This window comes from Streptomyces scabichelini (genome assembly GCF_011045015.1).
GTDB lineage: Bacteria > Actinomycetota > Actinomycetes > Streptomycetales > Streptomycetaceae > Streptomyces > Streptomyces scabichelini.
This window is the reverse complement of the sequence record NZ_JAAKZY010000071.1, coordinates 1-46,104: the sequence shown is the minus strand read 5'-3', so window position 1 is coordinate 46,104 and position 46,104 is coordinate 1. Positions and strand designations below refer to the sequence as shown.

42 protein-coding genes and 6 pseudogenes are annotated in these 46,104 nt (G+C 69.4%); 26 read left to right on the top strand and 22 right to left on the bottom strand.

Features of this window, described 5'->3' with window-relative positions:
* The first annotated feature begins 93 nt into the window (after nt 1-93).
* Nucleotides 94-2,394 (top strand): glycoside hydrolase family 3 N-terminal domain-containing protein, encoded by a 2,301-nt coding sequence (locus tag G5C60_RS22785; protein WP_165262194.1) that lies wholly within the window; start codon nt 94-96, stop codon nt 2,392-2,394.
* Here G5C60_RS22785 and G5C60_RS22780 read toward each other — a convergent pair.
* The 6 genes from G5C60_RS22780 to G5C60_RS22755 all read right to left on the bottom strand — a co-directional run bounded on the left by G5C60_RS22780 (nt 2,358) and on the right by G5C60_RS22755 (nt 11,990).
* Entirely contained in the window at nt 2,358-3,287 is a 930-nt protein-coding gene (locus G5C60_RS22780) for a carbohydrate ABC transporter permease (protein WP_165262192.1), read from the bottom strand. The genes G5C60_RS22785 and G5C60_RS22780 overlap by 37 nt on opposite strands.
* On the bottom strand, nt 3,284-4,303 hold the full coding sequence (locus G5C60_RS22775) for a carbohydrate ABC transporter permease (RefSeq protein WP_165262190.1): 1,020 nt from the start codon (nt 4,301-4,303) through the stop codon (nt 3,284-3,286). Before G5C60_RS22775 ends, G5C60_RS22780 begins: the two co-directional genes overlap by 4 nt.
* A gap of 2 nt (nt 4,304-4,305) precedes the next feature.
* Nucleotides 4,306-5,682 carry an extracellular solute-binding protein gene (locus G5C60_RS22770; RefSeq protein ID WP_165262188.1) on the bottom strand — a complete coding sequence of 459 codons (1,377 nt, stop codon included), beginning with the start codon at nt 5,680-5,682 and terminating at the stop codon, nt 4,306-4,308.
* Between the two features lie 169 nt (nt 5,683-5,851).
* Nucleotides 5,852-6,610 (bottom strand): peptidyl-prolyl cis-trans isomerase, encoded by a 759-nt coding sequence (locus tag G5C60_RS51200; protein WP_338145895.1) that lies wholly within the window; start codon nt 6,608-6,610, stop codon nt 5,852-5,854.
* Nucleotides 6,607-10,890, bottom strand: a complete 4,284-nt coding sequence (locus G5C60_RS22760) for a glycoside hydrolase family 38 N-terminal domain-containing protein (protein WP_165262186.1) — start codon at nt 10,888-10,890, stop codon at nt 6,607-6,609. Before G5C60_RS22760 ends, G5C60_RS51200 begins: the two co-directional genes overlap by 4 nt.
* A 215-nt stretch (nt 10,891-11,105) precedes the next feature.
* Entirely contained in the window at nt 11,106-11,990 is an 885-nt protein-coding gene (locus G5C60_RS22755; protein ID WP_165262184.1) for a MurR/RpiR family transcriptional regulator, read from the bottom strand.
* A gap of 202 nt (nt 11,991-12,192) precedes the next feature.
* Between G5C60_RS22755 and G5C60_RS22750 the strand changes: the two genes are divergently transcribed.
* Nucleotides 12,193-12,957, top strand: coding sequence for a sugar isomerase domain-containing protein (locus G5C60_RS22750; RefSeq protein ID WP_165262182.1), 765 nt, complete (start codon nt 12,193-12,195; stop codon nt 12,955-12,957).
* Between the two features lie 37 nt (nt 12,958-12,994).
* Here the strand turns inward: G5C60_RS22750 and G5C60_RS22745 are convergent, their stop codons facing one another.
* A complete protein-coding gene (locus tag G5C60_RS22745) occupies nt 12,995-13,204 on the bottom strand; it encodes a DUF397 domain-containing protein (protein WP_338145894.1) in 210 nt (69 codons plus the stop codon).
* Nucleotides 13,201-14,067 (bottom strand): helix-turn-helix domain-containing protein, encoded by an 867-nt coding sequence (locus G5C60_RS22740; protein WP_165262180.1) that lies wholly within the window; start codon nt 14,065-14,067, stop codon nt 13,201-13,203. Before G5C60_RS22740 ends, G5C60_RS22745 begins: the two co-directional genes overlap by 4 nt.
* 148 nt (nt 14,068-14,215) lie before the next feature.
* Here G5C60_RS22740 and G5C60_RS22735 point away from each other — a divergent pair, with 148 nt between their 5' ends.
* Entirely contained in the window at nt 14,216-14,716 is a 501-nt protein-coding gene (locus G5C60_RS22735; RefSeq protein ID WP_206439868.1) for an ATP-binding protein, read from the top strand.
* Nucleotides 14,717-15,125: 409 nt separating this feature from the next.
* Here G5C60_RS22735 and G5C60_RS22730 read toward each other — a convergent pair.
* Nucleotides 15,126-16,335 (bottom strand): annotated as a pseudogene (locus G5C60_RS22730) (IS1380 family transposase); the annotation flags it as partial.
* Nucleotides 16,336-16,578: 243 nt separating this feature from the next.
* On the opposite strand from G5C60_RS22730, the gene G5C60_RS22725 reads away from it, so the two are divergent.
* The 3 genes from G5C60_RS22725 to G5C60_RS22715 all read left to right on the top strand — a co-directional run bounded on the left by G5C60_RS22725 (nt 16,579) and on the right by G5C60_RS22715 (nt 18,338).
* Nucleotides 16,579-16,827, top strand: a complete 249-nt coding sequence (locus tag G5C60_RS22725; protein ID WP_241266982.1) for an ATP-binding protein — start codon at nt 16,579-16,581, stop codon at nt 16,825-16,827.
* A gap of 140 nt (nt 16,828-16,967) precedes the next feature.
* Entirely contained in the window at nt 16,968-17,633 is a 666-nt protein-coding gene (locus tag G5C60_RS22720; RefSeq protein WP_165262178.1) for a response regulator, read from the top strand.
* Nucleotides 17,634-17,804: 171 nt separating this feature from the next.
* Nucleotides 17,805-18,338 carry an alpha/beta fold hydrolase gene (locus tag G5C60_RS22715; protein WP_165262176.1) on the top strand — a complete coding sequence of 178 codons (534 nt, stop codon included), beginning with the start codon at nt 17,805-17,807 and terminating at the stop codon, nt 18,336-18,338.
* Between the two features lie 79 nt (nt 18,339-18,417).
* Here the strand turns inward: G5C60_RS22715 and G5C60_RS22710 are convergent, their stop codons facing one another.
* The gene (locus G5C60_RS22710) at nt 18,418-18,843 is read right to left on the bottom strand and encodes a Rieske (2Fe-2S) protein (RefSeq protein WP_206439867.1); all 426 of its coding nucleotides are present in this window, start codon (nt 18,841-18,843) and stop codon (nt 18,418-18,420) included.
* A gap of 78 nt (nt 18,844-18,921) precedes the next feature.
* Nucleotides 18,922-20,166, bottom strand: a complete 1,245-nt coding sequence (locus tag G5C60_RS22705) for a monooxygenase (protein WP_206439866.1) — start codon at nt 20,164-20,166, stop codon at nt 18,922-18,924.
* Between the two features lie 184 nt (nt 20,167-20,350).
* On the opposite strand from G5C60_RS22705, the pseudogene G5C60_RS22700 reads away from it, so the two are divergent.
* Nucleotides 20,351-20,674: pseudogene (locus G5C60_RS22700) on the top strand (transposase); the annotation flags it as partial.
* A 45-nt stretch (nt 20,675-20,719) separates the two neighbouring features.
* Here G5C60_RS22700 and G5C60_RS52255 read toward each other — a convergent pair.
* Entirely contained in the window at nt 20,720-21,043 is a 324-nt protein-coding gene (locus G5C60_RS52255; protein ID WP_241266991.1) for a transposase, read from the bottom strand.
* Nucleotides 21,044-21,132: 89 nt separating this feature from the next.
* Between G5C60_RS52255 and G5C60_RS22690 the strand changes: the two genes are divergently transcribed.
* The 10 genes and pseudogenes from G5C60_RS22690 (at nt 21,133) to G5C60_RS22660 (ending at nt 26,124) form a co-directional block, all read left to right on the top strand.
* Nucleotides 21,133-21,672 (top strand): FAD-dependent monooxygenase, encoded by a 540-nt coding sequence (locus tag G5C60_RS22690; RefSeq protein ID WP_206439865.1) that lies wholly within the window; start codon nt 21,133-21,135, stop codon nt 21,670-21,672.
* Nucleotides 21,642-21,776: pseudogene (locus G5C60_RS54235) on the top strand (aromatic-ring hydroxylase C-terminal domain-containing protein); the annotation flags it as partial. The gene G5C60_RS22690 and the pseudogene G5C60_RS54235, both read left to right, overlap by 31 nt.
* Nucleotides 21,777-22,148: 372 nt before the next feature.
* Nucleotides 22,149-22,391 carry a hypothetical protein gene (locus G5C60_RS22685; protein ID WP_165262174.1) on the top strand — a complete coding sequence of 81 codons (243 nt, stop codon included), beginning with the start codon at nt 22,149-22,151 and terminating at the stop codon, nt 22,389-22,391.
* A gap of 82 nt (nt 22,392-22,473) precedes the next feature.
* On the top strand, nt 22,474-23,616 hold the full coding sequence (locus G5C60_RS22680; protein WP_206439864.1) for an amidohydrolase family protein: 1,143 nt from the start codon (nt 22,474-22,476) through the stop codon (nt 23,614-23,616).
* A gap of 342 nt (nt 23,617-23,958) precedes the next feature.
* Nucleotides 23,959-24,198, top strand: a pseudogene (locus G5C60_RS54230) (helix-turn-helix domain-containing protein); the annotation flags it as partial.
* Nucleotides 24,199-24,355: 157 nt separating this feature from the next.
* Nucleotides 24,356-24,502, top strand: a complete 147-nt coding sequence (locus G5C60_RS54225) for a hypothetical protein (RefSeq protein ID WP_420907399.1) — start codon at nt 24,356-24,358, stop codon at nt 24,500-24,502.
* Between the two features lie 102 nt (nt 24,503-24,604).
* Nucleotides 24,605-25,097 (top strand): annotated as a pseudogene (locus tag G5C60_RS22670) (transposase family protein); the annotation flags it as partial.
* The gene (locus G5C60_RS52245) at nt 25,071-25,532 is read left to right on the top strand and encodes a protein kinase domain-containing protein (RefSeq protein WP_338145896.1); all 462 of its coding nucleotides are present in this window, start codon (nt 25,071-25,073) and stop codon (nt 25,530-25,532) included. The pseudogene G5C60_RS22670 and the gene G5C60_RS52245, both read left to right, overlap by 27 nt.
* A 31-nt stretch (nt 25,533-25,563) precedes the next feature.
* Nucleotides 25,564-25,878 carry an FAD-dependent monooxygenase gene (locus G5C60_RS22665; RefSeq protein WP_165262172.1) on the top strand — a complete coding sequence of 105 codons (315 nt, stop codon included), beginning with the start codon at nt 25,564-25,566 and terminating at the stop codon, nt 25,876-25,878.
* Nucleotides 25,879-25,908: 30 nt separating this feature from the next.
* A complete protein-coding gene (locus G5C60_RS22660) occupies nt 25,909-26,124 on the top strand; it encodes a hypothetical protein (RefSeq protein ID WP_165262170.1) in 216 nt (71 codons plus the stop codon).
* Between the two features lie 83 nt (nt 26,125-26,207).
* Here the strand turns inward: G5C60_RS22660 and G5C60_RS22655 are convergent, their stop codons facing one another.
* Nucleotides 26,208-26,549, bottom strand: a complete 342-nt coding sequence (locus G5C60_RS22655; RefSeq protein ID WP_165262168.1) for a hypothetical protein — start codon at nt 26,547-26,549, stop codon at nt 26,208-26,210.
* Between the two features lie 45 nt (nt 26,550-26,594).
* Here G5C60_RS22655 and G5C60_RS22650 point away from each other — a divergent pair, with 45 nt between their 5' ends.
* Nucleotides 26,595-26,801 (top strand): hypothetical protein, encoded by a 207-nt coding sequence (locus G5C60_RS22650; RefSeq protein WP_165262166.1) that lies wholly within the window; start codon nt 26,595-26,597, stop codon nt 26,799-26,801.
* A 210-nt stretch (nt 26,802-27,011) separates the two neighbouring features.
* The gene (locus G5C60_RS22645; RefSeq protein WP_165262164.1) at nt 27,012-29,162 is read left to right on the top strand and encodes an MMPL family transporter; all 2,151 of its coding nucleotides are present in this window, start codon (nt 27,012-27,014) and stop codon (nt 29,160-29,162) included.
* 207 nt (nt 29,163-29,369) lie between these two features.
* Here G5C60_RS22645 and G5C60_RS22640 read toward each other — a convergent pair whose 3' ends face one another.
* The 5 genes and pseudogenes from G5C60_RS22640 to G5C60_RS53215 all read right to left on the bottom strand — a co-directional run bounded on the left by G5C60_RS22640 (nt 29,370) and on the right by G5C60_RS53215 (nt 34,350).
* On the bottom strand, nt 29,370-30,821 hold the full coding sequence (locus tag G5C60_RS22640; RefSeq protein ID WP_165262162.1) for an ATP-binding protein: 1,452 nt from the start codon (nt 30,819-30,821) through the stop codon (nt 29,370-29,372).
* Nucleotides 30,818-31,510: a response regulator transcription factor gene (locus G5C60_RS22635; protein WP_055691681.1), complete on the bottom strand. Its 693-nt coding sequence runs from the start codon at nt 31,508-31,510 to the stop codon at nt 30,818-30,820. Before G5C60_RS22635 ends, G5C60_RS22640 begins: the two co-directional genes overlap by 4 nt.
* Before the next feature lie 688 nt (nt 31,511-32,198).
* Nucleotides 32,199-32,848 (bottom strand): annotated as a pseudogene (locus G5C60_RS22630) (transposase family protein).
* A gap of 59 nt (nt 32,849-32,907) precedes the next feature.
* Nucleotides 32,908-33,684 carry an alpha/beta fold hydrolase gene (locus G5C60_RS22625; RefSeq protein ID WP_165262160.1) on the bottom strand — a complete coding sequence of 259 codons (777 nt, stop codon included), beginning with the start codon at nt 33,682-33,684 and terminating at the stop codon, nt 32,908-32,910.
* 210 nt (nt 33,685-33,894) lie between these two features.
* A complete protein-coding gene (locus G5C60_RS53215; RefSeq protein ID WP_165262158.1) occupies nt 33,895-34,350 on the bottom strand; it encodes a winged helix-turn-helix transcriptional regulator in 456 nt (151 codons plus the stop codon).
* Between the two features lie 105 nt (nt 34,351-34,455).
* Between G5C60_RS53215 and G5C60_RS22615 the strand changes: the two genes are divergently transcribed.
* Nucleotides 34,456-35,022, top strand: coding sequence for an alpha/beta fold hydrolase (locus tag G5C60_RS22615; RefSeq protein WP_206439878.1), 567 nt, complete (start codon nt 34,456-34,458; stop codon nt 35,020-35,022).
* Between the two features lie 123 nt (nt 35,023-35,145).
* Here the strand turns inward: G5C60_RS22615 and G5C60_RS22610 are convergent, their stop codons facing one another.
* The 3 genes from G5C60_RS22610 to G5C60_RS22600 all read right to left on the bottom strand — a co-directional run bounded on the left by G5C60_RS22610 (nt 35,146) and on the right by G5C60_RS22600 (nt 37,209).
* A complete protein-coding gene (locus tag G5C60_RS22610; protein ID WP_165262156.1) occupies nt 35,146-35,961 on the bottom strand; it encodes an SAM-dependent methyltransferase in 816 nt (271 codons plus the stop codon).
* 92 nt (nt 35,962-36,053) lie between these two features.
* Nucleotides 36,054-36,332, bottom strand: coding sequence for a DUF397 domain-containing protein (locus G5C60_RS22605; protein WP_165262154.1), 279 nt, complete (start codon nt 36,330-36,332; stop codon nt 36,054-36,056).
* Nucleotide 36,333: 1 nt separating this feature from the next.
* Complete coding sequence (locus G5C60_RS22600; protein ID WP_165262152.1) at nt 36,334-37,209, bottom strand: Scr1 family TA system antitoxin-like transcriptional regulator; 876 nt, start codon at nt 37,207-37,209, stop codon at nt 36,334-36,336.
* 242 nt (nt 37,210-37,451) lie between these two features.
* Between G5C60_RS22600 and G5C60_RS22595 the strand changes: the two genes are divergently transcribed.
* Complete coding sequence (locus G5C60_RS22595; protein WP_206439861.1) at nt 37,452-37,892, top strand: ATP-binding protein; 441 nt, start codon at nt 37,452-37,454, stop codon at nt 37,890-37,892.
* A 201-nt stretch (nt 37,893-38,093) separates the two neighbouring features.
* Nucleotides 38,094-39,842: an ABC transporter transmembrane domain-containing protein gene (locus G5C60_RS22590; RefSeq protein ID WP_165262150.1), complete on the top strand. Its 1,749-nt coding sequence runs from the start codon at nt 38,094-38,096 to the stop codon at nt 39,840-39,842.
* A 62-nt stretch (nt 39,843-39,904) separates the two neighbouring features.
* On the opposite strand, the gene G5C60_RS22585 is transcribed toward G5C60_RS22590, so the two are convergent.
* Nucleotides 39,905-40,963 carry an ABC transporter substrate-binding protein gene (locus tag G5C60_RS22585; protein WP_165262148.1) on the bottom strand — a complete coding sequence of 353 codons (1,059 nt, stop codon included), beginning with the start codon at nt 40,961-40,963 and terminating at the stop codon, nt 39,905-39,907.
* Between the two features lie 322 nt (nt 40,964-41,285).
* Between G5C60_RS22585 and G5C60_RS22580 the strand changes: the two genes are divergently transcribed.
* From G5C60_RS22580 to G5C60_RS22565, 4 genes are all read left to right on the top strand, one after another.
* Nucleotides 41,286-43,112, top strand: coding sequence for a S8 family peptidase (locus G5C60_RS22580; RefSeq protein ID WP_165262146.1), 1,827 nt, complete (start codon nt 41,286-41,288; stop codon nt 43,110-43,112).
* A 103-nt stretch (nt 43,113-43,215) separates the two neighbouring features.
* A complete protein-coding gene (locus G5C60_RS22575) occupies nt 43,216-43,893 on the top strand; it encodes an AIM24 family protein (RefSeq protein ID WP_165262144.1) in 678 nt (225 codons plus the stop codon).
* Between the two features lie 148 nt (nt 43,894-44,041).
* On the top strand, nt 44,042-45,034 hold the full coding sequence (locus G5C60_RS22570; RefSeq protein WP_241266981.1) for an ABC transporter substrate-binding protein: 993 nt from the start codon (nt 44,042-44,044) through the stop codon (nt 45,032-45,034).
* A 10-nt stretch (nt 45,035-45,044) separates the two neighbouring features.
* Nucleotides 45,045-45,848 (top strand): ABC transporter permease, encoded by an 804-nt coding sequence (locus G5C60_RS22565; RefSeq protein ID WP_206439860.1) that lies wholly within the window; start codon nt 45,045-45,047, stop codon nt 45,846-45,848.
* Nucleotides 45,849-46,104 lie beyond the last annotated feature (256 nt).

Sequence of the window (46,104 nt, the reverse complement as noted above, 5' to 3'; positions counted from 1 at the left end):
CCCCCGCACCCACCACCCACCCAAGGGGCGCGGGGAACTGCGCGACCAGCCACCAACCAACCCGCACCCGACAGCGAAGAAGCGACCACCCCCATGCTCTACCGCAATCCCACCGCCCCCATAGAAGAGCGCACCCGCGACCTGCTCAGCAGAATGACGCTGCGAGAGAAGGCCGGACAGCTCAACCAGCGGATGTACGGCTGGGACGCCTACCGGCGCACCCCGTCAGGGTTCGAACTGACCGCGGCGCTACGCGCCGAGACCACCCGCTTCGGCGGTCTCGGCGCCCTCTACGGACTACTGCGAGCCGACGCGTGGTCGGGCGTGGATCACACCACGGGAGCCGGCGCGGCGGACAGCGCCGCGCTCGCCGACCAAGTGCAGCGCCACGTCATAGAACAAAGCCGGCTCGGCATACCCGCCCTGTTCGTCGAGGAGGTACCCCACGGCCACATGGCCCTGGACGGCACGGTCCTCCCGGTGAACCTGGCCGTCGGCGCCACCTGGGACCCCGAGCTGTACGAGCAGGCCGCCGCCCACGCCGCGGCCGAACTCCGTTCCCGCGGCGCCCACGTGGCGCTCGTCTCCGCACTGGACATCGCCCGCGACCCCCGCTGGGGCCGTACGGAGGAGTGCTTCGGCGAGGACCCGTACCTCGCGTCGCGTCTCACCGAGGCGCTCGTACGCGGCATGCAGGGGAACCCCGGCGATCTCTTCGCCCCCGACAAGGCCCCCGTCGTGCTGAAGCACTTCGCCGGCCAGGGCGCCACCGTCGGCGGCCGCAACTCCGCGGAGTCGGAGCTCGGCCCGCGCGAACTCCACGAGATCCACCTCCCCGCCGCCCGCGCCGGCGTCCGTGCCGGGGCCGCCGCCGTCATGGCCGCGTACAACGAGGTCGACGGCATCCCCTGCTCCGGCAACCGCGCCCTGCTCGACGGACTGCTGCGCCGCCGCTGGGGATTCGAGGGGCTGGTCATGGCGGACGGCCTGGCGGTGGACCGGCTGGCCCGGATCACCGGCGACCCGGTCTCGGCGGGCGCCCTCGCCCTGAACTCGGGCGTGGACCTGAGCCTGTGGGACGAGGGCTTCACGCACCTGGAGGAGGCGGTGGAGCGAGGCCTCGTACGCGAGGACACCCTCGACGCCGCGGTCGCCCGCGTCCTCCGCCTCAAGTTCCGCCTCGGCCTGTTCGAACGGCCGTATGCTGCAGACCAGTTGGCAACCCCTCCCGCAGCCCCCGGCCGCGACCTGAGCACCGCCCTCGCCCGAGCCGCGGTCACCCTCCTCCACAACGACGGCGGTGTCCTCCCCATCCCGCCGACGACATCCCGTATCGCCGTCCTGGGCCCGCACGCCGCCACCACCGCGCATCAACTCGGCGACTACACGGCCCCACAACGCCCCGGCACCGGCGCAAGCGTGCTGGACGGGATGCGACGGCTCGCCCCACCGGAAGTGGAGATCAGCCACGCGCGCGGCTGTGCCCTCACCGGCGGCGACACCTCCGGCATCCCCGAGGCCGTGGCCCTGGCCGACGCCGCCGACCTGGCCGTGCTCGTGCTCGGCGGCAGCAGCGCCCGTACCCCGGAGACCGGTTTCGCCGCCAACGGAGCCGCGCTCAGGACGGTCTCCGAGATGACCTGCGGCGAGGGAGTCGACCTCGCCGGATTGCGGCTCGGCGAGGCGCAGTACGAGCTGCTGCGGGCCGTCTCGGCGACGGGCACCCCCGTCGTGGTGGTCCTGGTGCAGGGCCGCCCGCACGCCGTCCCGGAGGCGGCGGACCTCGCGGCGGCGCTGCTGACCGCCTGGTACCCGGGCCCGTGGGGCGGCGACGCGATCGCCGAGGTGCTGTTCGGGCACGCGGAACCGGTCGGCAGGCTTCCCGTCTCCGTCCCCCGGTCGGCGGGCCAACTGCCCGTCTACTACAACCACAAGGACACCGAGTACGGGTCCTACGCGGACGAAAGCGCCGAGCCGCTCTACTCCTTCGGGCACGGGCTGTCGTACACGACCTTCGAGTACGGCCCGCCGCGCCTGTCACAGGACACGGTCGAGGTCGACGTCACCAACACGGGGGAGCGGTACGGCCGTACCGTCGTCCAGCTCTACATCCGCCGTCTGCTCACGCCCGTCTGGCCGCGCACCCTCGAACTGCGCGCGTTCCAGGGAGCCGGTCTCGCGCCGGGCGAGCGCCGCACGGTCGCCTTCTCCCTCGGCGCCGACCAACTGGCCCAGGTCGGCGCCGACTTGGAGACACGGGAGACATCCGTACTTCCCGGTACGCTGGAGATCCGGGTCGCCGAGTCGGCGAAGGCCGCGCTCACCGCCGTACCCGTCGTGCTGCGGACAGACGGGGATCAGAGCTTCACGGCCCCCGACGAGACACCCTTGTAGAACCACCGCTGTGTGATGACGAACAGCACCAGCACCGGGATGACGGAGATCACCGCTCCCGCCATGACCACCCGCTGGTCGTAGCCGAACGACGAGCTCTGCAGCCGCGAAAGACCCAGCGTCAGCGTCATGCTGCTCTCGGAGCGCAGCACGATCAGCGGCCAGAGGAAGTCGTCCCAGGCGGCGATGAAGGTGTTGATGACGACCACCAGGATCGCGCCCCACGCGGACGGCAGGTAGAGGTGCCTAAAGCGCTGCCACTCGCCCGCACCGTCGATCATCGCCGCGTCCTCGATCTCGCGCGGCACCGCCATGAACGCGGCACGCATCAGCAGGACGTTGATGGCACCGACGAACCCGGGCAGCCAGACGCCCACCAGGCTGTCGACCAGGCCGAGGTCACGGATGCTCAGGAACAGCGACACCATGATCGACTCGAAGGGGAACATCATGGAGGCGGCCAGCAGCACCCAGACCGTCTTGCGGCCCTTCCAGCCGGGCTTGGAGAGCATGTAGCCGGCCGTGGTGGAGAACAGCAGCTGGCTGCCGACGGACAGGACGACCACGATCATGCTGTTCCTGATGTACGTGGCCACCGGTACCTGCTCGAAGACCTGCCGGTAGGCCCGCAGGGTCGGGTCGTGCGGCAGCAGCGTGGCGTTCGCCCCGAACACGTCCTCGCCGGTGCTCTTCAGCGACGCCAGGAGCTGCCAGATCAGCGGCCCGACGGTGATGGCGAGCACGAAGAGCAGCAGCAGGTAGCGGACGATCAGTTCCCGGGGGCGGCCGTAGTCGCGCCAGCGAGGGAGTCGCGGGAGTCGCGGGCGGCGCGGGCGACGAGTGCCGGGGGTCTGGGGAGTCCGGGGTGCCTCGGCGGTGGTGAGGCTCGTCATGACTCGTCCTCCTTCGTCAGGCGCTGGGCCAGCAGGGTCAGCCCCAGCGTCAGCAGGAACAGCGCCACGCTGACCGCCGATCCGTAGCCGGCGTTGCCGGTCAACGGGTCCAGGCCGACGTCGCGGATGTAGAAGGGCAGGGTGCGGTCGGCGCCGCCGGGGCCACCGGTGGAGCTGCCGAGCATGTAGATCTCGGTGAACACCCGCAGCGAGCCGATGCCGGTGAGTGTGCCGACCAGCATCATGGCCTGCCGCACGCCCGGCACGGTGATGTGCCAGAAGCGCCGGATCGCACCGGCGCCGTCCATGGACGCCGCCTCGTGCAGCTCCCGGGGCACGTTCCCCAGCGCGGCCAGGTAGAAGATCATGTACCAGCCGAGCCCCTTCCACAACGTCAGGCCCATCGCGGAGAACAGGATCAGCCACGAGTCGGACAGGAACGGAATGGCGTCCTTGATCAGATGGGCCTTCTCCAGTGAGGTGTTGATCAGCCCCTCGTCGGCCAGCAGCCACTGCCAGCTCAGACCCACGACCACACTGGAGGCGAGTACCGGTGTGTAGAAGGCCGACCGGAAGAACCCGATGCCGGGCAGGTTCTTCTCCACCAGGACGGCCAGCAGCAGCGGCAGCAGCACCATCAGCGGCACCACGATCAGCGCGTACAGCAGGCTGTTGCGGGTCGCCAGCCAGAAGTCGGAGTCGTCCAGCATCCGCGTGTAGTTGGACCACCCGACGAAGTTCGCGGCGCCGCCGAGCGGCTTGGCGTCGGTGAACGACAGCAGGAGGGTGTTGAGGAACGGGAACACGCCGAAGACCGCCGCGCAGAAGATGGCGGGCGCCGCCCACAGCCAGGGCTGCCACCAACGGCGGTACAGCGCCGCGCCGTTGGCGCCGGGAACGGGGCCAGGCCGCAGGGCCCGGCCCAGTCGGCGTATGCGGGACGGGGCCGTGCCCGGCACGGAGGCTGTGCGCTCCGTACCGGGCACGGACACCGGTTTCGCGGTGTCGGTCACCACCGTCAGCCGCCCTGCTTCAGCAGTTCGTTCGCCTTCTCCTGGGCGTCCTTCACCGCCTGCTCGGGGCTCTTCTTGCCCTGCATGGCCAGCTGCACCTGGGACACGATGGCCTTCTGCACCGCCGGGGAGATGACGGTCTGGTAGGCGGTGGCCGTCTTGAGCTGCTCGGCGACGAGCTTGCGGGCCTGCGAGAACGGGTCGTCACCCGTGGCGTTCTGGAAGAACGGGTCGTCCAGCGATTCCGAGGTCGTCGGGAAGATCACGACCTTCGGGTCCTTGCACCAGGCCGTCTGGTTCTCGGCGTTGGTGAGGAACTTGGCGAACGCGAGCGCCGTGGGGGCGTTCTTGCTGGTCGAGGCGGCCGCGATGTACTGCGGGGCACCGGTGGTGTGGCCGAGCGCGTCGAAGGGCTGCTGGCCGACGCCGGTCTTGGCGTAGACCGACGGGCTGTTCTGCTGCACGAAGCGCACGAAGCTCGGGTTCGTCGAACCGTACGCGACCTGGCCCTGGCTGTACGGCGTGGAGGGGTCGTTGCTGGAGGACAGCGAGTCCTTCGGCATGGCGCCTTCCTTGTACAGCTTCGCCATCCAGGCGACCCACTCGGTGGTCCTCGGGTCGTCCGCGAAGGTGGCGGACTTGCCGTCGGCGGACAGCGTCTTGATGTCCATCTGGTCCCAGTCGGCCGGGATCCGCCAGATCGGGTTGGCCATCGTCGCGTAGTACTTGCCCTTGGCCGATTTGGCGATCTTCTCGTAGTCGGCGAACAGCCCGAACATGGTCGTCGGCGGCTTCGCGGGGTCGATCCCGGCCTTCTCCAGCATCTCGGTGTTGTACGTCAGCAGGACGCCGCCGGTGTACCAGGGGAAGACGGTGTGCACCGACGCGCCCTTGGAGTCCTTCATGGTGCTGGACTTCCAGAACGCCGGGACGAAGGGCTTGCCGGAGGAGGGGTCCTTGACGCCCAGGTTGAGCAGGTAGCCGTGCTTGGTGAGGGCGGTCGCGGTCTCGGCGTTGAGGTTGAGCACGTCCGGCAGGGTGCAGGCCTGGGCGTCGGCGACGTTCCGCTGGGTGAACGTCGCGTCGCCGGGGTCGTCGATCCACTTGACCGAGGTGCCGGGGTTGGCCTTCTCGAAGTCCTTGATCACTCCGTTGAAGAAATCGCCGAAGTCTTTCTTCAGGTTGGTGGTCTGGAAGGTGATCTTGCCCTTGACGTCGCCGGAGAGCTTGCCGGAGCCGATGTTGCCCTTGTCGACCTTGCAGTTGCCCACGGTGGCGTCCCCGTCGCCGCCGCCCGAGCCGCCCGACAGACCACAGCCGGCGGCCGTCAACGACAGGGCGACGAGACAGGTCAGGGATCTGGTGAGTCTTCTTGCACGCATGCTTGCCCTCCTGGGACCAGCGACTGCTGGTTCAAATCACCAACTTGGACTCCGATTGATGAAAAGGTGGACCAAAATTCATCGGAGGTCAATGGGGTGCCGTGTTGCTTTTGGGTTCCGGCTCCGGGTCGGTGCCGGTCGGTGACGGCCGGCCTCGGGTCGGCCTCGGTCAATGCCGGTGCTCGTGGTCCGGGTGCGAGGGATCGCCGGGGTGCTCGTGACCGACGGCGTACACCACCCCTGCGCGTGCCCGGTCGAGCCAGCCGAAGAAGGCGCGGCGGCCCGCCGCCTGCCGCAGCCCGTGGGCGATGCCCTCCCATACGTCCGCGTACGGCAGGAAGTCCTCCGCTGCCGCCCCGCCGAAGGGATCCACGCCTCGCCGCAGAGCCTCGTGGGTGAGGAAGCGGTCCCGGTTGCGGTCGTAGTAGTCCCACACCGCCGCTTCGGGGAGGTCCTGCTCGTCCGCGAGACGGGCGAACAGGGTGCGTGCGGCGGGGGAGTAGGCGAGTACGACCGCGACGATGCTCCCGAGATCGGCGACATCCGCCTCGTCCACGGCGAGCACCTGTGACGGCGTGGCCTCTTCGGAGGGCTTCAGCCCGCGCTCGGCGCAGGCGTGGCGGGCGAGCTCGTCGGCGACCACGACCTGGGTCGCCCACCGGCGGCGCTGCCGCTCTGCGCGCGCCAAGCGCTCTGCGGGGAGCGCGGTACGAGAACTGCGGGCCGTCCGTGGCTGGTCGCGCAGTTCCCCGCGCCCCTTAAGGGGCGCGGTGCCGCACGGGGCTTCGTCTGCTCCGGTCACTGACTCCGGACCTGGCTCGCGGTCACGCGGAGGCATGGCTTTCAGCAGCGCGTCCACCCGTTCCCTGGCGAGGGGTTCGCCGTGCACCAGGGCGGCGGCATCGTCGGGTGGGTGCACATGTGTCACGGCGTCACCTCCAGCGGAACGGCCTCCGTGTAAGCGACATGGCCGTGCCAGGCGATCTTCGCCATCAGCCAGTACGAGCCCTGCGGCACCGCACAGCCGTCCACCTCGATCGCGCACTCCAGCCGTTCCCCGGGCGCCACCGTGAACCCCTGGCAGCCCGGGCTCACCCCCGGCCAGGTGCCCCAGGAGGACACGGCCCACAGCGTGCCGTTGATCGGCCCGCGCGTGGTGTTGTGCACGGTCACCGGAACCCGGACCCGCTCATCCCTGCGCACGCCGACCCGCTCAACTCCCAGCCGGGACACCAGAGTCGGGCCGGTACGTCCGTCCGGCTCGCCCTCCGGGACCGCGCCCGGCACGTCGAGGGCCACGACATCCTCGTACGTCTGACCGCCGTACGACAGCCGCGCGGCGAGCCAGTGGCGACCGGGTACGGCATCGGGGGCGGGCGTCACGGTGACCTCGGCGAGCGTGAATCCGCCGGGGCCGAGGGCGTACGGCAGCTCGGCGGGCCCGGCGGACCAGCCGGGCGGCACGTGGACGGTCACGGTGCCCGACACCGGGGCGTCGGTGAGCTCCGAGGCGACGCGGACGGTCGCGGTGACGGGGCCGGCGGCGGTGAGCGTGCTCGGCGAGAGATACACGGTCACGGGCATGTTGCCGCGCGGCGCGGGGCCGGAGTTGTGCAGCCAGTAGCGGGTGTGGACGGGTTGGGCGGGCTCGTGTGCGGCGACCCCGGACTCGTACGCGGCGATCCCGGACCCGGAAGGAGTGGCCGTACCGCTGTCGGGTGTCGCCAGCACCGTGGCGACCTCGAATCCGGTCAGGCCGACCCCGATGACTCCCTCCTCCGGGGCCAGTGGCTCTCCCGGGTTCTCCAGGACATCGGCACGCGCGCCCGCCGTCCATGGCAGCGGCCCACGGACCCGCGCCCGCACCGGCCGGCCCGACACCTCGTGCATCCGCACCGCGACCCCGCGCGCCGGGTCGGCCGACGCCACGCTGCCACGGGCCAGCGGTGAGCCGAGCGGCTTGAGGGCGTCGAGCAGTACCTGGCCCTCCGGTTCGAGGCCCAGCAGGGCCGTCCTCCTCGGCAGTACGCGGTCGTCCGCGGCCTCGCCGTCGCGTACTCGCGCGGTGAGCGGATGGTTGAACTCATGGCCCGCCTGCGGAAGACGCAGGTCGCGCCAGTCGCCCTCGCCGCCCAGTACGGCGTACTCGAAGGTGTGGGACCAGCGCTGGAGCTGGAAGGCCGAGCCGTCGGGGGCGGTGCGGCGGGGCGGGTCGATCCAGATGCCCGAGGGCCAGCCGGTGCAGGAGCGCATCAGGGACATGTACAGGTCGCCCGAGGCCGTGACGACACAGCCGGGCGTACCGCGGTTGAGGACGGCGAAGCTGCGGCCGTCCCACGCGTCGCCCGGCGGCAGGGCCTCGCCGCCGCCCGCGGCCGTGGCGTGCAGCGTCGCGTCGTCCAGGTCGGCCACCAGGGTGTCGACCGCCTTGGCGTCGTCCTCGGGGCGGGCACCCGCCACCACGAGCAGCGGCAGCCGTTCCAGGTCCCGGAGGTCCGCCCCGGGCACCCACTCCTCGCGCAACCCGGCCCGCGGCGCGACCCACACCGCCGCCACGCCCCGCTCGGCCAGCTGCCGCCGCAGCTCGCGTCCGGCGGCCGGGTCCCAGCTCAGCGCCTCGGCGACCACGGAGTTGCGATCGGGGGTGCCGACGGCGATGCGGATGTCCGGGAGGTTGGAGTCGACTTCGAGGTCGCCGTACCGGGGACCGTCGGCGATCGTCGAGGTCGCCGTGACACCCGCGCGGACGAGGGCCGCCGCGAGCGGGGCGCCCAGTTCCCCGGCCTCGTCCCAGGAGGTGTGGATCAGCTCGGCGACACCGATCGACCGCTGCCCGAGGAGGGTGCCCGCGTCGTCCCGGAGCTCGGTCCGCGCGGTGGAGCCGAGGCCGAACCAGGTGTTCGCCGGATTGTCCAGCGTCCAGGGAAACTGCTCACTGTCGACGTCGACGAACCCGAAGCCGCGCCCGATGACCGCGTCGGCCACCTCGTGCACCGGCAGCCCGCCCCGCACGTCCGACGGCCACCGCACCCGGATGAGCCGGTCGGACCCGTCGTAACCGTCGATGGTGGTGGACGCGTCGAGGCGTGCGACCCCCTTCCACAGACACAGCCGCTGCGTGTAGCGGAAGAGACCGAGGTCGGCGGTGACGGTGATACGGGAGCCCGCGGGGGAGTGCTCGACCCGGACGTCCGCGGTCACCTCGCGGCTGCGGGCGGCGGTGGTTCCGGTCGGGGTGAGGTGCCAGGGACCCTCGCCGAAGCGCGGGTGCCTCGGGTACTCCTCCTGCACGACCAGCTCGTTGCCGATGTCGCCCGTGCGCAGCAGCTCCCGGCCGCCTTCCGCCAGCGCGCGCAACCCGCTCACGCCCCCGCCGCGCGCCGGATCGACAGTCACCTCGTAGAACTCGTTGCGGATCGTGGTGCCTTCGCCGGGCGTCCACTCGGGTACGGAGCCCTGGGCGAGCGGGAGCGCCCGCAGACCCATACCGGGAACCTCCGGTACGACCACGCGCAGTCGGCCGTCCTCCTCGCGTACGGCGGGCAGCGGCAGACCCGTGTCGTCGAGCGGGACGAGACCCGGGTCGGCCACGGTGAGCACGTTCCGCCGCTCCCACGTGGCGGAGTTGCAGACGACCAGGTCCGGGCCGCCGCCGGGCAGTCGGGCCACCTGCCGGGCCAGGGCGCCGGTCGCGTCGGCGTGCACCGTCCCGGCCAGGTCGTACAGCTCGCGCCAGCCGGTCAGCAGGTCGATGTAGACCTGGTCGGACTCGGAGCCGGTGATGGCGTCGTGGTGAGCGCCATAGATCAGCTGACGCCAGCCCTTGTCGAGGGCCGCGTCCGGATAGGGATGCCCGGTGACCAGCGAGGCGAGCGTCGCCCACGCCTCCGCGTCGGCGAGCAGCGTCTCGCCGTACCGCTGAGCCTGCTTGGTGTCGATGTACGAGACGTCCTTGCCGGTGTAAACGGGGTTCATGTCCCGCGTCTGCGGCGAGGCCTTGCGCCCCTCGGCCGCCAACTCCGCCCGTACGGCGGCGAAGAAGTCGCGCGGCACGGCGCTGACGAAGCGCGGCCACACGTACCGGTCGGTCCAGTCGCGGTGGATGTCCATGACCCAGCGGCACGGCGGCGCGTAGTCCCCGCCGACCGGAAGCAGCACGTTGCGCGTGAGCGCCACCTGCTTGAGCCCCTTGAACAGCTTGTACGCGGCCGCCTCCGCCTCGGGCAGCGTCGGCGCGTTGTCGATCGCCCAGCCCGCGCCGTAGTGGTTGACCATGTACGCGGTCAGCAGCCCGCGCCCCGACGGAGCGATCCACGAGAACTCCGCCGGGAACTGCATCCGGTTCGGATCCCGCGGCTCCTCCCCGAAGACGGACAGCGTCGGCCCCCACTGGTGGAAGGGCCCGCGCGCCCATGAGCTGGAGCTCAGCCCCGCGTCCGCCATCAGCCCCGGGAACTGGGGGTCGTGCCCGAAGGCGTCCAACTGCCAGGCGGTCTCGGGCGAAGCACCCATGACGGCCCGCTGGAAGCCGTCCCCGTACACGGCGTTGCGTACGGTCGCCTCGGCGCCGGTGAGATTGGTGTTGGGCTCGTTGTACGTACCGCCCATGATCTCGACGCGGCCGGTGCGGATCAGCTGCCGCAGAAAGGCGCGCTCCTCCGGGAAGGCGTCCCAGTACGGCTTGAGGTAGTCGACCTCCGCGAGCACGAAGGTATACGCCGGGTCGCGGCGCGCCAGATCGCAGTGGGCCCGCACCAGGCTCATCCCGGACTGCCCGCGCGAGTCGAAGGTGCGGGCCGGCAGCCCGCTCGTCGCCGGGTCGTCGGCCACGTCCCAGGTCTCGGTGTACGCGGCCTGCGTGTTCCACCAGACGGGGTCGTAGTGGAAGTGGCTGACCATGAACATCGTCCAGCCGGGCTCGGCGACCGTGAACTCACCGGTGTGGCGGGCGAGTTGGTCTCCGTCGGCGGCGGTCACCGTGATCTCGCGACGCTCGCCGACGGCGAGACCGGTGACCACGGGTATCTCGGCGCGCACGGTGCCGTCCTCGGCGGCCGCGGCCCGGGCCTCACCAGTCACGCCGGGACCCTCGACAGTGAGGCGGACGGTCCGGCCCGGGATGTGGCTCAGCTCGACGGCCACCACCTGGCGCGGCTGCTCGGTGGTTCCGACGAAGAGCTCGGTCGACTCGACAGAGGACACGCGCATGGCAGGGGGCTCCTACGAGGATGCTCGGCGGAGCCACATCCTGACACTGGAGGGATGGTTCAAACAACCATTTCTTGGCGTCGTTGGTGGTTCATCCATGCAGAGGGCGCCTGCGTAGCCTCCGGTGCAGGTCTGCGCCCCGTAAGCGGCGCGGGGAACTGCGCGACCAGCCCCCACCGGCCCGCAGCTTCATCGCTGCGCTCCCAGCCGAGCGCTCAGCGGGCGCGCCGCGACTTCACCGCATGCTGCGGCGTGATGTGGTCGGTCAGCGCCAGCGACGCGCTCGCGCGCTGGTAGGAGAGCTGGGCGACCCGGACGTACAGGCAGTCGATGAGCACGAGCACCGAGTGCCGGCCGCCGATGCTGCCGGTGCGGAAGCTGGTCTCCGAGGTGGAGGAGATGAGCCGGATGTCGGCGGCCCTGGCGAGCGGCGAGCGCGGGTCTGAGGTGATCGCCACGGTGGTGGCGCCGCGCTCCTTGGCCAGCTCGAACGGCTCGATGGTCTCCCGGATGGCCCCCGAGTGCGAGATGCCGATGGCGACGTCCGCCGGGGTGAGCAGGGCGGCGGAGGTGGCCGCGGCGTGCACCTCGGTCCAGCCGCGCACCGCACAGCCGATGCGGAACAGCCGGGTCTCCGTCTCCTGGGCCACCGCGCCGCTGCCGCCGACGCCGTAGACATCGATGCGCCGGGCGCGGGCGACGGCCTGGGCCGCGCGCTCCATCGCGTCGAGGTCGATCCGCTCGATCGTCTGCTGGACCGCACGCAAATCCGCACTGCCGACGACCTGGACGACCCGTTCGAGGTCGTCGTCCGGGGAGATGTCCGGGCCGATCTCGGCGCTCCCCCAGTCGGAGACCTCGCCGCGGCCGCGCTCCTGGGCCAGCTCGATCAGCAGATGCTGGTACGAGTCGAGGCCGATCGCACGGCAGAAACGGGTCACCGTCGCCTGGGAGGTACCGGTCCTGCGGCCCAGCTCGGCGGCCGAGGCGTGCGTGACGCTCGCCGGATCCTCCAGGATCAGCTCGCCCACCTTCCGCAGGGAGCCGGCCAGCCGGGGCAGCTCGGTGCGGATGAGTGCGGTGACGTCCGTCGGGGGCATCCGATCTCCTTGATGCTGACTGTCGAGAATGTAACAGCCACCGTATAACTCCCTACTTGAAATTCAGGACCGGCGGGGTGCGGGGGCAACTGTGGAGGGGGCCCGACGGGCCCCGCCTTGCTCGCCGATCGCGACGTATGATTTATTCATTCACGCATAGATGTACGCGATGGTGGTTCAATCCACCGGTGGGGAGTACCCCGTGTCTGCCGAGTCCGTGAGCGCCGACGGTTTCGCCCGCGAAAGCCTGGCTGTCCTTGACCGCATCACCGAGTCCGCGCGGGGCGAAGTGCGGCGTGCCGCCGAGCTGATCGCCGACTGCGTCAGCGCGGACGGCGTCATCCAGGCGTTCGGCACCGGGCACTCCCAGGCCATCGTCCTGGAGGTCGCGGGCCGCGCCGGCGGACTGGTACCCACGAACCGTCTCAGCATCGCCGACCTCGTCCTGTACGGCGGCGAGGAACCCGGCGTCCTCGACGACCCGCTCCTCGAGCGCAAGTCCGGTGTCGCCCGGCGGATCTACGACCTGGTCGCACCACGGCCCGAGGACCTCTTCGTCATCGTCTCCAACTCCGGCGTGAACAACGTGATCGTGGAGATGGCCCTGCACGCCAAGGAACAGGGCCACCGCGTCCTGGCCGTCACCTCGGTCGCCCACACCCGCGCCGTCCCCGCCACCCACCCCAGCGGCAAGAAGCTCGCCGACCTCGCCGACGTCGTCCTCGACAACGCGGCCCCGCGCGGCGATGCCCTCCTCGAACTCCCCGACGGCGGCGCCGTGTGCGCCCTCTCCACGCTCACCGGAGTGATGCTGGTCCAGATGGCCGTCGCCGAGGCCGCCTCACTCCTCCTGACCGCCGGCCGCCGCCCTCCGGTCTACGTCTCGGCCAACGTCCCCGGCGGCTTCGAAAGCAACCTGCAACTGGAGAAGCACTACGCGGGACGCATCCGCCGCACGGCGAGCTGAGCGGTTGCCCGCGTTGGATCTCCGGGCGCCGTCGCGTTCAGTCCAGGTGGGAGATGAAGGTGCGCCAGGCGCGGGCGGTGAAGGTGATCACTGGGCCGGTGGGGCGCTTGCTGTCGCGGACGGGGACGAGGGTGGGGATGTTGTCGGCGACCTCGACGCAGTCGTGTTCCGCGCCGCTGGCGGATGCCTTCCGCCATATCGCCCTGGTGAAGTCGCATGCGTACAGCGCAGCTTTGGGATCGGTCACTTCCGGTGGCCCTCTTCCAACTCGGCGATCCTCGCGAGCGAGTCCTCCACGGGAAGCGCCGTCGCACGGATGCGTTCGAAGGCCTTGGCGAAGGGCGTCGCGTCGTCGCCCTCAACGTACGTCGCGCCGCTGAGGTTTTCCAAGAGCACTACTGACGGCATGGGTTGGGGAAATCCGGTCAGGGTGAAGCCGCCCACCACACCAGGGTGCGCGGTGGAGTCCGGCGGCATCAACTGAACGGTGACGTTCGGCATCTCCGACACGTCGAGGAGCCGCCGGAGTTGCTCACGCATGGTTGGGGGACGCACGGCGAAGCGCTGGTGCAGCGCTGCCTCGTGGACGATGGCCCACAGTTCCGGAGCCGTCCCCGGACGGGAGAGTACGGACTGCCGGGCCATCCGTACCTCCGCCAGGGCGGTGACCTCTTCGGGGGTGCGTGACGTCGTCACGCCGGCGATCGTCTCGCGCGCGTAGGCAGCTGTCTGCAGCAGGCCCGGCACAACCAGCGGGGACCACGCGCAGATCGTCTCGGCATCTGTTTCCAGGGAGATGTAATCGGCGTAGGTGGGAGACACGATCGCGCTGTACGTCTGCCACCAGCCCTTCTTCCCGGCGTCTCGCGCCAGGGCGCCCAGAGCGTCCCTCACCCGGGTGTCTTCCACGCCGTAGACCGTCAGCAGGGAGCCCACATCTGCGGGTCTGATCGACTGGGTGGCGCCCTCGATCTTCGAGAGCTTCGGTGCCCTCCAGCCCATGGCGCCGGCAGCGGCGTCGAGCGTCATCCCCGCTTCATTACGAAGGCGCCGAAGGCTCGCGCCCAGTCGGCGGCGTCGAACGGTCGGTACGAGCGGTGAGTTGGGCATACGCGGAGTTTGGCAATGCTCGCGAGAAGATCGCACACCGTCGCGAGAACTTCACTCCTTCGGGTTGGAAGTTTTCTACCTCAGGGAGAAAGGATCGCCTGTGGCTGAAGCTGGGGCAGTTCCAACCGCCCGCCAAGGAGGCCGCGCCATGCAACCCACCCCACCCCTCATCACGCTCCTCGACGCCGCCACGGCCACCGCACCCCATGGACGAACCACCCCCGGCTTCTACGTCCGCTCCCGCCCCCACGGCTTCGCCGCACACGTTTGCGGCTCGCACCAGAACCTCTCCGCCGTACGGCAATTGACGAGTACTGAACTGCTGGCACAGGGCGTGGAGTCCGACACCGTCGACTCCGCGCAGCTCGTACTCTCCGAACTCGTCGGCAACTCGGTACGGGCGTACGGCGATTACGTGCCGCTCGTGGTCGAGGTGTACGTGACGTCGCACGGCGTCGCGGTGAACGTCCACGACCCGGACCCCGGCACCCTGCCCAGGCGCCGAGCGACGATGCTCGACAGCGCGGAGGCGGAGACCGGGCGTGGGCTCGGGCTGGTCGACCTCCTCGCGCCGGGATGGCACGTCCGGCGGTCGGCAATCGGGAAGCAGGTGCGCTGCCGCGTGCCCGTCGAACCCGGCTGGAACTGAGGAGCTTGCTCCTGCCCTCATCGCAGGACGGCGTGGTCCGGAAGTGCACCGCCCTCGCCGGGGCGGCATCGACACCGGACCGCGTCACCGGTGGCGGACGGTCACGCGGTGGATGACCCGGATTGGCGACGATGAATCCGCCAGGACAATCGCTGGGATCGACCTCAACGGCGCACCCTGTCTGGAGCGACAATGGATCCCATGCCACGTCCATGGATGGGGTGCTGCAGCGGCGGAGGCGGCAGTTGGCCGAGGGGCCTGGTGGGTGCTGGTGCACGGCGTGAACACTTCGAACAGCGGTGTTCAGATAGCACTCGTTTGAGCACTAGGAGGACATTCTCCCCCTGAGCGTTCACGTTTTTCGCGACAGGGGTCAACACCTCGGCCCTTCCACCGGATCGCTGCTCGTTCTGAGGTGCTGTCTGCGGGCGGTGGTGACGAGCTGGGCGGCGGCGGAGAACAGGCGAAGCCGCAGGCGACGGGGCTCCCAGAGTCGGGCGGCGCCGTTCAGGGCGAGCATGGGCATCCAAGCGAGCAGGTCGAGGGCGATCTGGATGATCTCCAGCCAGATCTGGTTCTGCGCGGTGTCGTGGAGGGGCAGGTTGCGCAGGCCGGTGGCGCGGGCGTTTCGGATGCGGTCCTCGGCTCTTGCCCGTTGGCGGTGGCGCAGTTCCAGGGCGGCGATCGGAACACTGGTGGTGTTGGTGGCGAACGCGGTGAGGCGCAGGCCGTCGGCGTCGGTGAGGCGCAACTGGGCGCCGGGGTGCGGTCGTTCCTTGCGCGCGATCAGCCGCATCCTCCGCGGCCAACCCTTGAGGACGACGCCGTCGAGTTCGGCGACCCAGGCTCCGTCGCGAACGTCGCCGCCGGGCTCGACGGCCGGCGTCCAGGCCGAGGCGGGGACCTTGAGGGCGGCCTGGTGGATGGCGTCAGTGATAGTCATGCCGACCGAGTAAGACAGCCACCGGCCGCGCTGCGCGAGCCAGGCCACGAACTCGTGGGTGCCGCCGCCGGAATCGGTGCGGATCAGCGTTCGGTGTCCACGCCGATACGTCTTCGGCAGCTGCGCCAGGGCGAGCCTGGTGGTGACGATGTGATCGGCGGCGGTGTTGGAGCCCGCGTTGCCGGGCCGCAGTAGTGCGGCGACCGGCTCCCCCGGAGCCGCCCGAACCGTGGTCGACGAAGCCGATGAGCGGATGGTGGCCGAAGGTCTTCTTCCAGGTTGGCGTCGCATCCTGCTTCTCAGAGTGGGACAGCACGAGTACGCCGTCCAGGTCCACGGTCACCTGCCCGTCGGCGTCCGGGGCCGCCTTGCCCGCCAACTTCCAGACACGGGTGCGTACTTCGGTGCGGGCAGCACGGATCGCCGCCAGAGATCGGGCACCGCCTGCGGCGAGTGCGTCGATCAGGCGCGAGACGGTCGGGTCGGAAGCGAACACGACCGGCTCGGCCCGCAGCATCGCCACATCGGCCAGGCAGTCCCCGCCGAGCGCGACCGCGAGGGCCACGTCCAGCAGCATCTTCCCCGGATCGTGGACCGCACGCGGCTTGCGCCAGCGCGCCAGAGCCGTCGATATCGCCGTATCCAGACCGGACTTGCGGGCCGTCTGGAACAAGAGCCTCAAGAATCCTTATTCTCGCTGGTCAGAGGAACTTTCTGCTTGCGTGATCGACTGCTGGACAGTCTGCCGGCACTCATGAAAGCCCGAGGCTAGAGCTATTTCCGAGGAGCCTCGGCTGCTTCCGTGCGCAAGTGTCTCCCAGCCCCGATCGAGACAAGCGTGATCATCGAGCACCGCAAGGAGTCGAACGTCGCCCTGAAGCACGAGATCCGAGCGCTGCGAAATCGGCTGTTGCAATGATTGCGATCCGGCAGCCCCGACCGGCTGGACCTCGGCGTGCAACTGGCCGCCCTCCGCATCGTGCAGGAGGCCCTGACCAACGCCCTCAAGCACGCCGGCCCGCGCACCACCGTCGACCTGAGCCTGGCGGCCGACTCCTGCCAGGTCCACATCGTCGTGCACGACAGCGGCCCGCCCGACGACGAACCCGCGCCGGCGGCCAACCGGCCTGAGCGCCGTTTTAACAGTCGTCTCAGGTTCGCTCGGTAGGAAGTAGGCATCGCCGGGCGACGCGGGTCTCGGCCTCGCCGGCACGGCCGAACGCGCCGCGCTCTACGGCGGCACGGTCAGCGTCGGCCCCGCATCGGACGGCGGCTGGACCGTCTACGCGACCCTGAAGGCAGCCATTCATGAACTCTGTGCTCGTGGTGGACGCCCAGCCGCTGCAGCGCTTCGGGTTTCGCATGCTGCTGGAGAGCACCCCCGACACCGAGATCGTCGGCGAGGCCGAGAACGGCGCCGAGGCCGTTCGGTGGACCACCGAGCTGCATCCCGACGTGGTGCTGATGGACATCCCCATGCCGGGCGTCGACGGGATCGAGGCCACCCGGCGCATCGTCGCCGCCGGTGGGCGTTCGCGGATCCTGGTGCTGACGACGTTCGACGTGGACCGGTACGCGCTCGCCGCGCTGCGGGCCGGGGCGAGCGGTTTCCTGCTGAAGGACATCCGCCCGGAGGAGCTGCTCGCCGGCATCCGGGCCGTCGCCGCCGGGGACGCGGTGATCGCGCCGGCGCTGACTCGGCGGCTGCTCGACGCGTTCGCCGACCGGCTCGGCGATGACCTCTGCGGGCCCGTGCGGGAGGATCCCCGGCTGGACTCCCTGACCGGCCGCGAGCGCGAGATCCTCGTCGCCATCGGCCACGGCCTCACCAACGGCGAGATCGCGCAACGGTTCACGCTGTCGGAGTCGACGGTGAAGACCCACGTCGGGCGGGTCCTCGCCAAGATCGGCGCACGGGACCGGATCCAGGCCGTCATCCTCGCCTACGACCTGAGACTCACCCGGCCGATTTAGCGCTTCGTCTCGCGCGTCCGTCGGGGGCGCGACCGTAGTTCCCAGCCGCACCGCTCCGGGCCGATCCGCTCGGCGTGATCGACCGCTCCGCTGCCGGGTCCGCCTGCAGCCGCCCACGTCACCGCCCGTCCGACTGCCACGACGCCGCACGGGTGTGAGTTCAGTGCGGACGTGTGTGAGCTCAGAGCTGTCGGCAAGTCACCAAAGCCGGAGCGAGCCGAAAGCGGCGCGTACTGGACTCAAGCCCGTGATGTCGAGTCGCTGCGCGAGCATCTGGGGCAGGAGCGGTTGACCATCATCGGCCATGATGCCGGCACCAGGCTCGCGATCAGCTACGCGGCACAGTATCCGGGGCGGGTCGCCCGACTCCTTCTCGTCACGCCGCCGTCCACCTATCTGGTAGACGAGCCCGCCGACGCGGCGGAACGCATCGGTGAACGAAGTGGCGACCCGGTGTTCGACAAAGCTGTTGCCGCGTTCCAAGGCGGCGCCGATCTGTCCGACGAGACAGCGTTCAATGCCTGGCAGCAGGCGTGCGCCCCGATGGGGGTACGCCGCCTGGACGGCAGCCGAACAGAAGCACGCACAACTGGGGAAGTTCGACCTCGCCGCGGCGCAGGCGTTTTTCAGCGTGCAGCCACCGGAAGATCTGGCCGGAAGGCTCGCTGCGGTGAAGGTGCTGGCGAGGCTTTTCCCGAACGGTGATGTCGTGCTGATCGACCAGTGCGGCCACTATCCCTGGGTCGAACGGCCCGCCGACTTCCGGCGGGCCGCCGACACCTTTCTAGGCGGTCACGACTGAGTCGCCGCTGATCTTCACCGGGATCGGGATCAGGCCGGTGGTCGCCGGCCCTTTCTTCAGGTCGCCGGTCGCGGCGTCGAAGACGCTGCCGTGGCCGGGGCACGTGATGGTCCCGCCAGCCGGTTGGGAAACGGTGACGCCCGCGTGCGGGCAGAGCGGGTTGAGCCCTTTGACCTCGTTCTCCGATGGCCGGACGATCAGGACTTTGCCTGACGGTCCATCCACGATCGCCCCGCTGCCGACCGGGACGTCGGCCAGCTTGGCCAACGGCGTGCCACCGGAGCCGGAGGATCCTCCGGCGGGCGGGTTGGCGGCGGGTGTCTCGGACGAGCAGGCGGCCAGGGAAACCGGTGCGACCAGACCGGCTAGCAGGCCGCAGACAACCGTGCGGCGTGTTGGAGCTGGCAAGACGATGCCTCCTGAGCGCAAACAGTGGTGTTTTTCGGCTTGTTGACCTCAGTGAGCTCACACACGTTCGACGCTTCGTCAGGACTTGCGGGGGGAGACCGACATGATGCCAATGCACATCTCGTCGCCGGTGCCGTCGCCCCACACCACGTAGCGCGGCGGCAGCTTCTTCAGATGCGGCAGCTGTTTGCGCAGCCCCGCGTCGTGCGTACACGTCACCCGCAGCGTGTCCCCCGGACCGACCTCCACCGGCGACGGCAGCTTCACCATCCGCTGGTTGTCGAAGTCGAACTGCGGCACGTCCAGCAGGACCTTGGCCTTCGGCGTGCCCGGGTTGAGTTCGACCTTCATGGACCGCCCGAGCATGTGCATGTGGCCGAAACCGGCGAACACCGTCACCGGCTCCTCCACCTCGTGGTCGCAGGACTGGGTGTCACCGGGCTTCGGCACGCCGCCCTCGTTGCACTCCTCCACCTGCTCGTCCGCGAATTCGCCGACCTCCGGCCCGAACCGCTTCGTCACGTCCGCGATCGAGGCCGCTCGGTCACAGAGCGGACCCGACTCGTCGGCGGCACAGGGCAGGTCGGTCGGCGCATCGAGCGACCACGTCTCGAGTTCCCGGGTCTGCGGCGTGCCGTCCTTCAGCCGCAGCCGCACCGCCGAGCGGTCCGACCCGCCCGGCTTGCCGTCGGTCGCGAGCAGGTTGTAGTGCATCTGGAAGATGATCAGGCTGCCCGGCTTCAGCTTGAAGCCGGCGTCCTGGTCGAGCAGCGTCTCCGTGGCGCCCGGCGCCCAGGTGTCCACCCACGCCGCGCCCGGGTCGGCGCCCTCGTCGTCGTCCTCCACGTCGGTGCCCTTCACGCCGGTCCCGCCGAAACACTGCCAGCCGAGGCCGGGAGTCTTCGCGTCGTGCTCGCGCACCGCGGCAGCGTCGCCCGGCGGCACCGCGTACACGATGCCGTGGTGCGCGATGGCGGCGTTGTCCGGAATGACCTGGGTCCCGGTCAGGAACGCCTCCTTGGTCAGGCCCGGATCGAGCACCTGGCACCGGTACTCGTCCATGGCGCCCTCCGGCGGCGCGGGCGTGTAGGCCTCGGCCATCTTCAGCTTGACGAACCGCTCGCCGGCGCGCAGCGGCTGCGGTGGAGCCGATGACCCGCCCGCGTGCGCGCTGTGCGAGCTGGGCGCGGCGGGCGCCGCGTTGTTGTCGGTGTCCGACCCGCAGGCGGCGACAGCGAACGCCGTCGCCAGCGCCATGATGGCCGCCCCGAACCTCAACCGCCCGGGCGGCGCTTTCCCCGTCGGCGCTGCGTCGACTGCCATCACTAGCCTCCTACATACGGGTTGCATCGCTTATCTGGATGCCTACTTCCTACCGAGCGCACCTGAGACGAACGTTAGAGAGCTGCTACCGGTAGTTCTCTCCGGAGCGCCGTTCGACACCCGCACGAGAATCAAGGCCCGTCGCGACTGAGCCCGAAGTCACGCCCACGAAAGTCCGTCGGCGATGGACAGGAGCCAGACTCAGCTCAGAACCGACTTCTACGCCTGCCTGACCGCGCGGGTCGACGCGCTGTTCGAGCTCACCGACGCGGTGCTCTGTACTGATGGGCCGGTACGAACCCTGGTCGGGTTGTCGTTGCCGCCCGAGCACCGGCGCGGGCACGGCGCGTCGTACGACGCGCTGAACAAGGGCTGGATCGAGGTCGAACGGCTCCGTGTCGTCCTCACAGGGCTGCCGCTACCGCGGTGCGCGGGCGGGCGGCTGGTCCTGGCCGTGGACGTCAGCGCCCGGCTGCGCCCGGACGCCGCCACCAGCCCCGACAGATTGACTCTGTCGGGGATCTTGGTGTGGTCGAGGTCAAGTGCCGAGAGGTCAAGTGCCGGGGGTCCGCCAGGATGTCGGCCGGGGGATCTTGTGCTGATCGAGGTAGTCCTGGAGGGCGGTCGGCCGGCGGGGACGGGGTGCCTGTTCGGTCGGCGGTAGCCCGCTGAGTCGCTCGATTGCGTCGTTTCCGGTGGCGAGGGTTCTGGTCCTGGGCCGGGTGGGGTTCTTGCCCAGGCGGACGGGACGGCCGTAGCGACGTGCCCAGTCCTCGTCGACCAGTTCGTCCAGCAGGTGTGGGGCGATGCCGGCGACTTCCTCCGGTGCGGCGCGGACCGCCTCGGTGATCAGCTCCAGGCGGGTCAGGTCACGCACTGCGGCCAGGACATGGGTGGAGTCGATGCGCTGCGTGGTGCGCTCGCGTACTGGGCCGACCGGGTCCTGCTGGCCGGGACGCGGCCCCCGTGTACGCGCCGGTCGGCGGCCAGGGCCTCAACGCCGGTATCGCCGACGCGGCGAACCTCGGCAGGAAGCTCGCGGCCGTGGTACACGGCTGGGTCGGCGAGGACATCCTCGACACGTACACCGCCGAACGGCATCCGGTCGCGACACGCCTGCTGCAGAACACCCGGGCCCAACTCGCCCTGATGCGACCCGATCCGCAGACGAGGGCGTTGTGGGAGATGTTCTCCGACCTGATGGACCTCGACGACACCCACCGGTACGTCACCGACATGCTCGCCGGCATGGACGTCCGGTACGACCTGGGCGACGACCACCGGCTCGTCGGCACCCTGTGCCCGGACATGAAACTGAACCTGGAGCGGCCCGACCCGGACGTCGTCACTGCGATGACCCGGTCGGCGGACCTGCTGCGTGAGGGTCGTGAGCTCCTGCTGGACCTCGTCGACCCGCGGAGGTCCGCGACGCCGCGGCCGCGTGGACCGGACGGGTCAACACCGTCACCGCCCGCACCGACAGGGTGGACGTCGACGCCTTGCTGATCCGGCCCGACGGTTGTGTCGCCTGGGCCTTGCCTACCGGGCAGGACCTCGACGTCACCACGCTGGTGCGTGCGCTGGGCACATGGTTCGGCCAACCGGCCTGAGCGCCGCTCTAACAGTCGTCTCAGGTTCGCTCGGTAGGAAGTAGGCATCCGGATAAGCGATGCACCCACATGCAGGAGGCCAGTGATGGCAGTCGACGCAGCGCCGTCAGGGAAAGCGCCGCCCTGGGCGGTTGAGGTTCGGGGCGGCCACCATGGCGCGCCGGCGACGGCGTTCGCTGTCGCCGCCGACGGGTCGCACGCAGACAACAGTGCGGGCCCGCCGCGGCCGGCCCGCACAGCGCGCACGCGGGCGGGTCATCGGCTCCACCGCAGCCGCTGCGCGCCGGCGAGCGGTTCCTCGACCTGAGGACGGCCGAGGCCTACACGCCCGCGCCGCCGGAGGGCGGCGGCTCGGACGAACACCGATGCCAGATGATCGATCCGGGCCTGACCAAGGAGGCGTTCCTGACCGGGACCCAGTTCACGCCGGAGAACGTCGCCATCGCACACCACGCCATCGTGTACGCGGTGCCGCCGGGCGGCGCTGCCGCGGTGCGCGAGCAGGACGCGAAAACCCCTGGTCTCGGCCGGCAGTGTTTCGGCGGAACCGGCGCGGCCGGCGCCGAGGTCGAAGGGGGGACGCGGCGTGGGTGGGCACCTGGGCGCGCCTGGTAACGACGAAGGGTCGAACTGAAGCATCTCGCAGACGGATGCCGTACGGATACCACACCACACAAACACCTGAAGAGAGACTGACATGAAGTCTATGGGACGTCGCGGCTTTCTAGCCGCTTCCACGGCACTTGGCGCTGGTGCCGGCTTGTCCGCGTATGCCGCCGTTTCGGCAGCGGACGAGAACAAGACTCCGGACAAGACTCCCGACATTGCATTGCGAGACCGGGACCTGCCCTTCATCGGCACGGAGGAGACCTTTACGACTCCCACGTTGTTGAAGCTGAACTCCATCAATCAGGATCACATAGCGTTCCTTGAGGAAATTGGTCTTTCGGATCTAGGCCAACGCCGCATCGGCGATATGGATGCGGGGGGACTCAACGTTCAAATCCTCTCTGCTCATACACCCTCCGTACAAAATGTCCCTGGGCAAAGGGGCATCGACCTTGCCTATCGTCTTAACCGGCAACTTGTAGACGGGCCAATCGCCAAATATCCGGGCCGCTTCAAGGCTTTCGCCACCTTGCCCTTGCAGAGCCCGGAGGCGGCGGCGGACGAACTGGAACGCTCGGTTCGGGAAGATGGCTTCTTGGGCGCACTGACCAACGGACACATCGCGAAGAAGTATCTCGATCATCCCGATTTCGAGCCTGTGCTGGCACGTGCCGTTGCTCTCGATGTGCCGATCTACCTGCATCCCGGCTATCCAGCTGACGAGGTCTTCAAGATCTACTACAGCACCACACGGTCTAAATACACGGAAGAGTACCAAGACTACATTTTCAGTGGGTCTGGATATGGCTGGCACCAGGAGGTGCTGACCCAATGCGTTCGGATGATCGCGTACGGGGTTTTCGACAGATTCCCCAAACTGAAAATCATCATCGGCCACATGGGCGAAGGTCTTCCCTTTTACTACGAGCGGATCGTCAATGACATGGGCGAGCCGACCAAAGACTCGCTCGAGAAGCCCATCGGGCAATACTTCCAGGACAACTTCTGGGTCACAACCAGCGCATTCCCCCAGACCGAACTGCTCGATCTCCTGCTGAAGTACATAAGCGTGGATCGAGTGATGTTCGCAACCGACTACCCGTTCGCGGACATAAAGGAGCAGACCGACTGGTTCCGCGGAGTCGATCTGCCACGCGAAGCCAAGGAAAAGATTGCGTACCGAAATGCAGAAAAACTGTTCGGAATAAAAGCCAAAGCGCCCGCGAAGTGACGCGCCGGCGTCGGCAGAAGTGAAGAATTCTTCGGCTGTAAGGCAAGATTGCAGCCAAAGCATGCGATGCGCGGCTGCCGCATCACGCTGTCGCCATACGATGGCGGATCGCATGCTCTTCTGGAGAGATCGAAGTGTCGCGCTAGTGTCTCATGATCCGGTTTGTGTCACCTGGCGCACTGCGACTCGTTGGGCAGTGCGTGTACCTCTCTTCGGAACAGGCCGCAAAATAGCGGATGTTGGCGGCCGGTCGGCACGTGACGGCGGACGTGGCCCTTCGGGCCCGCATCGTGTTGTGGGCCGACGAGGGCCGCCGCCGTAAGGACATCGCCGAACTGGCCGGTGTCCGCGCGGACGGTGGACCGCACCAAGTCCCGGTACTCCGAGCACGGCCTGGCGGGCCTGGTGGAAAAGAAACGCGGCGGCGGGAAAGACCAGGTACCGCCGCGGACCCGCGGCCGGGTGATCGCACTGACCAGGACGAGCCCGCCGCCGGAATCGGGCCTCTCGCACTGGTCGACCCGCACGCTGGCCGATCATCTGGAGCGGCGCGAGGGCATCAAGGTCTCCTTCCACTATGTCGCCCGCATCTGGGGGGAGGAGAATCTGAAGCCGCACCGGTCGGGCACCTTCAATTGTCGAAAGGCCCTGCGTTCGCGGAGAAGGTCGCCGATATCGTCGGGCTGTACCTGGCCCGCCCGGGGGCGCTGTCGTCCTGTCGGTCGACGAAAACACGCAGGTGCAGGCGCTGGACCGGACCCAGCCGGTGCTGCCTGTGGCCTTCGCCGCCATCGAGAAGCGCACCCACGACTATGTGCGGCACGGCACCACGAACCTGTTCGCCGCACTGAGGTCTTCTCGGCGACATGATGGTTGCGGTGCGTGACCGTGTGTGCGAGGTGTCGGCTGGTGACCCGACGTCAGATATGCGTGAAGCCCCTGGTAGGAACGAGTCTGCGAAGATCAAGTTCCGGCCGAGAGGCTTCACGTGCCGTCCAGTATCACCTGCACCGCTGTGCTTGATGTCCGCAGGGGGACCGCCGAGCATCTCGCGATGCGACTGCGCGACCACCGCAGGCGGATCGGCACCCGCAAGAACACCCGCGCCCAGGGCGTCTTCAAGCAGGCCGTGCTGGTGTTGCGCTGATTCGTCGACGGCACCCGGCTCGTCCAACTCGCCCGGGACAACGGCATCGCGGCCCCGGCCGCCTACCGCTACCTGCACGAGGGCGGCCTGACCGTGCTCGCCGACCAGCGCGCCCGACCTGTCCACCGCACTGGAACGCGCGGCGGCGGCCGGATACACCCACCTCAACCTGGACGGCACGGTGATCCGCACCGATCGCGTGGCCACCGCTGGCCCCAACGGTGCGAACCTGTGGTGGTCCGGGAAACACCGGCGCCCCGGCGGGAACGTACAGGTCATCGCGGCCCCGGACGGCTGGCCGCTATGGGTGTCGCCGGTCCGCCCAGGTCGAGAAACCTCCGATCGGCCAGGGGGGTTCGCAAATGTCCATCGTGCTCTGGACCGCCAGACGGACCAGCCTGTTGCCATCGAGATCCAGCGCGACATCCAGAAGCTCGCCGGGGACGCAGCAAAGCGCTTCCGGCGGGAACTGCGGATCCTCAACGGCCTGTCGCACCCGAACATGATCCCCGTCATCGCCCACGGCGACATGTCAGACCACGATGAGATCCGGTATGCCATGCCCCTTGCCCAGGGCAATCTCCATGATCGTGTCACGGAGTTCGAGGGCAAGGAGATCGAGATCGTCGAGGTAATGAGCCAGATCTGCAGTGGCCTCCCTTACGTCCATGACGCCGGAGTCCTCCACCGCGATCTGAAGCCCGCCAACGTGCTCAGGACATCCGACGGGCAGTGGGCAGTCAGCGATTGGCGAACCCGCCGACCATGAGCTGCCGGCGTGTGACCCGTGGACCGCCCGCATGCTCATCGCCGACCGCTTCCAGGACGGCCGGGTCCTCCTCGTCGGCGAAAGCGCCCACATGAATCCCCCGTGGGGTGGGCACGGCTGCGACACGTGCGTCGGGGACGCGGCCAACATCGCCTGGAAGACCGCCGCAGTCACCGACGCCTGGCAGGCCATCCCTCACGGCTCGTCGATCGACTTCACATCCGAAGACCGCGCGCGGTTCATGTACGGCCCTGAAGGCACCCACGACCCCGCCGTGCTCAAAGCCGCCGAACCCGCCTGCGCGCCGATCCCGGTCGACGAGCTGTACGAGGTCATCGAAGGCTGAATCCGCGACTTCGCCCGTCTCGCGCCCGCCGTGAACGTGCCTGTCCACTACGGCCTCGCCGAACACGAGGGGCTGTGGAACTCGACGCCGGAGAGCATCGCCGCTTTCACCACCGCCTTCACCACCGCGCCCCAGGTGACCGCACACACGATCAACGACAGCGGCCACAACGTGGACCACCACTATGCAGGGCGAGCGTTTCACTCCGAACAGCTCGACTGGGCAGCCCGGCTCAGCCGCTCGTAAGACGGGGTGCCGGCCGTCCCGGTCCTCCAGGGCGTGTTCGAGGAGTGGTGGGGTGGCGCGAGGTGGGGCCTCGGCTCCGCTGATCACCGAGCCGCTGCTCGGGTTCGGCGGGTGCCGAGGGTGAAGTCGGTGGGGTGGCCCTGGTCGCGCAGCGGGGTCGTGATGCCGGTGTGGGTGGTGTGGCGGGTTCGTCGTGGTTGGAGAGGGCCCAGGTGGCGGGGCGTCGACCGTCGCCAGGCCGGTGATCGTGCGGGCGATGCGGCGAGGACCTGGCAGCCGACCATGATCACAGGGAGTCGGCGGGCCGCGCGGCGCAGGCCGGCGAAGTCGAGCGCGGCCACCGCGCCGAAGAACACAGCGAGTTCGAGGCGCAGGCGCTGGTCCGGGAGTGTGGATATCGCTCGCGCCAGAACGGGACGGGTCATCCGGCACGGCGAAGGAACCCCACGCCCAGCCCACAGCCACGGGCAGTGCGACGACCAGCAGCCGGCGCCACGGAGAGGGGACTTTGCGCCAGGACCCTCGACGACGCCCACCGGTACGTCGCCGACATGCTCGCCGGCCTGGACGTCCGGTACGACCTGGGCGACGACCACCGGCTCGTCGGCACCCTGTGTCCGGACATGAAGTGGACGCTGGAGCGGCCCGACCCGACCCGGACGTCGTCACCGCGGTGACCCGGTCGGCGGACCTGCCGCGTGCGGGTCGTCGGCTCCTGCTCGACCTCGTCGACCGCGCGGAGGTCCGCGGCGCCACCACGCTGGTGCGTGCGCTGGCACATGGTTCGGCCAACCGGCCTGAGCGCCGCTCTAACAGTCGTCTCAGGTTCGCTCCGTAAGAAGGACGCATCCAGATAAGCGAAGCAATTTGTATGTAGGAGGCTAGTGATGGCAGTCAACGCAGCGCCGTCCGGGAAAGCGCCGGCCGGTCGGTTGGCAGGCCGGTGGGTGCCGTGGTTAGTGATTGGCTTGTGGCTGGTGCTGGCGGTGGGCATGGTGCCGCTGAGCGGTAAGTTGAGCTCGGTCACCACCGACAGCGCCGTGGACACCCTTCCGGCCAGTGCCGAGTCCACCAAGGTGGCGGCGCTGGACGACAGTCTCCCCGGCGGTGAGGACAGCACGTTCGTCTTCGTGTACCACCGGGCCGACGGCATGACCGCCGCCGACCGCGCGGCGGTCGAGCGCCACTACGACACCCTTGCCAAGCGGTACCCGCCGAAGACGACGACGGCGGACGACGAGGACGACGAGGGCTCAGCGACGAGCCTTTCCACCGACCGCAAGGCGATGACGTTCACTCTCGAGGTGAGCACGGCCTACGGCCCACCGGAGGAGATCGTCGGCCCGTTGCGTGACGCCGCGAAGGACCGCCCCTCCGGCCTGGAACTCGACGTGACCGGCCCGGGCGCGATCGACGGCGACATGGACGCCGTCTTCGACGGCATCGACGTGCAGGTCCTCCTCACCACCATCATCGTCGTCACGATCCTGCTCATCCTCACCTACCGCAGCCCGGTGTTGTGGATCATCCCGCTGGTGGCCGTCGGCGCGGCCGCACTGACCTCGATGGGGACCGTCTACCTGCTCGTCAAGGGCTTCGGCATCGTGGTCAACGACCAGAACTCGGCGCTGCTGACGATCCTGGTATTCGGCGTCGGCACGGACTACGCGCTGTTGCTCATCGCTCGATATCGGGAGGCACTGCACCACCATGAGAACGCCCGGGTCGCGATGGTCCACGCGCTACGCGGCGCGGCGCCGGCCATCGTCGCGTCCGCGGCCACCGTGGTCGCCGGCCTGCTCTGCCTGCTCGTCGCGGACCTGAATAGCACGAGCGGGTTGGGCCCGATCGGTGCGGCCGGCATCCTGTGCGCGCTGGTGGCCATGCTGACGCTGTTCCCGGCGGTGCTCGTGGTGCTCGGCAGGCGGATCTTCTGGCCGGCCATCCCGCGGTTCAGCAAGGCCGTGGAGGAGAAGCCGGGGCTGTGGGGACGGCTCGGCACCGCCATCAGCCGCCGCCGGTGGGTGGCGACGCTCGGCTCGCTCGGAGTCCTCGGCGTGCTCGCCCTGGGGATGGCGGGCAACACCGGCGCCCTGCGGGAGCAGGACCAGTTCCTGTCCGCGCCGGAGTCGGTCACCGGCTTCACCGTTCTGCGCCAGCACTTCCCGGAGCTCGGCGGCCAGCCGATGACGGTCTTCACGCGGCCGGCGCACCAGGAGCGGGTGCTCGACATCGCCAAGGACACTCGCGGTGTGGCCCTGGCCGTCCCGGAGCAGACCAGCGGTGGCTGGGCCAACATCTCCGTGTTCCCGAAGGACGCGCCGGACACCGTCGCGGAGTACGACACGATCAAGCGGGTGCGCACCGCCGTGCACGCGGTGAGCGGGGCGGAGGCGATCGTCGGCGGGCCGAGTGCGGAGAACCTCGACACAGAGGTGACCACCAAGCGCGACGAGAAGCTGGTGATCCCGCTGGTGCTCGCCGTCGTCCTGATCGTCCTCGGGCTGCTGCTGCGCGCGATCCTGGCCCCGCTGGTCCTGATGGCCACCGTGATCGTCTCATTCGCCGCAGCCTTCGGCGGCAGCGTGTTCGTCTTCGACACGATCCTCGGGTTCAAGGGGATCGACTATTCGGTGCCGCTGCTGGCATTCCTGTTCCTGGTGGCACTCGGCGTCGACTACAACATCTTCCTGGCCAGCCGGGCCCGGGAGGAGACCGTGCGTCTCGGCACCAGAGAGGGCATGCTCAAAGCCCTCTCCGCCACCGGTGGCGTCATCACCTCGGCAGGCCTGGTCCTGGCGGCCACGTTCGCGGTCCTCGCCACACTTCCGCTGGTGATGCTGATCGAGGTCGGGTTCCTGGTCGCCTTCGGCGTGCTGCTCGACGCCCTGCTGGTGCGGTCGGTCCTGGTGCCCGCCCTCACCTTGCTGATCGGCCGGCGGATCTGGTGGCCGAGCCGGCTGTCCCGTCCAGCGGCGGAGCTGCCGGACGGTCCACAGCCGCTCGCCGACGACCAGGAGCCCGCGCTGCAACGGTGAGCGCGGCGGCACGGACGAGATCCGGGACGAGGCCCCAGCCCCGTCCCGGATTTTTTTCATGGACCCGACGGTCGCCACCCTTTGGTCCTGCGCCGTGCGGCCGGGGCTGGGGTCGGCGCGTCGCGGTGTCCTGGCTCGGCGGTGAGCCGCGCGGGGCCATGCCCGAGGGCCGCGGTCCCTTGTTCTGCGCCGCGCCGCCGGGGCGGGTCAGCGCACCGCGGTGTCATCCCCGGCGGTGAGCCGCGCGATCGGGGCGGGCGGGGCCGCGGCCGGAAGGTCGACCCGAAGCAGCGCGCCACCGCGTGCGGAGCGGGCGACGGTGGCCCGGCCGCCGTGGGCGTCGACGACCCGCTGCACGATCGACAGCCCCAGACCGGATCCCGGCAACGCCCGGGCGCTGTCGGCACGGTAGAACCGGTCGAACACCCGCGGTACGTCGGCGGCGTCGATGCCCGGCCCGGCGTCGTCGACCTCGAGCACCGCCGACGCACCCTCGGCACGGAGCCGGACCTGGACCGGCTGGTCCGCGGGGGACCACTTGCCGGCGTTGTCGATGAGGTTGAGCACCGCCCGCTCGAGCGCGGCGGGACGCCCGCTCACCCACACAGAGGTCACGTCGAGCGCGACCTCGATGTCGGGCACGCGGGAATCCGCCCGGGTCGCGGCGGCCGCCACCACGTCGGCGAGGTCGAGCACCTCGGTGCTCTCGTCGCTGACGTCACCGCGCGCCAGGTCGGTCAGCTCGGCGGCAAGGGTGCTCAACTCGGCCACCTGGGCGCCGAGATCGTTGAGCAGCCGGGTCCGGCTCTCCGCCGGCAGTGCGCTGTCCAGGGTGCCGCGCCGATCGAGCCGGATCAGCAGCTCGACGTTGAGGCGCAGGCTGGTGAGCGGGGTCTTGAGCTCGTGGGCGGCGTCCTCGGCGAGCAGCCGCTGGGCCCGCCGGGAGTCCCGGAGCGCGGCGAGCATGTCGTTGATCGACTGGATCAGCCGCCGGATCTCCCCACCGCCCTCATCCGGGATGTCGGCGTCGAGATCCCGGGTGTGCGCGACACGTACCGCGGCGGCGGTCAGCCGGTCGATCGGTGCCAGCCCGGTCCGCGCCACGGTCCGCCCGACAAGGGCGCCGCCGACCACGCAGAGCAGCCCGATCAGCAGCATGCCGAACCCGAACCGGTTGACCGGGCCGTCGTCGACGGCGCGGGCCACCTGGACCGCGCCGTCGCCCGCCCGCAGCGTGTAGATGAGGTACCCCTCTTCGTCGCTGTCGTTCGACTCCATCAGGTCGGCCGACGCGCCCTGCGCCACGCGCCCGGCGTGCTCGCTGACCGGGGGCAGCGCGGGTTGGCCGGCCGGCGTCCGGATCGAGCCGTCGCGCAGGATGACCCGCACCAGCCGACCGGACCCGGGATACGGCGGTAGCTGGACCTGCGCCAGACCGGCGCGCTGCGCGTTCGTCGCCAGGACGCGGGAGTCGGCGCGCAGCTGATCCTCGGCGGTGTCCCGCAGCTCCCAGCCCAGTAGTTCGCTGGCCACCTGGAAGGCTACGAACACGCTGACCGCGATGGCCGTCGCCGCGATCACCGTCAGCCTGGCCCGCAGGGACCGCCGGCGCCACCATCGGGTCAGCCGACGCGGTTCCCGGCCGGCGGGCCTGCTCACGGAGGAGTCTCCCGCAGCACGTAACCCAGGCCACGCAGCGTGTAGATCAATCGCGGCTCACCCTCGGCCTCCATCTTGCGGCGCAGGTAGCTCACGTACACCTGGAGGTTGTTGGCGGTGGCGCTCATGTCGAAGCCCCAGATCGCCTCGAACAGCGCGTCGCGGGTCAGGACCCGGGTCGCGTTACTCATGAGGACCTGCAGAAGAGAGAACTCGGTCCGGGTCAGGCGCAGCGGCCGCCCGCCCCGCCACGCCTCGAACCTGTCGGGATCGAGCCGGACGTCGGCGAACGACAGGATCTGCGACTCCCCGTCGGTCGGCGTGCGCCGGCGTAGCAGGGCCCGCACCCGGGCCAGTAACTCCTCGGTGGCGAACGGCTTGGGCAGGTAGTCGTCGGCGCCCGCGTCCAGCCCCGTGACCCGGTCGGAGACCTGGTCACGGGCGGTCAGCATCAGCACCGGCAGATCCCGACCCGCGGCCCGCAACCGCCGGCAGGTCTCCAACCCGCCGAGGCGGGGCATCATCACGTCGAGGATCAGCAGATCCAGCGTGTCGCCGTCGGCCCCACCGACCCCGTCGAGCACGGCGAAACCGTTGGCGACGGTGCTGGTGTCGTAACCCTCGACCTGGAGCACCCGCTCCAGCGACTCACGGATGGCCGCTTCATCATCCGCGATCATGATCCGCACGCCGGCCCGCCCCCTTCCAGTCGATGTTTTTGCCGCTCATTGTCCCCGATCAACCTGAGGCCAGGATTAGAGCGTCGCCGCTGTGGTGCCCACGGGCCGTGCTCTTACGGATGCCTAAGTGGTCCGCGCCGTTAATTCGTCGGGGGTAGGGACCAGCCGGTGGGGTCGTTGAGGTAGCGGCCGCAGACGCAGTCGAGGGCTTCTTCGGGGCTGCCGGCGGGTAGGCCGCTGGGCAGGTTGCGGTTGCGGTGATCATCTTGCCGTTGCGGATCCTGCCCCGGTGTCGCGCTCGCTGTTCGCGGATGCCCTGCATGCAGTCCAGTGCGCCGGGATCGCGCTCGTTCTGGGAGGTCGTCGACGGCTCCGAGGAGTGGGCTGGCACGCAGATCCGCAGGCCGGACTTGCGGACCGTCTCGACCAGCAGCACCGAGCCGGCCTGGACAACTACCCCGCGGCCGCCGCCCTCGACACGGACACGCGGATACGACTCGCTACGCTTCTTCACCTGGAGAGTGCTTCTTTCCTTCCAGCTGACAGGACCCTCGGCAAGTCCCATCGTTGCAAGTCAGCAGCACCCTCCATTTATTTGATCAAGACCCGGACAGGCCCACTCGCGAAAACGCGAGGCTAAAGCGTGTTGCAGAAGGCCGTGATCAGGCAGCCTGAACTGAGCTGTTGGAGTGTCTGGTCATCCGGTGAGGGCGAGGTTGTGCATGCGGGCGACGGCCTGGACGGCGTGGTGGAGGCCGTCGCCGCGCTGCCGGCAGTCACGCAGGAGCTTGTAGTTCTTCATCCGGCCGAAGACATGTTCCATGCGGGCGCGGACCTTGCGGTGGGCGGCGTTGTCGTCTTCCTCGCCCTTCAGTAAGGGCCGTCCGGGACGTTTCGGTGCGGGACCACCAGGCCGGTGCTGATGTACGCGCCGTTGCCGAGCACCGTCGTGTCCGCGTCCACGATGACCTGCACGTTCGCCGAGAACCGGTAGTTACGCGAGGACGCACCCACACTGCGGTCGCGCACCGGGATGAGCGTGCCGTCCACGATCCATAACCGCTCGATGGCCTCCTGCGGGGCGCGCACCGGCTCAAGCGCCAGCAGCGGACCCAGCCTTTGGATCACCCGGCACACGGTCGCCGGCGAGATACCGAACAGCGGCGCGAGCTGCCGCATCGTGAGGTTCGTGCGGTAGTAGACGGCCACCAGCAGCACCCGCTCAGCCAGCGGCAGCCGCCACGGACGCCCCCACCCACATCCCTCACCACCACGTTCACGGACCGCCCTCAGCAGCCCACCGAACTGATCGGCCCGCAGCCCGGTGAACGTCTCCACGCACGTCAGCCCTCAACACCCGGGCCATACAAGGGAAATGCCCGGAGCACGGCCTTCTGCAACACGCTTCAGCGGCTGAGGAATCTTTCGACCACTGTCGCCAGGGCCTCTGGGCTCTCATCCGGGGCGAAGTGGCCGGCGTCGTTGAAAACCTCGAGCTCGGCGTTCGGATACCACTGCAACCAGGTGGACCGCATCGTGTCAGGGCCCATCGCCGGGTCGTTCGCACCAGCCACGACAAGCATCGGGGTCGGATTTCCCTCGAGCCGCTGGTGGATGTCGGAGCCGCGAGTCCAGGATTCGAGGTACGAGCGCAGGGCAGCTGACGAGGAGCGTTCCGAGCCGCTCACCCTGGCATCCAGCCACGCATCGTCGTGCCGATTGCCGGTGGTGACGTCGAAGATCGTCCTGCGGTTGCCGGAATCCTCCACGGCCCCGACGAACAGCTCCCACATCGCCCCTTCGAGCGGGAACCCGGACGCGGGCACCGGTGAGATGCCGACAATCGAGCGGACCCGCGAGGGGGCGTCCAGCAACATCACCTGGGCCGCCTTGCCGCCCATGGAGTGACCGATGACCGAGAAGGTGTTCCAGCCGAGGTCGTCGGCCACGGCGAGGGCGTCCGCCGCGACCTCCTCCATCGTGTACGCGCCGGGGGTGTCCATGGCCTCGCCGTACCCACGGCAGTCCGCGAACGCGTAACTGAACGCGCTCCCGTCCAGGTACCGCCGCAGATGGCCGAAACTCGACCTGTCGCCGAGCCAGTGGTGGAGTGCGAGGACCCGCTCCGGACCGTTGCCCTGTACCTCATACGGAATTACGTGTCCTGCTACATGGCCTGTCACAATGCTGGGTCTCCCCTTCCGGGCCGGACCCGGAATCCGTCGGCTTGAGGATTCGCACCAACGGCGTAGCAGCGCGAGCGGGCGACCGAACGCCTCACAGGCCCGATGAATCGTGCCGGTCTGAAGTCGTACGTCCAATGCGAAGCGCGTCGTCGCGTGAACGCCGATCGCTTGCCCCCCCAGCCGATCCTCGCCCCTAGTTGTTGCGGGTCACGACGTTGTCGACCTGGCGTCGGTCAGTGGCTTCTGGAGGTATGCGCGGAGCACGAGGGAGGTAGTGACAGGGCCGTAACGGGCAAGTGCGTCGACAACTTCCTCGAGTCGTCCTGCCTGCGGGCAGTGGACGTCGAAGATGAGGCAGCCTTCTCCGGTGACTCTGAGGGTGGAGGCGATCTCGGGGGTCCGGGAGGCGAAATCCAGGGCGCGAGAGAGCCGGGCGTGGGTGGTGCGCAGCCGGATGACCGCGTGAATGTTCAGACCGAGAGCTGCCGGGTCGACCACGGCTCGGTAGCCGGTGATGACGCCGTTCTTCTCCAGCCGCTGGATGCGCGCGCTGGCCGCGGGCTGCGAGAGTCCCCCGCGACGCCCCACCTCCGCACCGGTCAACCGGCCGTCGGTCTGGAGCAGGGCGAGAATGCCTCGGTCTGTCCGGTCGAGTGATTCCACTGTTGTCCGCACCACTTTCTTTGAGATCACTTGCGTCACCGCCGTTGCCCTGATGCTTCCAACAGAATCTGCGCCAGGCGCTCCCCTGATCGTAGGGAGCGACGAGTGAAACGGTGGTGGGCAGTGGCCGCGTACGTCATCGTCCCGGGTATCGACGGCTCGGACGGGCAGCACTGGCAGAGCTTGTGGGAGCGGCAGTGGGGAACCTCAGCGGTGAGGATCTCCCCTGCCTCGTGGTCCACGCCCAATCTCGATGACTGGGTCGACGCTGTCCAGGAGGCTTACGACGACGCTTCCCAGCAGGACAGCCACGTTGTGCTGGTAGCCCACAGCCTGGGCTGCTGGGCTGCGTCCACCTGGCTGAACAAGAACCCATCGAGTCCGATGGGCGGCGCGTTCCTGGTCGCGCCGCCCGACCCGCACGGGCCGGCGTTCCCACGCCAGGAGGCCGCGACGTTCATCGAGGTGTCGGCACAACCGTTGTCGTGCCCGGCCCTGGTGGTGGGCAGCGCCAACGACCCGTACTGCACTCCCGAGGCAGCCGCGGGCTTCGCGGCGCGGTGGGAAACGCGATGGCACCTGGCGGGCACGTACGGACACATCAACTCCGCCAGCGGTCTGGGCTCGTGGCAGCACGGCCGCGAACTCCTGGACTCGCTGAGCCAGCAGTGATCAACCACCGCATGGGACGTACAGCCACTGGCCACCAGGGCGCGGACACGGCCCGCCAACACGTCGGCCCTTCCACCGGACAGCTGCCCGGTGGAAGGGCCGAGGCGCACGGACCGCCGCTCCCTACGGCTTACGGGCAACCGCCCCGTACATCGCGATGTCCTCATCCCGGATCGGCTCCGAACCTGAGCCGTCCGGATGCCACTTGTGGACCTGCGTGATGCCGGGCTCGACGAGTTCGAGGCCCTCGAAGAACTCCTCGGCCTCCGCGAACGTACGCAACCGCATGGGCATGTTGCGGGCCGCGTACTCGCGCGCGACCCGCCCCACCTCCTCCGGCGCGAACTCGGCGGTGCCGATGGACATGGCGAGGTAGCTGCCGGAGGGGAGGGGGTCGAGGAGGCGGCGGACGATGCCGACCGCGTCGTCCTCGTCGAGGACGAAGTGGACGATCGCGATGACGGTCAGCGCGACCGGCTCGGACAGGTCGAGGGTCTCGCGGAACTCGGGGGCGTCGAGGATGGCCTCCGGGCGCTGGAAGTCGGCCTCGATGTACGCCGTCCTGCCTTCCGGCGCGCTCGCCAGCAGGCCCTGGGAGAGGGTGAGGACGATGGGGTCGTTGTCGACGTAGACGACCCGGGACTCGGGGGCCACCGACTGGGCGATCTCGTGGAGGTTGGGCGAGGTGGGGATGCCGGTTCCGATGTCGAGGAACTGGCGTATCCCGGCCTCCTTGGCCAGCCAGCGCACTGCACGGTTCATCCAGTCGCGGTTGGCCCGCATGTGGATCGGCAGGGCGGGCCACTCGTGCGACATGGCGTCGCCCGCTTCCTTGTCGGCGGGGTAGTAGTCCTTTCCGCCGAGGATGTAGTCGTAGATGCGCGCGGAGTGCGCGCTTTCGGTGTCGATTCGGTCGGCAGGCCATCCGTTGTCGGGCACGGCCGCCCTCCCATCAAGTCATGGTTCAGCGTGAACGATCAACAAAAACAGGGGAGTTCGGGGAAGAAGAGAGGTGTTTGGAGGACAGGGGGTCAGAGCAGGAAGTCGGCGTCGCCCGCCTTCACGCCCGTCAGGAAGCTCGTCATCTCACGGGGGGTGAATACCAGGGCCGGTCCCTCGGGATCGGTGGACTGACGCACCGCCACCCGCCCGTCGCGCAGCTTCTTCACTTCGACGCAGGCGCCTCCCGCGTCGTCGCTCCACGGCTTGTACCAGTCCTGCGCGCCGAGATCCCGGGACGGCATGCCGTTGCGTATGGGGTGATGCAGGGGTTGGTGATGCAGGGGGTGGTGGTTCAGGGGGTCGTGCATTTCAGAGCTCCTTGCGTATCGCACCGAGGAGAGCCTCGGTCCTGCCGGCGGGCGCCGACTGGGCGCCCAACCGGTCCAGGGCCTCGCGATAGACCAGGACGTCCTCGTCCTTGTCGAGATACACAGCGCCCACCAGGCCGCTGAGATACACGATGTCCGGCAGTTCGCGTGCCTTGAACCGGAAGAGATGGAAGGCGCCGGCCCGCATGGCCGGGTGCGGGCCGTTCCTGAACGGCATGATCTGTACGGTCACATGGGGCAGCGCGTTGAGCGCGATCAGGTGGTCGACCTGGGCGCGCATCACCTCGGAGCCCCCGACCGGCCACCGCAGCACCGTCTCGTCCATCACGATCCACACGCGGGGCGGCTTCGGACGGGACAGCAGTTCCTGGCGCTGCATGCGCAGCGCGACCCTGCGGTCCGTCGCCTCCGCCGAAGCGTGCGGATTGCCTGCGCTCAGCAGAGCGCGCGCGTAGTCCTCGGTCTGCAGCAGCCCGTGCACGAACTGCGCCTCGTACGCCCGGATCTGGAGCGCCGCCTGCTCCAGGCTCAGATACGCGGCGAACCAGTCCGGCAGCACATCACGGTAGGTGTGCCACCACCCGCGCTTGTTGGCCTCACGGACCGACTTCAGGAAGGTGTCGATCTCCTGCTGGTCCTGCACGCCGTAGATCTGGAGCAGCTTCTCGGCGTCCGCGAGCCTGAGCCGGGCCACCTTCGCGGCCTCCATCCGGCGGATCGTGGAGTGGCTGACCCCGATCGCCGTACCCGCCTGCTCGTACGTCAGACCGGCCCGGTTCCGCAGCTCCTCGAGCTGCTTGCCGAGAATCATGCGCAGGACGGAGGGGGCGCCGCCCCAGTCGGTTTCCGAGGTCACGCCTTACCTCCTCACGCGCAGGCCGGGCTCCGAGATCGCAGTCTGTCACGATCATCGTTCACGGCATCAGCATGCGCCTGGCAAATTGCAATTTTCAACTTGCTGGTTGCGAGACGTTGTTGGCAGGTGTCACAGTGGTCGTACCGTCCCGGGCCGGTGAACGATCGGGGCTCTGCAGCCCAGTTGGGGGATCACCGCCGCAACTCGGAGTGTTGTGCTCTGCAGACGAAAGGCGTACGGCGATGGCTTCGCCCTCCTTCCCCCAGTCCTTGGGCCGACTTCCCGGAGACGAACTCACCCACAAGGCAGGCGTGTTCGGCCTGCCCGCCATCCCCGCATCGGTGGCGGTGGCCCGCAGGAACGTGCGCGAGCTGCTCAGCGAGTGGGGCACGAGCCGCGAGACATGCGACAACGCCGTCCTCGTGACCTCCGAGCTCGTCACCAACGCGCTCACGCACACGGCGAGCGATCTGGTCGTGTGCAGACTCCGCGCCGCAGGAGAGCGGCTCCACATCGAGGTCGAGGATCAGAACCGTAGCCGCACACTCCCGGCGCGCAGACAGCCGAAGCCCGACGACCAGGGTGGCCGCGGGCTCCTGCTGGTCGGCGTGCTGAGCCATGACTGGGGCGTCAGGGACACGCCGCAGAGGTCCGGGCGCATCGTCTGGGCCGAGCTGTTGTAGGAGGCATCGATGACATCAGAGACCTGGGACGGATCGGCCGACGCCCATGCGGCCGATCCGTCCTGGACATGAATCCCCTGTGCGAGACGTGAACTCCCCTGTGTGAACGGCACGCTCAGTTCACCCACCGAACGGCACCGTCGCGGTGTCGTACGGGTGCCGTACCGTGGCTGAGTCGTGCTGGGGAAATGGGGGAGCGCCGTGCCGGAATCCACCGCTGTGCCGCCGTGGCGGCTGCTGCTCGGTTATGTGCGGCCGCATCGCTGGGCGCTGCTGGGCGGCGCCGTTCTCTCGTTGATGACCGGAGCCACCGGGCTCGCGCTGCCGCTGGTGGCCAGGGGGCTGATCGACGATCTGTCGCACGACCGGGCCATCACCGGTGCGCTGCTGGCCATGTCCGCACTGGTGATCGCCAACGCGGCGATCGGCGCGCTGGGCGGGTACGTACTGCGGTACACCGCCGAGTCCGTGGTGCTCGGGGCGCGGCGCGCGCTGGTGTCGCACCTGCTGCGGCTGCGTATCACCGCCGTCGACCGCAGTGAACCCGGCGACCTGATGGCCCGGATCACCTCCGACACCACACTCCTGCGCGAGGTCACCACCGATTCGCTGGTCGGCATCGGGACGGGCGGGCTGACCCTCGTCGCCACCCTCGTGATGATGGGTCTTGTCGACCCCGTGCTGTTCGCCGTCACCCTGGGCGTGGTGTTCGGCGCCGGCACGGTGATCGGGGTGATCGTGCCCCGTATCAACCGGGCCAGCAGGCAGGCGCAGAACGCGGTCGGCGCGATGGGCGCCTCGCTTGAGCGGATACTGGGCGCGCTGCGCACCGTCAAGGCGTCCGGGGCCGAGCACCGTGAGGAACAGGCCGTGCACGCCGCGGCCGAGGAGTCGTGGCGGCAGAGCGTGAAGGCCGCCAAGTGGTCGGCGCTGGCCGGGAACACGGCCGGTCTGTCGATGCAGATCGCGTTCATCACCGTGCTCGCGGTGGGCGGCGCACGGGTCGCGACCGGCGCCATCGACATCGGCACGCTGGTCGCCTTCCTGCTGTTCGTCTTCTATCTGATGTCGCCGATCCAGCAGGTCGTCGGCGCCGTCTCGCAGTACCAGACCGGTGCGGCCGCCCTCGCCCGGATCGAGGAGGCCCGGCAGCTGCCCGCCGAGCCGGCGACCGAACCCGCGCCGCTGCCTCTCCCCGGCGCCGAACCCGCGGCGGTCGCCTTCGAGAACGTCCGCTTCCGGTACGCCGACGACCTGCCGTACGTCCACCACGGCGTGACCTTCACCGTCCCGCCCCGCGGCATGACCGCCTTCGTCGGGCCGTCCGGCGCGGGCAAGACCACCGTCTTCTCCCTCGTCGAGCGGTTCTACGACCCCGGCGAGGGGCGCATCACGCTCGACGGCCGGGACCTCGCCGACTGGGACGTGTCCCAACTCCGGTCCGCCATCGGCTACGTCGAGCAGGACGCACCCGTACTCTCCGGCAGCCTCCGCGACAACCTCGTGCTCGGCAACCCCGACGCCGACGAGAACGACCTGCTCCGCGCGCTGAAGACCACCCGCCTCGACGGCCTGGTCGACCGGCTGCCGAACGGCCTGGACACGCTCGTCGGCCACCGCGGCACCAAACTCTCCGGCGGCGAGCGCCAGCGCGTGGCCATCGCCCGCGCCCTGCTGCGGCGCCCCCGCCTCCTGCTGCTCGACGAGGCCACCAGCCAGCTCGACGCGGTCAACGAGGCCGCGCTGCGCGACACCGTCGCCGATGTGGCCCGTACGACCACGGTCCTGGTCGTCGCCCATCGGCTGTCCACGGTCACCATGGCGGACCGCATCGTCGTCATGGACGCGGGCGAGGTACGGGCCGTCGGCACCCATCGCGAACTCGTGTCAGCCGACCCGCTGTACGCCGAACTCGCCGCAACCCAGTTCCTCACGACGGTCGACGCCTAGCGCCCCAAAGGGGCGCGGGGAACTGCGCGACCAGCCACGACGGACCCGCAGCGTCGAACCGCCTACTCGGTCACGACCTCCGCCCCTTCAACCGCCGCCGCGAGCTGCTCGAGACGCGGCGCGTACCCGGCGTGACTGAACCGCTCCTCGTTCGCCCACGGGAACGTCCGCTCCGCCCGTACGGCGGGCAACCGGGCCCAGGTCGGCTTGGTCTTCTTCAGCTCAGCCGGCTGGAGGTTGCCCGCGCGGTTGTCGACGAGGATCAGATCGGCCTCGTACGTGTCGGCGTTCTCCCAGCTGAGTTCCTGCCAGAAACCGCCCTGGCCCGTCTTCGTGGGGGTGACGAACTCGACGCCGAGCGATCTGTAGTAGCGCAGATCCGTGAAGGCGTCCGGGGCGGCGACGTACAGAATGTCGGCCGACCCGACGACCGCCATGACCTTCAGGCCGCCGCGGGACCTGGTCGCCCGGCGGAGCCGTTTCGAGGCCGTCTCGAAGCGCTCCTTGGCGGCGGTGACCTTGTCGGCCCGCACGTCGGCGCCGAGGGACGCGGCGAGTTCGGTGAAGCGGCCGATCACCTGGGTGAGGGAGTTCTTCGTGGTGAGGATGCCGACGCTGGGAGCGAGCGACTCGATCTTCTCGGCCGACTCCTCGGGGACGTACCAGAGCGCCGGTGGTTCGGTCATCTGGGCGATCAGGAGGTCGGGCCGCAGTGCGGCGTACCGCTCGACGTTGAACTCGGGATAGGTGTTGCCGAGGATCGTCACCTTGTCCACGTCGACACCGCCGGCCCGGGGATCGGGCTCGCCGTTGTCCAGCTTCGTCGGGCCGAAGACGCCCGTGCACTCGATACCGAGATCGTGCAGGGCCGCCGCCGCGCCGATATAGGCGACCAGCCGCTTCGGGGTGCCGTCGGCCTTCGCCGTCGTACCGCGGTCGTCCTTGAAGCTCCACGCCCCGCCGGTCGCCGCAGAACCCTTCGCCTCATCGTCGCTGTCGCCGTCGCCGTCACCGCACGCCGTGAGCAGTCCGCCGAGCCCGAGCGCGCCGGCCGCGGTGAGGACCCCGCGGCGGGAGAGCGTTCGGTCGTACGAACTGGGGGCGGGGCGCGGCGAGTTCATGGAGCTCAATCCTTCGGCGAGGGACAAACGCCAAGTTAGGTTAGCCTAAGTTCCTCGACGTCGGCAGCCCGCCCCGGAGGGGGCCCGCCGTAGGGGTTCGCGGCCACGGATCGAGGGTTTTCCCCGTATCCGCCGGATCAGGGCCCGGCCTATTGTTCGAGTCACAGCCGACCCACAGGTCACCCCCTACAGGGTCGCTCGCGCCTGCCGGCCGCCGCGCCTTCTCGATCGCACCCCCCGCCGCTTCGACGACGAAGCGATTCGACCGCTGCTCCGCCCCGCCGCCCCGCGCTGCCCGGAGCCGGCCACGAAAGGCACACTCTTGCGTACTAGACGCCCCGCGAGACAGACGCTGAGAAGACGGACGCTGATATCCGTCACCGCGATCTCCGCGACGCTGCTGGCAGGAACCGCCACCTCCCTCGCGCTGGCGGGCCCGGCCACCGCCACCGTCCCCACCGAGAAGACCACCGCCACCACCGCTTCCGCCTCCGCCGTGGCAGCCCCGGCCGAGCGGCTGATCGTCGGCTACAAGTCCGGTGCCACCGAGGCCAAGTCGAACAAGGCCGCCGCCGAAGACGCCGAGGCCAAGGGCCAGGAGGCGGGCGAGGACCTCGACTTCCAGCGCCGCCTCGGCACCGGCGCCGCGCTGGTCGACCTGGGCGAGCGGCTCAGCAAGGCCGCGGTCGCCGACGTCGTCGCCGAGTACCAGGCCGACCCGCAGGTCGCGTACGTCGTACCGGACCGCCTCAACAAGCCGCTCGCCGACCCGAACGACACCGAGTACGGCAAGCAGTGGGACCTGTTCGAGACCACCGCGGGCATGCGCGTGCCCGGCGCCTGGGACACCGCGACCGGCACCGGCGTGACCGTCGCCGTGATCGACACCGGCTACGTCTCCCACTCCGACCTCGCCGCCAACATCGTCGGCGGATACGACTTCATCTCGGACACCGCGGTCGCGGTCGACGGCAACGGGCGCGACAGCAACCCGGCCGACCCTGGCGACTGGTACGCCGACGGCGAGTGCGACCAGGCCGAGGGCAGCACCTCCTCCTGGCACGGCACCCATGTCGCGGGCACCATCGCCGCCGTCACCAACAACAGCAAGGGCGTCGCGGGCATCGCGTACAACGCGAAGATCTCCCCGCTGCGCGTCCTCGGCAAGTGCGGCGGCTACGACTCCGACATCATCGACGCCATCACCTGGGCGTCCGGCGGCACGGTCTCCGGAGTTCCGGCCAACACCAACGTCGCCAAGGTCATCAACATGAGCCTCGGCGGTGGCGGCGCCTGCACCTCCGCCACCCAGACCGCGATCAACAACGCCGTGGGCCGCGGTACGACCGTCGTCGTCGCGGCGGGCAACAGCAACGCCAACGCGGCCAACTACTCCCCGGCGAGCTGCAACAACGTCATCTCCGTGGCCGCGCTCGGCCGCTCGGGAGCCAAGGCCTACTACTCCAACTTCGGCTCGGTCGTGGACATCGCGGCCCCCGGCGGCGAGACCAGGACCACCACCGCCAACGGCATCCTGTCCACGCTGAACTCCGGTACGCAGGGCCCGTCTTCGGAGTCGTACGCCTACTACCAGGGCACCAGCATGGCCGCCCCGCACATCGCGGGCCTCGCGGCGCTGGCCAAGTCGGCGAAGTCCACGCTCACCCCGGCCGAGATCGAGTCCGCGATCAAGACCAACTCGCGTGCTCTGCCCGGTGCTTGCTCGGGCGGCTGCGGTGCGGGTCTGGCGGACGCGGCCAAGACGGTGCAGGCGGTGAGCGGGTCCGGCGGCTCCACGGGGGGCACCACCTTCACCAGCACCTCGGCCGTCTCCATCCCGGACAACGGCTCGGCGGTCGAGTCCCCGATCGCGGTCAGCGGCCGCAGCGGCAGCGCGCCCTCGGCCCTCCCGGTCGGCGTCGACATCACGCACACCTACCGCGGTGACCTGGTCGTCGACCTGGTCGCCCCCGATGGCACGGCGTACCGGCTGAAGCCCTCCAGCACCTCGGACTCGGCCGACAACGTCAAGACCACCTACACCGTCAACGCCTCCAGTGAGACCGCCAACGGCACGTGGAAGCTCCGCGTCCAGGACGTCGCCGCCCAGGACACCGGCACCCTCAACAGCTGGAAGCTGACCTTCTGACCCACCCCCCACAGGGGCGGCCGACGCGAGCGGGCGTCGGCCGCCCCGTCTTTCATTCCGTCGCTGGATGGTGGAACCGACGGATCCGGGACAGGATGCCCGAATGAAGGGTGACCTCTTTTCAAGCGAGTACATGGTGCAGCCCGCCTCCACGGTGGGCATGAGCGTGCAGAACGCCAAGTCGATCAGGTACGCCGTCAACGGCGAGATGCTCGCGCGGCAGGGGGCGATGATCGCCTACCGCGGGAACCTCCAGTTCGAGCGCAAGGGCCAGGGAGTCGGCGGCATGCTCAAGCGGGCCGTCACAGGGGAGGGGCTGGCGCTCATGGTGGTCCGCGGGCAGGGGGAGGCCTGGTTCGCCCAGGAGGCGCAGAACTGCTTCATCGTCGACATCGACCCCGGCGACGTCTTCACCGTCAACGGCCGCAACGTCCTGTGCTTCGACGCCTCCCTGTCGTACGAGATCAAGACCGTCAAGGGCGCGGGCATCAGCGGCGGCGGCCTGTTCAACAGCGTCTTCACCGGGCAGGGCCGGCTCGGCCTCGTCTGCGAGGGCAATCCGCTGGTCATCCCGGTCTCGCCGCAGTACCCGGTGTACGTCGACACGGACGCGATCGTCGGCTGGACCGCCAACCTCCAGACCTCCCTGCACCGCTCCCAGTCCATCGGCTCGATGATCCGCGGCGGCTCCGGAGAGGCGGTGCAACTGATGCTCCAGGGCGAGGGATACGTCGTCGTACGCCCCAGCGAGGCGACCCCGCAGAAGCCTCAACAGCACTGATACGACTGATACGTACGGCTGTCGCTGTCGCTGTTGCGGGAGCGTCGGAGACGGTTTTGCAAAGGTTGCGAACCGGCTTTCCCCAAAGGGTGACGTTCGGCGCATAGGCATGTTGTGGTCGCCTCGGGATTGCGATAGGCATGCGCGCATGTCGATGCGTCAGATCCCTTTAGCCAGGCGCCAGTTGATCGTCACGGCCGTCGCCCTGGCGATGACAGCCGTGGCCTGCGGTGGTGACTCCGGCTCCGACGGGGCTGCGGCCGGCTCCGGCGGCAACGGGCTCGAGAAGTCGGGCATCACCGTCGCCGCGCTGCCCCTGGCGGACGACGCGACCCTCTATCTCGCGCAGGAGCGGGGCCTGTTCGAGAAAGAGGGCCTCGACGTGCGCATCCAGCCCGTCCAGCAGAGCATCCAGGCGCTGCCCGCACTGTCGAAGGGCCAGGTCGACGTCATCGCGAGCGCGAACTACGTCACCTTCCTGCAGGCCCACGAGAAGGGAACCCTCGACGTCCGTGTCCTCGCCGAAGGCGCCCGCGTCGCGCCGCACATGATGGACGTCCTCGTGCCCGAGGACTCGGACATCAAGAGCCTCGCCGACCTCAAGGGCAAGAAGATCGCCGTCAACATCCTCAACAACATCCAGTCGCTGACCCTGAACGCCATCCTCGACAAGGAGGGCGCGGGCCGTCCCGTCTACCGGCAGATCGCCTTCCCGCAGATGGGACCCGCCCTGGAGAAGGGGCAGGTCGACGCCGTGCACGCCGCCGAACCGTTCAACAGCGCCCTCCAGAACGACCTGAACGCCCGGGTGCTCGTCGACGGCGGGTCCGCGCCCGTGGACTCCATACCGATCAGCGGGTACGTGACGACGGGGCCGTTCGCCGAGAAGAACCCGAAGACCGCGGCGGCCTTCCAGCGGGCCATCGCCGCCGCCGCGAAGATCGCGACGGAGGATCCGTCGGCGGTACGGGAACAGCTGCCCAAGTACGCGAAGGTGACCCCTGACCAGGCCAAGTCGATCCGGCTGCCCGCGTATCCGGCGACGACGGACGTCAAGCAGCTCAGCCGGCTCACCGAACTCATGAAGGAACAGGGCCTGTTGAAGAAGCCGCTCGATCCGGCGACGCTCCTGGTCAAGTAGGGCTACTCGGTTGCGGCTACTCGGTTGGGGCTACTCGGTGCGGCGAAGGCAGGAGTTACTGCTCGGCGGGATCGGTGTGCTGCTCGCGTTCGGGGTGTGTGAGACGGTCAGCCGGGCCGGGCTCGTCCGCCGCACCTACCTGCCGCCCGCCTCCGAAGTCCTCACGCGGGCCGTCGAGTTGGCCGGGGACTCGGTCTTCCTGGACGGCATCGGCGCCACGCTCCTCGCCTGGGTGCTCGGCCTTGGCCTCGCCTGCGCGATCGCCGTCCCGCTGGGTCTGCTGCTCGGCAGCGTGCCGGTCGTCGACGACGCCGTCCGCGCGATCGTGGAGTTCCTGCGGCCCCTCCCCTCCGTGGCGCTGATCCCGCTGGTGTCCCTGCTGCTGGGCTCCGGCACGGAGACGAAGGTCGCGCTCATCACGTACGCCTCCGTCTGGCCGATCCTCTTCAACACCGTCTACGGCCTCGGCGAGACCGACCCCCTGGCCAAGGACACCCTCCGCGCCTTCGGCTTCGGCCGCCTCTCGGTACTCCTGCGCGTCGAACTCCCCGCCACCGCCCCCTTCATCGCGGCCGGCATCCGCATCTCCGCCGCCATCGCCCTCATCCTGGCCGTCGCCACGGAGATCCTGGCCGGCTTCGGCGAGGGCCTCGGCATCTTCATCGCCCAGGCGGGCCTTGCGACGGACGGCACGCGGGATGTTCTGGCGGGGGTGGTGTGGGCCGGGGTGCTCGGGCTGCTGATCAACAGTGTGCTGGTGTGGGGCGAGCGGCGGTTGTTTCCGTGGACCCCCGAGCACCAGGGGCGGGGGTGAGCCGCGTGGGAGGGTTTCGCCCCCGCCGCCCCTACCCGTCCCGTCCTGTCCCTGGGGCTCCGTCCCAGACCCCGCCAGGGGGCTCCGCCCCCCGGACCCCCGATCGGCCTGAACGGCCTCGTCCTCAATCGCCGGACGGGCTGGTCGTTGCCCCGCGCCCCGTAAGGGGCGCGGGGAACTGCGCGACCAGCGACAACCAACCCGCAGCCGAAAAACAACCCGGGGGTCCAGGGGGCGGAGCCCTTGGGGATGGGAC

Coding starts and splice junctions, on each gene's coding strand:
- G5C60_RS22780 (WP_165262192.1), bottom strand. CDS start 3,287: ATGACGAGCCTCACCACCGCCGAGGCACCCCGGACTCCCCAGACCCCC.
- G5C60_RS22680 (WP_206439864.1), top strand. CDS start 22,474: ATGAAGTCTATGGGACGTCGCGGCTTTCTAGCCGCTTCCACGGCACTT.
- G5C60_RS22755 (WP_165262184.1), bottom strand. CDS start 11,990: ATGCCCCCGACGGACGTCACCGCACTCATCCGCACCGAGCTGCCCCGG.
- G5C60_RS22645 (WP_165262164.1), top strand. CDS start 27,012: ATGGCAGTCAACGCAGCGCCGTCCGGGAAAGCGCCGGCCGGTCGGTTG.
- G5C60_RS22705 (WP_206439866.1), bottom strand. CDS start 20,166: ATGGCAGTCGACGCAGCGCCGACGGGGAAAGCGCCGCCCGGGCGGTTG.
- G5C60_RS22605 (WP_165262154.1), bottom strand. CDS start 36,332: ATGCACGACCCCCTGAACCACCACCCCCTGCATCACCAACCCCTGCAT.
- G5C60_RS22665 (WP_165262172.1), top strand. CDS start 25,564: ATGCTCATCGCCGACCGCTTCCAGGACGGCCGGGTCCTCCTCGTCGGC.
- G5C60_RS22740 (WP_165262180.1), bottom strand. CDS start 14,067: ATGCCCAACTCACCGCTCGTACCGACCGTTCGACGCCGCCGACTGGGC.
- G5C60_RS22720 (WP_165262178.1), top strand. CDS start 16,968: ATGAACTCTGTGCTCGTGGTGGACGCCCAGCCGCTGCAGCGCTTCGGG.
- G5C60_RS22595 (WP_206439861.1), top strand. CDS start 37,452: ATGGCTTCGCCCTCCTTCCCCCAGTCCTTGGGCCGACTTCCCGGAGAC.
- G5C60_RS22575 (WP_165262144.1), top strand. CDS start 43,216: ATGAAGGGTGACCTCTTTTCAAGCGAGTACATGGTGCAGCCCGCCTCC.
- G5C60_RS22655 (WP_165262168.1), bottom strand. CDS start 26,549: ATGACCCGTCCCGTTCTGGCGCGAGCGATATCCACACTCCCGGACCAG.
- G5C60_RS22685 (WP_165262174.1), top strand. CDS start 22,149: ATGATCGATCCGGGCCTGACCAAGGAGGCGTTCCTGACCGGGACCCAG.
- G5C60_RS22735 (WP_206439868.1), top strand. CDS start 14,216: ATGCAACCCACCCCACCCCTCATCACGCTCCTCGACGCCGCCACGGCC.
- G5C60_RS22760 (WP_165262186.1), bottom strand. CDS start 10,890: ATGCGCGTGTCCTCTGTCGAGTCGACCGAGCTCTTCGTCGGAACCACC.
- G5C60_RS22785 (WP_165262194.1), top strand. CDS start 94: ATGCTCTACCGCAATCCCACCGCCCCCATAGAAGAGCGCACCCGCGAC.
- G5C60_RS22770 (WP_165262188.1), bottom strand. CDS start 5,682: ATGCGTGCAAGAAGACTCACCAGATCCCTGACCTGTCTCGTCGCCCTG.
- G5C60_RS22570 (WP_241266981.1), top strand. CDS start 44,042: ATGTCGATGCGTCAGATCCCTTTAGCCAGGCGCCAGTTGATCGTCACG.
- G5C60_RS22585 (WP_165262148.1), bottom strand. CDS start 40,963: ATGAACTCGCCGCGCCCCGCCCCCAGTTCGTACGACCGAACGCTCTCC.